The organism is Holospora elegans E1, assembly GCF_000648275.1.
Taxonomy (GTDB): Bacteria; Pseudomonadota; Alphaproteobacteria; order Holosporales; family Holosporaceae; genus Holospora; species Holospora undulata_A.
Genome location: NZ_BAUP01000124.1, coordinates 1 through 57,671 on the forward strand (window position 1 = coordinate 1; position 57,671 = coordinate 57,671).

The 57,671-nt window shown below is 36.6% G+C and carries 48 protein-coding genes, 1 tRNA gene and 2 pseudogenes (1 of these 51 running past the window's edge); 24 read left to right on the forward strand and 27 right to left on the reverse strand.

The window, feature by feature from the left end:
• On the reverse strand, nt 1–253 hold a 253-nt coding region (locus tag HE1_RS04905; RefSeq protein ID WP_035545382.1), incomplete at its 3' end, for a hypothetical protein.
• Between the two features lie 368 nt (nt 254–621).
• Nucleotides 622–972: a hypothetical protein gene (locus HE1_RS04910; RefSeq protein ID WP_035545384.1), complete on the reverse strand. Its 351-nt coding sequence runs from the start codon at nt 970–972 to the stop codon at nt 622–624.
• A gap of 159 nt (nt 973–1,131) precedes the next feature.
• Here HE1_RS04910 and HE1_RS10460 point away from each other — a divergent pair, with 159 nt between their 5' ends.
• Together HE1_RS10460 and HE1_RS08325 are read left to right on the forward strand one after the other, a co-directional pair.
• The gene (locus HE1_RS10460; RefSeq protein WP_206537249.1) at nt 1,132–1,305 is read left to right on the forward strand and encodes a transposase; all 174 of its coding nucleotides are present in this window, start codon (nt 1,132–1,134) and stop codon (nt 1,303–1,305) included.
• A gap of 113 nt (nt 1,306–1,418) precedes the next feature.
• Entirely contained in the window at nt 1,419–1,592 is a 174-nt protein-coding gene (locus tag HE1_RS08325) for a hypothetical protein (protein WP_006298925.1), read from the forward strand.
• Nucleotides 1,593–2,219: 627 nt separating this feature from the next.
• On the opposite strand, the gene HE1_RS04925 is transcribed toward HE1_RS08325, so the two are convergent.
• The gene (locus tag HE1_RS04925; protein ID WP_035545385.1) at nt 2,220–3,383 is read right to left on the reverse strand and encodes an aminotransferase class I/II-fold pyridoxal phosphate-dependent enzyme; all 1,164 of its coding nucleotides are present in this window, start codon (nt 3,381–3,383) and stop codon (nt 2,220–2,222) included.
• Here HE1_RS04925 and bioB point away from each other — a divergent pair.
• From bioB to HE1_RS09090, 7 genes are all read left to right on the forward strand, one after another.
• Nucleotides 3,371–4,360, forward strand: a complete 990-nt coding sequence (bioB, locus tag HE1_RS04930; protein WP_166354055.1) for a biotin synthase BioB — start codon at nt 3,371–3,373, stop codon at nt 4,358–4,360. The genes HE1_RS04925 and bioB overlap by 13 nt on opposite strands.
• 171 nt (nt 4,361–4,531) lie before the next feature.
• Complete coding sequence (secA, locus tag HE1_RS04935; protein WP_006303653.1) at nt 4,532–7,327, forward strand: preprotein translocase subunit SecA; 2,796 nt, start codon at nt 4,532–4,534, stop codon at nt 7,325–7,327.
• Between the two features lie 202 nt (nt 7,328–7,529).
• Nucleotides 7,530–7,865: an HIT domain-containing protein gene (locus HE1_RS04940; protein ID WP_023492124.1), complete on the forward strand. Its 336-nt coding sequence runs from the start codon at nt 7,530–7,532 to the stop codon at nt 7,863–7,865.
• A gap of 361 nt (nt 7,866–8,226) precedes the next feature.
• Nucleotides 8,227–8,721 (forward strand): DUF3576 domain-containing protein, encoded by a 495-nt coding sequence (locus tag HE1_RS04945; protein WP_162531280.1) that lies wholly within the window; start codon nt 8,227–8,229, stop codon nt 8,719–8,721.
• A 22-nt stretch (nt 8,722–8,743) separates the two neighbouring features.
• On the forward strand, nt 8,744–11,305 hold the full coding sequence (gene leuS / locus HE1_RS04950) for a leucine--tRNA ligase (RefSeq protein ID WP_006303656.1): 2,562 nt from the start codon (nt 8,744–8,746) through the stop codon (nt 11,303–11,305).
• A 92-nt stretch (nt 11,306–11,397) separates the two neighbouring features.
• Nucleotides 11,398–13,272, forward strand: coding sequence for an ABC-F family ATP-binding cassette domain-containing protein (locus HE1_RS04955; RefSeq protein WP_006303657.1), 1,875 nt, complete (start codon nt 11,398–11,400; stop codon nt 13,270–13,272).
• A gap of 76 nt (nt 13,273–13,348) precedes the next feature.
• Nucleotides 13,349–13,522: a hypothetical protein gene (locus HE1_RS09090; protein ID WP_206537250.1), complete on the forward strand. Its 174-nt coding sequence runs from the start codon at nt 13,349–13,351 to the stop codon at nt 13,520–13,522.
• 227 nt (nt 13,523–13,749) lie between these two features.
• On the opposite strand, the gene radA is transcribed toward HE1_RS09090, so the two are convergent.
• The 4 genes from radA to HE1_RS04975 all read right to left on the reverse strand — a co-directional run bounded on the left by radA (nt 13,750) and on the right by HE1_RS04975 (nt 17,060).
• Nucleotides 13,750–15,096: a DNA repair protein RadA gene (gene radA, locus HE1_RS04960; protein WP_006295190.1), complete on the reverse strand. Its 1,347-nt coding sequence runs from the start codon at nt 15,094–15,096 to the stop codon at nt 13,750–13,752.
• 183 nt (nt 15,097–15,279) lie between these two features.
• Nucleotides 15,280–15,353: transfer RNA gene (locus tag HE1_RS04965), tRNA-His, on the reverse strand.
• Between the two features lie 158 nt (nt 15,354–15,511).
• The gene (locus HE1_RS04970) at nt 15,512–16,051 is read right to left on the reverse strand and encodes a nucleotide exchange factor GrpE (RefSeq protein ID WP_006295188.1); all 540 of its coding nucleotides are present in this window, start codon (nt 16,049–16,051) and stop codon (nt 15,512–15,514) included.
• A 4-nt stretch (nt 16,052–16,055) separates the two neighbouring features.
• On the reverse strand, nt 16,056–17,060 hold the full coding sequence (locus HE1_RS04975; RefSeq protein WP_006295186.1) for a heat-inducible transcription repressor: 1,005 nt from the start codon (nt 17,058–17,060) through the stop codon (nt 16,056–16,058).
• Nucleotides 17,061–17,406: 346 nt separating this feature from the next.
• On the opposite strand from HE1_RS04975, the gene HE1_RS04985 reads away from it, so the two are divergent.
• Entirely contained in the window at nt 17,407–18,294 is an 888-nt protein-coding gene (locus HE1_RS04985) for a D-alanyl-D-alanine carboxypeptidase family protein (protein ID WP_052567396.1), read from the forward strand.
• Nucleotides 18,295–18,342: 48 nt separating this feature from the next.
• Here HE1_RS04985 and recF read toward each other — a convergent pair whose 3' ends face one another.
• Nucleotides 18,343–19,464, reverse strand: coding sequence for a DNA replication/repair protein RecF (gene recF, locus HE1_RS04990; RefSeq protein ID WP_006295181.1), 1,122 nt, complete (start codon nt 19,462–19,464; stop codon nt 18,343–18,345).
• 15 nt (nt 19,465–19,479) lie between these two features.
• Nucleotides 19,480–20,391, reverse strand: a complete 912-nt coding sequence (locus HE1_RS06600) for an OmpA family protein (protein ID WP_052567397.1) — start codon at nt 20,389–20,391, stop codon at nt 19,480–19,482.
• Nucleotides 20,392–20,631: 240 nt separating this feature from the next.
• On the opposite strand from HE1_RS06600, the gene HE1_RS05000 reads away from it, so the two are divergent.
• Nucleotides 20,632–23,103, forward strand: coding sequence for a hypothetical protein (locus tag HE1_RS05000; RefSeq protein WP_035545388.1), 2,472 nt, complete (start codon nt 20,632–20,634; stop codon nt 23,101–23,103).
• 135 nt (nt 23,104–23,238) lie between these two features.
• On the opposite strand, the gene HE1_RS05005 is transcribed toward HE1_RS05000, so the two are convergent.
• The gene (locus HE1_RS05005; protein ID WP_152531071.1) at nt 23,239–23,799 is read right to left on the reverse strand and encodes a hypothetical protein; all 561 of its coding nucleotides are present in this window, start codon (nt 23,797–23,799) and stop codon (nt 23,239–23,241) included.
• A gap of 201 nt (nt 23,800–24,000) precedes the next feature.
• Between HE1_RS05005 and HE1_RS05010 the strand changes: the two genes are divergently transcribed.
• Nucleotides 24,001–24,315 carry a hypothetical protein gene (locus tag HE1_RS05010; protein ID WP_162480395.1) on the forward strand — a complete coding sequence of 105 codons (315 nt, stop codon included), beginning with the start codon at nt 24,001–24,003 and terminating at the stop codon, nt 24,313–24,315.
• Between the two features lie 161 nt (nt 24,316–24,476).
• Here the strand turns inward: HE1_RS05010 and HE1_RS05015 are convergent, their stop codons facing one another.
• The 3 genes from HE1_RS05015 to HE1_RS05025 all read right to left on the reverse strand — a co-directional run bounded on the left by HE1_RS05015 (nt 24,477) and on the right by HE1_RS05025 (nt 29,568).
• Nucleotides 24,477–26,702 (reverse strand): transglycosylase domain-containing protein, encoded by a 2,226-nt coding sequence (locus HE1_RS05015; protein WP_052567399.1) that lies wholly within the window; start codon nt 26,700–26,702, stop codon nt 24,477–24,479.
• 20 nt (nt 26,703–26,722) lie between these two features.
• Nucleotides 26,723–28,777, reverse strand: a complete 2,055-nt coding sequence (glyS, locus tag HE1_RS05020) for a glycine--tRNA ligase subunit beta (protein ID WP_084491120.1) — start codon at nt 28,775–28,777, stop codon at nt 26,723–26,725.
• Between the two features lie 431 nt (nt 28,778–29,208).
• The gene (locus HE1_RS05025; protein WP_035545394.1) at nt 29,209–29,568 is read right to left on the reverse strand and encodes a hypothetical protein; all 360 of its coding nucleotides are present in this window, start codon (nt 29,566–29,568) and stop codon (nt 29,209–29,211) included.
• Between the two features lie 284 nt (nt 29,569–29,852).
• Here HE1_RS05025 and lepB point away from each other — a divergent pair, with 284 nt between their 5' ends.
• Both lepB and uvrC read left to right on the forward strand, forming a co-directional pair.
• A complete protein-coding gene (lepB, locus tag HE1_RS05030) occupies nt 29,853–30,650 on the forward strand; it encodes a signal peptidase I (protein ID WP_006289209.1) in 798 nt (265 codons plus the stop codon).
• A 37-nt stretch (nt 30,651–30,687) separates the two neighbouring features.
• A complete protein-coding gene (gene uvrC / locus HE1_RS05035) occupies nt 30,688–32,490 on the forward strand; it encodes an excinuclease ABC subunit UvrC (protein ID WP_006289210.1) in 1,803 nt (600 codons plus the stop codon).
• A gap of 31 nt (nt 32,491–32,521) precedes the next feature.
• Here uvrC and HE1_RS05040 read toward each other — a convergent pair whose 3' ends face one another.
• Nucleotides 32,522–33,298, reverse strand: coding sequence for a TatD family hydrolase (locus tag HE1_RS05040; protein WP_035545396.1), 777 nt, complete (start codon nt 33,296–33,298; stop codon nt 32,522–32,524).
• 383 nt (nt 33,299–33,681) lie between these two features.
• Here HE1_RS05040 and HE1_RS05045 point away from each other — a divergent pair, with 383 nt between their 5' ends.
• The 4 genes from HE1_RS05045 (at nt 33,682) to HE1_RS10035 (ending at nt 37,163) form a co-directional block, all read left to right on the forward strand.
• On the forward strand, nt 33,682–35,016 hold the full coding sequence (locus HE1_RS05045) for a proton-conducting transporter transmembrane domain-containing protein (RefSeq protein ID WP_006289213.1): 1,335 nt from the start codon (nt 33,682–33,684) through the stop codon (nt 35,014–35,016).
• Between the two features lie 61 nt (nt 35,017–35,077).
• Nucleotides 35,078–35,425 (forward strand): putative inorganic carbon transporter subunit DabA, encoded by a 348-nt coding sequence (locus HE1_RS10025; protein ID WP_052567404.1) that lies wholly within the window; start codon nt 35,078–35,080, stop codon nt 35,423–35,425.
• Nucleotides 35,422–36,075, forward strand: a complete 654-nt coding sequence (locus HE1_RS10030; protein WP_052567406.1) for a putative inorganic carbon transporter subunit DabA — start codon at nt 35,422–35,424, stop codon at nt 36,073–36,075. The genes HE1_RS10025 and HE1_RS10030 overlap by 4 nt, the downstream gene beginning before the upstream one ends.
• A 56-nt stretch (nt 36,076–36,131) precedes the next feature.
• Entirely contained in the window at nt 36,132–37,163 is a 1,032-nt protein-coding gene (locus HE1_RS10035) for a putative inorganic carbon transporter subunit DabA (RefSeq protein ID WP_052567409.1), read from the forward strand.
• 108 nt (nt 37,164–37,271) lie between these two features.
• On the opposite strand, the gene HE1_RS05055 is transcribed toward HE1_RS10035, so the two are convergent.
• Together HE1_RS05055 and HE1_RS09770 are read right to left on the reverse strand one after the other, a co-directional pair.
• Nucleotides 37,272–37,778, reverse strand: coding sequence for an IS1 family transposase (locus HE1_RS05055; RefSeq protein ID WP_242837213.1), 507 nt, complete (start codon nt 37,776–37,778; stop codon nt 37,272–37,274).
• A pseudogene (locus HE1_RS09770) lies at nt 37,773–37,964 on the reverse strand (helix-turn-helix domain-containing protein); the annotation flags it as partial. The pseudogene HE1_RS09770 and the gene HE1_RS05055, both read right to left, overlap by 6 nt.
• A 314-nt stretch (nt 37,965–38,278) precedes the next feature.
• Here HE1_RS09770 and rpsT point away from each other — a divergent pair.
• From rpsT to dnaN, 3 genes are read left to right on the forward strand one after another with little or no spacing between them, the layout of a single operon-like run.
• Complete coding sequence (rpsT, locus tag HE1_RS05060; protein ID WP_006289219.1) at nt 38,279–38,557, forward strand: 30S ribosomal protein S20; 279 nt, start codon at nt 38,279–38,281, stop codon at nt 38,555–38,557.
• A 42-nt stretch (nt 38,558–38,599) separates the two neighbouring features.
• Nucleotides 38,600–40,018 carry a chromosomal replication initiator protein DnaA gene (gene dnaA / locus HE1_RS05065; protein WP_035545399.1) on the forward strand — a complete coding sequence of 473 codons (1,419 nt, stop codon included), beginning with the start codon at nt 38,600–38,602 and terminating at the stop codon, nt 40,016–40,018.
• 44 nt (nt 40,019–40,062) lie between these two features.
• A complete protein-coding gene (dnaN, locus tag HE1_RS05070; protein ID WP_006289229.1) occupies nt 40,063–41,208 on the forward strand; it encodes a DNA polymerase III subunit beta in 1,146 nt (381 codons plus the stop codon).
• Between the two features lie 227 nt (nt 41,209–41,435).
• Here the strand turns inward: dnaN and HE1_RS05075 are convergent, their stop codons facing one another.
• Nucleotides 41,436–42,176 carry a phosphatidylserine decarboxylase gene (locus tag HE1_RS05075; RefSeq protein ID WP_006289230.1) on the reverse strand — a complete coding sequence of 247 codons (741 nt, stop codon included), beginning with the start codon at nt 42,174–42,176 and terminating at the stop codon, nt 41,436–41,438.
• A 365-nt stretch (nt 42,177–42,541) separates the two neighbouring features.
• Here HE1_RS05075 and HE1_RS05080 point away from each other — a divergent pair, with 365 nt between their 5' ends.
• Nucleotides 42,542–42,883 carry a thioredoxin family protein gene (locus tag HE1_RS05080; protein WP_006288207.1) on the forward strand — a complete coding sequence of 114 codons (342 nt, stop codon included), beginning with the start codon at nt 42,542–42,544 and terminating at the stop codon, nt 42,881–42,883.
• The gene (locus HE1_RS05085; protein ID WP_006288206.1) at nt 42,850–43,617 is read left to right on the forward strand and encodes a purine nucleoside phosphorylase YfiH/LACC1 family protein; all 768 of its coding nucleotides are present in this window, start codon (nt 42,850–42,852) and stop codon (nt 43,615–43,617) included. Before HE1_RS05080 ends, HE1_RS05085 begins: the two co-directional genes overlap by 34 nt.
• A 41-nt stretch (nt 43,618–43,658) precedes the next feature.
• Here HE1_RS05085 and HE1_RS07540 read toward each other — a convergent pair.
• From HE1_RS07540 to sfsA, 7 genes and pseudogenes are all read right to left on the reverse strand, one after another.
• Nucleotides 43,659–44,412, reverse strand: a pseudogene (locus HE1_RS07540) (transposase family protein); the annotation flags it as partial.
• A 12-nt stretch (nt 44,413–44,424) separates the two neighbouring features.
• On the reverse strand, nt 44,425–44,979 hold the full coding sequence (locus tag HE1_RS09095) for a hypothetical protein (RefSeq protein ID WP_023492115.1): 555 nt from the start codon (nt 44,977–44,979) through the stop codon (nt 44,425–44,427).
• Nucleotides 44,980–45,162: 183 nt separating this feature from the next.
• Nucleotides 45,163–45,300 carry a hypothetical protein gene (locus HE1_RS09265; protein ID WP_023492116.1) on the reverse strand — a complete coding sequence of 46 codons (138 nt, stop codon included), beginning with the start codon at nt 45,298–45,300 and terminating at the stop codon, nt 45,163–45,165.
• A gap of 130 nt (nt 45,301–45,430) precedes the next feature.
• Nucleotides 45,431–46,522, reverse strand: a complete 1,092-nt coding sequence (gene recA, locus HE1_RS05105; RefSeq protein WP_006302099.1) for a recombinase RecA — start codon at nt 46,520–46,522, stop codon at nt 45,431–45,433.
• 143 nt (nt 46,523–46,665) lie between these two features.
• On the reverse strand, nt 46,666–48,042 hold the full coding sequence (gene gltX, locus HE1_RS05110; RefSeq protein ID WP_035545401.1) for a glutamate--tRNA ligase: 1,377 nt from the start codon (nt 48,040–48,042) through the stop codon (nt 46,666–46,668).
• A 108-nt stretch (nt 48,043–48,150) separates the two neighbouring features.
• Nucleotides 48,151–49,896, reverse strand: coding sequence for a metal ABC transporter solute-binding protein, Zn/Mn family (locus tag HE1_RS05115; RefSeq protein ID WP_035545403.1), 1,746 nt, complete (start codon nt 49,894–49,896; stop codon nt 48,151–48,153).
• 78 nt (nt 49,897–49,974) lie between these two features.
• Nucleotides 49,975–50,709 (reverse strand): DNA/RNA nuclease SfsA, encoded by a 735-nt coding sequence (sfsA, locus tag HE1_RS05120; protein ID WP_035545406.1) that lies wholly within the window; start codon nt 50,707–50,709, stop codon nt 49,975–49,977.
• Nucleotides 50,710–50,846: 137 nt separating this feature from the next.
• On the opposite strand from sfsA, the gene HE1_RS05125 reads away from it, so the two are divergent.
• The gene (locus tag HE1_RS05125; protein WP_035545407.1) at nt 50,847–53,585 is read left to right on the forward strand and encodes a PD-(D/E)XK nuclease family protein; all 2,739 of its coding nucleotides are present in this window, start codon (nt 50,847–50,849) and stop codon (nt 53,583–53,585) included.
• A gap of 28 nt (nt 53,586–53,613) precedes the next feature.
• Here HE1_RS05125 and HE1_RS05130 read toward each other — a convergent pair whose 3' ends face one another.
• The 3 genes from HE1_RS05130 to HE1_RS05140 all read right to left on the reverse strand — a co-directional run.
• Nucleotides 53,614–54,264, reverse strand: coding sequence for a hypothetical protein (locus HE1_RS05130; protein ID WP_035545409.1), 651 nt, complete (start codon nt 54,262–54,264; stop codon nt 53,614–53,616).
• A gap of 276 nt (nt 54,265–54,540) precedes the next feature.
• A complete protein-coding gene (locus HE1_RS05135; protein ID WP_035545411.1) occupies nt 54,541–56,640 on the reverse strand; it encodes a hypothetical protein in 2,100 nt (699 codons plus the stop codon).
• A gap of 229 nt (nt 56,641–56,869) precedes the next feature.
• On the reverse strand, nt 56,870–57,671 hold the 3' portion of the coding sequence (locus HE1_RS05140; RefSeq protein WP_162480401.1) for a hypothetical protein. It continues 788 nt past the right edge of the window; the window shows 802 of its 1,590 coding nt (coding positions 789–1,590); the start codon falls outside the window, past its right edge; the stop codon is at nt 56,870–56,872.

Here is a 57,671-nt window from a genome sequence, read left to right on the forward strand (position 1 = left end):
TGATTACTTTTAACCGCTTTGAAATGCCACTATATGTCGCTTCAATGCCACTTTGCATTGATCCAAACCCTTGGTTGATTAGCTTTTCTAACATTCTTAAACGAGTTTTCTTGCCAAGGAGTATTAATCTCAGCAAACCTTTGAATAGTAATTCTTCGGTGATTTTATTATTATATCTATTGACATCGTAAAGTTTTCCTAGTCTCTCTAACCATATATCAATACATATACTCATAATATCTATCTCAACCACTTTTAACACTTATGGGGGCTAGAGAGGGCAAATAACGCATCTCAATCCCCCCTTTCTTTTTCTGCTTTTTGGTGTATTTGTTTGTGTTATAAGGTCCTTAATCCGGAATTTAGGCACCTTTGAATAAGCGTCTTTAGCTAATCAAAAAACCTCTTCAAGGGGGTTAAGGACACCATCGTAAGGCGCATCCCTCCCATCAGGTTCACGTAGGCCGTCGTAGCAATGGGGGGCCTGACAGGTGATTTTCGTTGCCATGGTGGGGGGCATCACCAAACAGGATAGTTCGGCAGTATTGTCATCACCGTTGAATAAACGCTTCCTGCTTGGCTGCCTTTGCGGGCTGTGTTTCTGGATTTTTAAATGAAAAGTTATAGGCGTGCAACGTCTTGCTTTGAATCGTCTACGCAATACCTAAAGAACATATCACTTACTTTCACATACGCACGTAGTGGCTTTCCAAATGTGCGATAAGTTTTGCTGTTTGTGAAAAATTCAGCTTGCTTACAGAGCCCCAGCTTGACACCATTAACCTTTGATCTTCCTTCTCCTCTACGATCGTCAATCAGAAGAGCCTCTAGCAATTTGACGCTCCACTCTGATAACAAAATTGCCTTAATCCTATCTTCTACGCGTCGGTTCGTAACGCAACACGATCTCCTTCTTTCAGAAATCTTTGTATAAGAAACATTATTAAACTTGTAAACAATTTCATTCAGCATGAGTGTATCTACAATGTTTTTAAGAAATATTATTAAGAATTGTACATTTAAAATTACTAAAAGAACCTGTATTCATGAATAAAATAAAGGCTTGAAGGTGTAGAAGAAGAATTATCCAAACGATTTAAAAGAGAGAGCAAGATGTGAAAAATCATCATTTTGATAACGGCAATTACGGAAATAAAAGCAAATACAACAAAAAAAAGTAATGAGATATTTTATATAATCAAAAGCGGTTGTCAATGGCGCATTCTACCAAAAGATTTTCCACCATATTCGACGGTACATTCGTTTATAGACGATGTAGGATTAAGGGGGTATGGGAAAAAGTAATGCATGAACTTGTTAAGATACGCCGAATTAAGTATGAAAGGAGCAAGAATCCCAGCTATAGCATCATTCACAAAGTGTTAACCCCACAGGTGCCTCAGAAAAAATAGGTATAGATGGGGGAAAAAATACGTAAACGGCATAGTGTTGTTGATACGCAAGACAATCTGCTTCATATCACGGTTCATAAGGCCAATACGCATGACACAGGTGCTGGGTGCAGAGTTTTTAAGGAAGCGGTGCAAAAATCATCATACATTAAAGGGAGTGTGTGCAGATGCTGGATATAGAAAATCCATGAAGGAATTAGTGAAAACTAATTGAATAAAACTATAGCAATCTCAGAGTGTATAGCAATCTCAGAGTATATATCTCAAAGATAGGCTATACTTGCCAAAGCGTTGGATTGTCGAAAGAACGCATGGCTAAATCATTTTCGAAGGGTATCTAAAAATTATGAAATTTCTATAGCGACTGCTGAAAACATGAGTATGATAGCCCATTCCATGATCCCATTAAGAATGGTTAGCTGAATCATTAATACAGGTTATAAAATCCGGACTGATAATGGTGCTCAATTTACCTATGCGCTTCTAGCTGAGCATCTTTGTCCCCCCCCCCCATCCTTTTGATGCAACGTGTAAAGCTTATAAAACTTGAGCATAGGCTTACACAATTTAGACATCCTTGGACCAATGGACAGGTGGAGGGTACAAACAGAATGATCAAACAATATACAACAAAAACATATATTATCAGTAATTGGAAAAACTTAAAAAGAATTTGATAACTTTTGTTTTATATTATTAATCATCGACGTAAACTTAACTCATTGAGATATCAAACTCCCTTTGATATCTTTCTTAAAGAGTTTGATCACAATCCAATATATGGTGTTGGGACTGAACAGTTAATGATTAATAAATACGATTTTCCCTTAATTTTTTCCATTCCTGCATGAACCGAAGAAGATCTTCTTGGGTATGAAGGGCTTTCAATCCAATACGCAAACGTGCTTGATTTGGGGGGACTGTAGGGGGGCGAATTCCAGAAACATAAATATGTTTAAAGCCAAGGTAATGTTGAATTTCCATAACGCTTTCTTCGTTTTTCAAGATGATGGGAATAATGTGCGTTGTACTTGATCCAATATCTTCTCCTTGTTCGGTTAGCATTTTTCTAAAACTTTCACCAAGAGATTTCAGGTGAAGGCGCTCTTTGTTCATTGTTTTGATCAAGTTCCACGCTCGAAGTGCCGCTGCCACAACGCAAGGAGAGGGGGCTGTAGAGTAAATAAATCCTTGAGCCTTGTTAATCAAATATTCTTTTAGTATCTTGCTGCACGCAATGTATGCGCCACTTCCCCCCAAAGCTTTGCTGAATGTGCCCATAATGATGTGAGGAACTTGGCTCCAATCTTGCAAGGTAGAACATCCATATCCGTTAATACCAAAAAGTCCTGTTGCGTGAGCTTCGTCTAAATATACAAAAGTCTTGTATTTTAACGCTAGTGCATGGATGTCTTTTAGGGGGGCTGTGTCTCCATCCATTCCAAAAACTGTTTCTGTTACTATAAATTTAGGTCTAGAGTCTTTGGCATATTTTTCTAATAAACATTGAAGATGTTTTGTGTCTAGATGACGATATCGCACCCATTCACACTGACTGAATAGTAAAGCTTGATAAATACTGGCATGATTTAATCGATCAGAAAACACAACTGGGCAGCCCCCTAATATTCCACGATCTAAAATTGCTGATAAAACACTGAAATTAGCTTGAAATCCTGAAGAAAAAAACAATGCCGCTTCTGTTTTTTTATCTAAAGCGATTTGTGTTTCAAGTTGATCGCAAAAAGGATGGTATATAGAAGAAATTCTAGAGGATTTTGCCCCCATCCCATAGATCTGTATTGCGTTGATGGCTTCTTTTAAAATTTTCGGGTGTTGGCTTAATCCTAAATAATCATTATTGGAAAAGTCTAAAACAGAAGAAAATTTTTCTTGACGAAAAATCGGTAATTTGCGATACTTCAGCGTGTTATTTAGTGTGTGAATGTAGTCTTGATATGGAGTGTACATTTTCTGCCTGCAAAGGTTCTTGTGAAAAATCTTCTTTGTCCTGCTTTACATTAGAACAAGCGCAAGGGCTTTTCTTTAAGCCTTTTTTGGAACTTTTATACGAAGCACAACAGCTTCATAGAAAAAATTTTTCTTCTAGCACTGTGCAGATTAGCACGCTTTTAAGCATCAAAACAGGGGGATGTTCAGAAAATTGTGCCTATTGTCCCCAATCTGCGCGCTATAGGACGGGGGTTAAGGCATCTCCACTGATGGATCTTGAAAAAGTAGTGGTGGCTGCAAGGCGTGCAAAAGAGGCAGGGGCAACGCGCTTTTGTATGGGAGCTGCTTGGCGTGAACCAAAAACTCAAGATCTTGATCGAGTGTGTGAAATGGTTCGTGCAGTAAAAAAGCAAGGAATGGAAACCTGTGTTACTTTGGGAATGCTAAAGGAGGATCAAGCCTTACAATTAAAACAAGCCGGATTAGATTTTTACAATCATAATATCGATACGTCCATAGAGTTTTACGATAAGGTTATCACAACTCGGACCTTCCAAGATCGATTAAATACGTTAGAAGTTGTGCGAAAGGTTGGAATTAAAGTATGCTGCGGGGGAATTATTGGAATGGGAGAAAGTAATGAGGATCGATTAAGAATGCTTGTTCTCTTGGCTAATTTAGCTCCACCTCCAGAATCTGTTCCTATAAATCAATTGATTCCTATCCCAGGGACTCCGCTTGCAGACCGTCAGGCCGTGGATGGATTTGATTTTGTTCGTATTGTTGCAGTGGCACGATGTTTAATGCCCAGGTCTTATATCCGCCTTTCAGCTGGTCGTGAAAACATGTCTGACGAACTTCAAGCGTTGTGTTTTATGGCGGGAGTTAACTCTATATTTTATGGGGAAACGCTCTTAACCGCTGCCAATCCTAAACCGGAAAAAGATCTAAATTTGTTAAAGCGTCTTGGAATTTCTGCGGAAAATTTTTCTTAGCGTTGGAAAAAACGTACCTTAATTAAAAAGTGCTCTGTAAAAAATAGAAAAGGAGCAGTTCAGATGTTAAGTTTTTTAAGGCATCGCATTGGTTTTTAAAGCATATGTATGGCATAATAATGAACATGTGTGCGGCAAAGTAGTCTTTTGAGAAAGTAGAGGATTAAGAGAATGTGGAAAACCTTACATCAACAATTTATAAATTTTTTTAAAAAAAATCATAGAAGTTTAAAAATTCTTCAAAGTTTACATAAAATTGTTGCTGATATTAACGCTCTAGAAGCTCAAATGAAGGCGCTTAGTAATGAGGCGCTTCAGCAAAAGACTAAAGAATTTAAAAATCGTCTTCAAGAAGGGGCATCCTTGGATAGTCTTCTTTGTGAGGCATTTGCGGTTGTTCGTGAAGCTTCAGTAAGAACTTTGGGAATGCGTCATTTTGATGTCCAGCTTTTGGGGGGGGCAGCTCTTCACAAGGGAATGATTGCGGAAATGAAAACGGGAGAGGGAAAAACTTTGGCTTCCACTGCTCCTGTTTATTTAAATGCTCTTACAGAAGAAGGAGTTCACATTGTTACAGTTAACGATTATTTAGCCAACCGTGATGCTTCTACATTGCGTCCTTTGTATAGTTTTTTAGGGTTGTCTGTTGGGTGTGTGACAAGCGATATGCCTTCTTATGAAAAACCCCAGGCGTATCGATGCGATATTACTTACGGCACTAACAATGAGTTCGGTTTTGATTTTTTACGAGATAACATGAAAACTCGCTTAGAAGATCAAGTGCAGCGTGGGCATCACTTTGCTATTATCGACGAGGTTGATAGTATTCTTATCGACGAAGCGAGGACTCCTTTAATTATTTCAGGACCTTCAGAAGATTCCTCGCAATTATATCAAGTTATTGATCAAGTGGTAGCAAAACTTTTACCCGAACATTACGAAAAAGACGAAAAACAAAAAAATATTTCTTTTACAGAACAAGGATGGAAAACCGTTGAACACTTGATACAGGAATCTAATATTGTTCAAGAAGCAACATTATTTGATGCCAAGAACACGATGCTCGTTCATCATTTAAATCAGGCGCTTAAAGCTCGATTCATGTTTGAAAAAAACATAGACTACATTGTGCATAATGAAGAAGTAATTATTATCGATGAATTTACTGGACGTATGAAAAAAGGAAGCAGGTATTCAGATGGGTTGCACCAAGCGCTAGAGGCAAAAGAGGGCGTAGAAATCGAACCTGAGAATCAAACTTTGGCTTCTATTACCTTCCAAAATTATTTTTTGATGTATAAGAAGCTTGCAGGAATGACAGGAACTGCAATGACTGAATCTGCGGAATTTCAAGAAACGTATAGTTTGCCTGTGGTGTGCATTCCTACGCATCGTTCAGTACGCCGAAACGATTTGGATGATGAAATTTTTGCAACTTTTTCAGGAAAGATAAAAGCAGTGGTTCAACTCGTGAATGAATGTCGTCAACGTCAGCAACCTGTTTTGGTGGGAACTTCTAGTATTGAAAAAAGTGAGATTTTTTCAAATGCTTTTAAACAAGCAGGCATTCCTCATCATGTTTTAAACGCCCGTCATCACGAACAGGAAGCGGCAATTATTGAAAGAGCAGGGCTTCCGGGAGCAGTGACCATTGCAACCAATATGGCAGGACGCGGAACAGATATTCAATTGGGGGGAGCAATAGGAAGTGAGCTTGCACTTCTTTTAAAAAATATAGAAGATCAGGAAGTAATTCATCGTATAGAGCAAGAAGTTAGAGAAAAAGTTCAAGAACGAAAAGAAATAGCTATTCAGGCAGGGGGATTATATATCGTAGGAACTGAGCGTCATGAAAGTCGTCGTATCGACAATCAGTTAAGAGGACGCTCTGGACGGCAAGGAGATCCAGGAACTTCTAAATTTTTTATTAGTCTTGAAGATGACTTAATGCGGGTGTTTGGGTCTAATATTGAGTTTGTCAAGCGGTCTTTCTTGAAAGACAACCAAGATGACAGCGTTCCTGTTACACATCCGTGGCTGACACGTAATATAGAAAAAGCTCAAGGAAGGGTGGAAGCACAGCATTTTGAACGACGCAAACAATTGTTAAGGTATGCTCAAGTACTAAACGAACACAGAAAAGTTATTTATGAAACAAGAAATGATTTGTTAAGAGAAAAAGCGCTAGAGGTATTTCAAGATACACAAGAAGCGTTAGTTCACAATTTTATTTCTTACTATACAGATCCTAAAAAGTTACCTGATTTTTGGGAAATATCAACTTTGAAAGAAAGCATAAAGCGAGTATTTCAAATAGAGGTGGATATTCAGCAGTGGATAGAACAAGAAGTCTTATCTCCAGATATTTTGGAAGAAAGAATTCTGTCGTGCATTGAACATGCCTACCAGAAGCAGACAGAAATATTAGATACAGAGTTGGTTCAGTATATGGTGCAAAACATTTTGCTGCAGACTTTAGATCAAGAGTGGACGAAACACTTAAACGTCATGTCCCATTTAAGAGAAGGGATTCACTTACGTTCTTATGGCCAAAAAGATCCTTTAAATGAGTATAAAAAAGAGTCTTTTACATTATTTAAACATATGATTCTGGAATGGCAAGAAAGATCTTTGACTCAGTTTTACAATATAGATCCATCAAAGCTTTTGGAAAAATGGAACAGTATGTACGATGATGATATGGATGAAAAAGATGAACTGATAGAAGGAGCAGAGGAAAAAGATTTAGATAATTTTTATTTTGAACACTCTCCTGAAGAAATAAGCCCTAAAGAAACAAGAAAAAAAGTAGAGCAAGATGATGAAAAGCCAGATCTAGATATTGGTAATACGAAAGATCAAGCTCCTGACTATTCTTCTGTTTCTAGAAATTCTCCGTGCCCATGTCAATCTGGAAGACGGTACAAGCATTGTCATGGAAGTATGGAAGAAGATGCGTTCTTGTAAAGTTTATTTTTAAAAAATCAGCATTCAGCACTTCAAAAAGGGCAGGGGGAGGCTCTTTTTGGTTGTTAAGGAAAGAATAACGATATTTGTTTAGCGTTTTTTTAGTTTATATTTACGCGTTTTTTGTAATAGTTAATTTATTTTTACGGTATTGTGTTTGTTAAAAGAATTAACTACAATGAATAGATCTTTCAGTAACTGTATGTTTATGTCTGAATTGAATGTTTTTCTTAAGATCGTTCAAGGGATTATCCCTTGCCAAAAAGTTTGGGAAGATTCCTACACCTTATGTTTTAAAGACGTTTCTCCTAAAGCTCCTGTGCATGTTTTGTTGATACCTAAAGGGGAATACCTAAATGCTTTGGAGTTTTATAAGAACGCCTCTACTGAAGAAATTTTATCCTTTCAAAAAGGAATAGTTGAGGTTGTGGAGCTTCTTGGACTTGAAAAAAACGGGTTTCGTGCTATAACGAATCAAGGAAATTATGGTCATCAAGAAGTGCCGCATTTTCATCTTCATATTTTAGGGGCAAAATAAGAGTAGGGGGTTAGTATGGGGTGGGGTATTTTTAAAAACAAGCGAATAAAGTCAAGTATCCTTGGGGTTCTTTTAATACTTTTTTGTTTTGGTATCGTTTTTCATTGACGCTTTAAATGAAGAATAGCTTGCAAAAAGTAGTTTAGAGCCTGGAGTTTTGGTGATGTCGTTTTATACAAGGCGCCTAGTAAGATGAAATTAATGAAAGAAAACTACAAAAATTGGCTCTATTTTTATTTATGAAATTTCTCTTGATCTTGCCAGAAAAGATTGCTAATGTAGTATTGATTTTTTTATGTGTATTAATATGCGGTTTTTGATTTTTGAGATAGAAACTTGGAGAACTTTAGAAGGTCAGTTTTTGAAAATAGTCTTTAGCATCGTCGTATCAACTGCTTTTTTTTTGTTTTTAGGGTGTCAGGAATTAAGAAGTTCAGAAAAAGTTGGCCTTCCTACCGAACGACAGTTAAAAACTTATGACAACATGAAACCTTTGTTCCCCAGCCCCTTAGAGCTAGCAGAAAAAAAGTCAGAACCCTTTAAAAAAGCTTTTGCTTTGTGGTATGGTGCCTTAAAAGCATTGGCGCGAATTCCTTTGGAAATTTTCGATCCAGAGCGTGGATTTTTACAAACGCATTGGTATATTCCAAAAGATCTTCCCAATCATCGTCTTCAAGTGAAAGTTTGTATTATTCCTTGCCAAGAAATTCGTGTGGAGGCATTATCTGTTACTGTTCTCCATCAAGTTTTAAAACAGGAGCAATGGATCATTATTCCAACTTCGTTAGAATTAGAGCAGAAAATTAAGCGCAGTATTTTACTGCATGCTCGCGATTACGCTGTTCAAAATAAATAATCTTTAAAGAAGGAGTGTCCGTATGAATCACCACAATTATTCTCCATTATCTTGTGAGAAAAAATGGCAAAAAATTTGGCAAGAAAGTAATGCCTTTGAACCTTGCGATCATTCTAAAAAAATGTACGTTTTAGAAATGTTTCCTTATCCTTCTGGGCAGTTACATGTAGGTCATGTAAGAAATTACGCATTAGGAGACGTTATTGCACGTTTTTTTCAGCAAAAAGGGTACAGCGTGTTGCATCCCATGGGGTGGGATGCTTGTGGGCTTCCTGCAGAAACCGCTGCTTTAAAGCAAAAAGTAGATCCAAAAGACTGGACATATCGTAACGCAGAAAATATGCGTCAACAACTTCAAGCGTTGGGGCTATCATTGCAGTGGTCTAGAGAGCTTTTTTCTTGCGATCCATCTTACTATGTTCATGAACAAAAAATGTTTCTTAAATTTTATGAACAGGGAATCGCTTATCGCAAGCAGGCAGAGGTTAATTGGGACCCGGTAGATCATTCCGTTCTGGCCAATGAACAGGTTATTCAAGGAAGAGGGTGGCGTTCTGGAGCATTAGTAGAAAAGCGCCTTCTTGATCAGTGGTTTTTCAAGATTACTGATTTTGCAGAAGAGTTATTGGAAGGATTGCAGCAGCTCACCCAATGGCCTGAGCACGTAAAGCGCATGCAAGAACAATGGATTGGAAAATCGCAAGGTGCGTGTATCCAGTTTGGTGTCTGGGATACTCCCTTAACGTTTACGACATTCACCACTACCCCTGAATTATTGTTTGGTGCAACATTTTTTGCTCTTTCTATTCAGCATCCTCTAGCGGTACTTTGGGAAAAAGAAAATCCAAAAATCGCAGAATTTTTAAAAAAGCAAAATTGTAAAGATACCTCTACTCGCACAGCAGAAACTGAAGAAAAAGAGGGAGTTTTTTCTGGATATTATGGAAAGCATCCCTTTTTAGGGCAAAATCGGATTCCAATTTACATTACAAACTATGTTCAAGGACATTACGGAACTGGTGCGATTTTTGGATGTCCTGCCCATGATGCGCGGGATTTTGAGTTCTCTAGACGCTACGGACTTTCGGTAACTTCTGTGATTCGTCCATTTGAAGCGCAAACGGTTCCTTTTCAAAGTGATGGGCGCATGGTGGATTCAGAATTTTTGAATGGGATGACAGTTTCCGAAGCGCATCATTCCATGTTAAGAGCGTTAAGTAAGCAAAGTTTTGGACATCCTCAAACGGTGTATCGATTAAAAGATTGGTGTGTCAGCAGGCAAAGATATTGGGGCGTGCCTATTCCTGTTATTCATTGTCCTTCTTGTGGAATAGTTCCTGTTCCACTAAAAGATTTACCCGTGATTTTACCAGAAGATGTGATGTTTGAAGGAAAGGGGAATCCTCTTGCTGCACACCCAACGTGGAAGCACGTTCTTTGTCCTTCTTGTCAAGCGCAAGCACAAAGAGAAACAGATACATTTGATACCTTTGTAGAATCATCTTGGTATTTTGCAAGATTTTGCGATGCACATAATACTCAAGAACCCTTTTCTAAAGAATCCATCGAGACATGGATGCCAGTTGATCACTATATTGGCGGAGTAGAGCATGCAATTTTACACCTTTTGTATGCGCGGTTTTTTTCAAGAGCTTTAAAAGCTTGTGGATATTGGGATATTGAAGAACCTTTTCAAAGACTATTTACTCAAGGGATGGTGTGTCATAAAACGTACACAGCCCAAGATGGAAGCTATCTTTACCCTGAAGAGATAGAAAAACAGGAAGATGGCTCTTATTGTCGCTCTAGTGATAGAAGCCCAGTAACGGTGGGGCGCAGCGAAAAAATGAGCAAATCTAAGAGCAATGTAGTAAGTGTAGATCATATGATAAAGACTTACGGAGCAGATACTTTGCGGCTTTTTATGCTTTCAGACACCCCCCCAGAAAAAGATTTGGAATGGAGTATTGAGGGGATTGAAGGATGTTGGAGATGTGTTCACCGATTCTGGAATGTTTTTTCGGAAACTCAGAATAAAATTTCTTTTCATGATCATCTAAAAAAGCCTAAAAATTTTTCTTTGATTGCTAAAAACTTAAGAAGAACCACACACCGCAGCATTTGTTTTATTGAACGTGCCATCAAAGGGTATCATCTGAATAAGTATATTACGTTGTTGCGAGAGTTAGGGAATGCAATTCAAGATTTTCAAAATGATTTTCAAAAAGATGATGATTCTTCTTCCTGGGCCTTAAAAGAAGCGGTTTTAGCTTTTATTTCTATGATGGCTCCTGTTATGCCTCATTTAGCTCAAGAGCTGTATAACCATATAAACCCTGGTGTGTTTATCCATTCTGTCAAATGGCCATCTTATGAAGAAGCCTTGCTTCAAGATGAAGTGGTTACGTTGGCTGTTCAAATTAATGGAAAATCAAAGGGAACGATTGAAGTTTCTATTCATGAAGATGAAGCGGAAATACTAAAAAAAGTTTTAAAAGTTCCAAAGTTTCAAGCAGTGTTAAACGGAAAAGAAATGCACCGTGTCATTATTATTCCTCATAAAATTGTAAGTATTGTTGTGTAAAATAGGAAAGATATGTTGAAGTTTTTTTTTGGATGCATTCAGTTGAAAGAGTGTAAAGCCGTAGTCTTGAATAAAAGAAAAGGAAATATTGTATGAATATTTTAACTCTTAAAGATGCTGCGTTACATGTTCATAAGAAGGTTATACTGTCTAAAGAAACTGTGCACATTTATGCTGGAGAAAAAATTGCTCTAGTAGGGCGCAATGGGTGTGGAAAGTCCACTCTTTTAAGAGTTCTTGCTCAAGAACTTGATATTGAGGAAGGGGTTTATATCCCAAAACCTGGATTGTCTATTGCATATCTGTGTCAAAATCATAAAAATGTTCCGGAATGTTCCGTAGAAACCTTTTTGCACGAAGTCTTGAAAGCGCCTCACTTGGCGTTTCAGGCAGAGGAACTTTTATTAACTTTAAACTTAGATCCTAAACAAAAGCTTTCTCAGCTGTCAGGAGGGGAATTAAGGCGAGCATATATTGCAAGAACTTTGTTAATTCCGTCAGATTTAATTATATTGGATGAGCCCACCAATCATTTAGATATCGTGGGTATTGAGTGGCTAGAATCGTGGATTTTAAAATCCAAGCAGGCATTTATTATTGTTGCTCATGATCGAAAGTTTTTAAAAAACGTTACGCAACGGACGTTGTGGCTTCATCAAGGAAAACTAAGGTCAGCCCCCGTGGGATTTGAGGGGTTTGAAACGTGGCAGGAAACTTTTTTGCAAGAACAAATTCGTATTCAGTCTCGTTTAGATGTAAAATTAGCTCAAGAATTGCGCTGGTTGGCTCGTGGTGTGACTGCGCGACGACGACGAAATGAGGGGCGCTTATCCCGTCTTAAAGAGCTGCGCGCGCAAAAAGCAAATTTCAGTAAAAATCAGCAAAAAATGGTACCGTCTCGCCAAGATGATGTAGGCCTTACACGACAATTAATGGAAGGCTGGAATTTGGGGTATACGTTACCAGAGGGCAGGGGGTTGTTCAAGGAGCTCAATTTTCGCTTGCTGAAAGGTGACCGTATAGGAATTATAGGGCCAAATGGATGTGGAAAGAGTACATTAATTCGTGTTCTTACCAAAGAAATAACGCCTAGCGAAGGAATATTAAAAACTGCTTCTACGCTTCATTGGAGCATGTTTAAGCAAAATCAGCCTATAGAAGAGCTTTCTTTTTCGGTCAAACGTTTTTTGTGTTCTCAAGGGTCAGACTATGTAGACGTTCAGGGAAAGCAGCGTCATGTGGTTGCGTATTTAAAAGAGTTTTTATTTTCTCCAGAACAAGCTCACTGTCTTGTTCAAATGCTTTCGGGGGGGGAAAGAAATCGTTTGCGTTTGGCAAAGCTATTATCTCAAAGTCCTGATTTGTTAATCTTAGATGAACCTACCAATGATCTTGATATTGAGACTTTGGATTTTTTAAAAGATTTTTTATTGCAGTATGCGGGAACTATTATTATTGTATCTCATGATCGGGATTTTCTGGATGATGTGGTTTCAAGCGTTTTAGTTTTTGAATCTCAAGGAAAGGTTAGAGAGTTTGTTGGAAGTTTTAGTGAATATCTTCAAGCAGAGTCAGAACGCCATGCATTTTTTAAGATTCCAGAAAAATCGTCAAAACCTTGTGCTGAAAAGTCTTCTAGTGTTGAAGCTTCGGCGCGATCTTCTTTGAAAAAAGAAAAATTATCTTATCGAGAAAAATTTTTACTGGAAAATGGATTACAGGAAATTGAAGAGCTTTTAGATCAAAAAAGGAGATTAGAAGAGCAGTTGGTGCATTTTCAAAGGAACTCTCCTCTTCCACTTAACGCATCTCAAATAGAGCAGCTTTCTGTCATGAGTCAAACGCTTTGTGAGTGTTTAGAAAAAATTCAAGAAAAAGAAGAAGCCTGGATTAACGTTGCAGAAAAAGAATCTCGCCTTTGCAGCAAAGATGAAAAAGATTGCTTACTAAGGCCCGTCCTCAATTAAGCAAAACGACAAGTAAAACCAAGTGAACAACGCCCATAGAATTTACGGACGTTTATCATAGCGCGAGGCAATGGCTTTGCATTGCTTTCAGTTTAGCAAAAAAATTCTAGATCGAATGACGGGATTTAATAAAAATACGTATCATATTTCTGAAAGAAGGAGATCGTGTTGCGTTACGAACCGACGCGTAGAAGATAGGATTAAGGCAGTTTTGTTTCCGACAAAGGGGAAGCTATCGTCAAATTGCTAAGGCTCTTCTGATTGACGATCAGTCGTCATGTAGAGAAGTATAAGAAGGATCAAAAGTTAATGGTGTCAAGTGGGGGCTCTGTAAGCAAGCTGAATATTTCACAAACAGCGGAACTTATCGCACATTTGGGAGTGTTGCGAGATAAGGTAATTTAAGGACCATCAGTATAGGAAGTTTAAATCAACTTAATTGAGGAAGGCCCTAATATTTTATTTTACGTTTCAATTTCATTTCACAAAATGTTGCAAAATATCCTGCGCATGATGAATTGGATAAGAGGTTAAAGAAGTCGTCACACAAGAAGGTGCCATGAATACCGATGTTAGCCCCAACTGTTCTGCTTCTTTTAATCGTTGTGCGCTATAGGGAACTGGCCTGACTTCGCCGGTTAAACCTATTTCTCCAAATGCTATGGCCCCTTGAGGGACTGGGCGTTTTTTCAAGCAAGACAGTAATGCCAGTGCAACGCACAAGTCGGCAGCAGGCTCAGTTATCCGGATACCTCCCAGTACTGTTAAAAATACATCCTTATTAGAAAATTGAATCTGACATCGTGCTTCTAGGACCGCCAAAATCATAGAAAGACGATTATGATCCCATCCAACAACTGATCTTCTTGGGCTTGCTAAAAATGACGGAACAGAGAGAGCTTGAATTTCTAGTAACAAAGGGCGAGACCCTTCCATCCCAGAAAAAATACACGATCCAGGAATAAGGTGGGACTTTTGACTTAAAAAAAGACGTGAAGGATGCGTTACTTCTTCTAACCCTTTAGAATTCATGTCAAATACACCGATTTCTTGTGTAGGACCGAATCGGTTTTTTACCGTACGAAGTAAGCGATAGGGGTGAGTTTTTTCCCCTTCAAAATATAGAACGGTGTCTACCATATGTTCTAAAACTTTTGGACCCGCAATCATGCCATCTTTTGTGATGTGCCCTACTACCATTATTGCAAGCCCAGTATGTTTTGCCAGCGTAATTAAAAGTTGCATACAATGACGAATTTGAGTCAACGTTCCTGCAGTGGAAGATACTTCTCCTGATGCTAATGTTTGGATCGAGTCTATGATTACATACCCCTTTACACCTTGAATTGTTGGGGATAATAAAGAAGAGATGTTGGATAATACCCCGTCTAAATCATGAGTTGCAATAAGATGAATAGGAGTATTCTGAATATCCATGCGATGCGCTCTGAACCGAATTTGAGCAGCAGATTCTTCTCCAGACACGTAAATAACAGGAATGCGCTCTGCCAGTGCGGCGGCCACTTTTAACAAAAGAGTTGATTTTCCTATACCGGGGTCTCCGGCCAGTAAAGTTACAGATCCTGCTACAATCCCTTCTCCACAAGTGCGATCAAACTCTTTGATGTGAGTCAAAATTCTAGAAAATCTCGTATCTTCTTTCTGTTGAAGAGATTCCACAACAATTTTTTGATGAGAATGAGCTTTATGCAACGCCTGGGGATCTTGAGCAACAAGAGTGTTCCATTCTCCACAATCGCATTTTCCTTTCCACTTTGCATGCTGAAGTCCACAGCTTTGACATAAGTAGATTAACTTTTTCATAGGTGGTTTGTCCTTTTTTCACGAGAAATTTTTACTGGATAAATATTTCTCTGATTTTTTCTTCCTAAACTAAACGTCGATTTCTTTGCACAGATAAATACTACAAAAGCCCTTCAAAAAAACTTCAACCAAAGAGTAAACTACTTAATTCTTCAGTCAAAACTCAAAAAATCAATCAAAAGGGGCGAATGACCGGTTTCGAACCGGCGACCTCTAGAACCACAACCTAGCGCTCTAACCAGCTGAGCTACACTCGCCATATTTTTACTGTAACAAACAGTTTATCTTTCGTCAAGTCTGAAAAAAATCTGAAAATTTTTCTAGGTAAGCAATTTTCGATATTTTTAATAATTTGATTGTAACTATTTTTTGTTCCTTTAAGATTTTAAATTTTACTTACCTAGTTAAATAGAAACTAATTACTGCCTTCTTGATTTCCAGAAGAAACAACTACTAATGCTGCGCGTAATACGCGGTGATGCAAAGTATATCCTTCTTGCAAAACACTTACAACGATTCCTTTTTCGTGATGAACATCAGGCACCTCCTTAATGGCTTGATGAAGCTCAGGAGTAAACGGTTGATGCAGCGGATGTATCCTTGCAATTCCAAATTTTTCAAAAACATTCTGCAGCAAAGAAGATGTTAACTTAATCCCCTTATAAAACGCTGAATTTTCTTCAGATTCTTGGCCATTTAAAGCACACTGAAGACTGTCTGCCACCGCTAATAGTTCTTTAGAAAAAGCCGTAAGAGCAAACTGCTCTCTGTCTTTACTAAATGCTTCTACTCGGCGGCAACGATTTTCTGTCTCTGCCATAATTAGAAGCTTTTCTTTTTCTAAATTTTGAATTTTTTCCTCTAAAGCAGCAATTTTTTGCTCTGTGCATACTTGACACGCCTCATCTTCCTTCGTGTGGAGATGCAGCGTTTCTTTTTCTAACTCTTCTTTCATTTTTCTACTCCTTCATAAATTGAGTCATTTTTTCTATAACGGGGATAACTTTTTGATAATCCATATAAAACGGACCAATTGCACCAATAGCACCCTGGACATCTTTTCGAAAAAAAGGCGTAAATACTAGATTAAACCCCTCAAAAGAAAAGGTCTCATGCTCTCTTCCAAAAAAAATATAAAAGTCTTCTGGGTCTCGTGGTAACTGAGATAAAATATGCATTAACGCATCTTCTTTTTCAAGCCACTGCAACAGAGCTTGAAAGGTTGAAAGCGTGGTGGCGCCTGAGATCGCATCAATTAATTGAGATTGCCCTTTAATCAGCATGTATTGCGAAGAGGTTTGCTTTAACGTAACGCTTTCTTCCAAATTTTCTAAGCACTCTGCAAGATACTCAGGGCTTTCGTGATGCAAAACATATTGGCGCACAGCGCTTAAAGACCGATCTGTTACAATATGAGGATTTAAATAACGATGGTATGAGTGAAGATGCCGTGGAGTTACTCGTTTTGGCAATCGAAGCGCATAGGGAGAAACAGTTTCGTTTTCAAAGATCAAAACACCTACAGCACGCTCTGGCGCTATATAAATAAAATCTAAATGCTTCAAGCATGGAACTCGAATAGACCGCATAAAGAAAAATCCTGCACATCTGCATAAAGAAGCAATAGTCTGTATAACACCATCAGGACAAAATTGAACACGCCACGACCTAAAGGCAACTTGTAAGGCGTCTTCTGTTGCCTGACAAAGATAATTCACTTTTCGCACCTTTTGGACATAAAGACGCAACGCGTCAGATGTAGGGATGCGACCAGAAGAACAATGTTCAGAGCTTAACAAGCCATCTTTTTCTAATTTTGCCATAATAGAGCGCAACGTTGCAGATGATTTGGTAAAACCAAGCCGTTCTGCAACCCGCTTAGAGCTTACTGGACTTCGAATTTCTAAATAAATATCAATAACGTGCCATAACGTTTCCAAATCTTTTTGGCTAAAAGAGGCCATATATTACTGGGATGTTCGCTATTTACACAAACGTATTCTAGTACATGTCGACAAAAAGAACAAGAAGCAAAGCTAGAAAACGATAATTCTTTGTTTTCTCACAAAATTTTTGCAGAACATAAAAAAATATTACCAACATTTTACGCAGTAAATAATTTTTATAAAAACGATATAAACAAATAGTTTCGAATTAACAAACAAATTGTTTTTCGAATTCGTATCGTATTTAAAGAAAAAAATATATTTATGTCTTGTTTAAAACCTGATTTTTGTGATACACTTAAAAAATGTTTAGTAATAATTTTTTGTTTACAAAACAAAATTAAAAAGCGGAGGAACATTTTAAGTGAAAGCGTACTATAGATGTTGTTTTCTTTTTGCAGTGTGGGGGAGTGTTGCTGGGTTTGCAAAAAAACAGCCACTTTGCTATGTGGTGCTTGACCCCATCAATCGCTCTGTTGTTGAAGGATTTAACGAAGAAAACCGTATTTTTCCTGCATCTTTAACAAAATTAATGACAGTGTTCATTACTTTTGATGCATTGGAAAGAAAAAAAATAAAGTTAGATACTCCTTTTTGGGTTTCAAAGAATGCAAGTCGGTGCCTTCCTATGAAACTTTGGGTAAAGCCAGGACAGAAATTAACGGTAAAAGAGTGTATTCAGGCAGTTTGCGTGTCATCTTGTAATGATGTGGCAACTGTTATAGCAGAAAATTTATCAGGAAACGTTTCTAAGTTTGTCAAACTTATGAATCAATATGCGCACAAGTTGGGAATGCGTCGTACGGTATTTAAAAATCCTTCTGGATGGCATCATCCCGATCAAAAAACTTCTTCAAAAGATATTGCGTTGTTAATGCGAGCAATTTGGTTTCGATTTTCTAAGTACGGTCATTTTTTAGGGACGAAAACTTTTTCTTATCAAAAAAGAACTTATCGTAACACCAATCGTTTATTGGGAAAAGTCGAAGGATTGTGTATGGGTAAAACGGGGTACACTTCTCATGCTGGGTATAACTTGTCTACTTTTACCGTGCGAAACTATCACCCTGTTATTGTAGTGCTAGTTGGAGCTCCAGGCGGGGAAGTTCGTAATAAAAAAGTGCAAGCGTTGATTGAAAAGTTTTATCAAAAATATGCAAGCAGAAAAAAACGCCCTAAATTAATGGCTTATCGTTGCAAAAAAAAAGTAGATATTTGTTTGCGAAAATTAGAAAGTTTCAAAATTTTTTAGGTTTAAGAGTTAATTTCTTTCTGTTGTCGATAAGAATAGTGGTTTGTCCTAAGGTCTTTTTATAAATAAAGTACTTTGCTCTTCCAGTTGTTTTATTCTTACCCAAGCTTTAGCTAGAACACCACTGAAAACTTCTTGGTGTACTCCTGTCATCCATACACACATATCTAACTCACTTAGCGCTTTCCATAGTGATTCACGGTGCATTTTATCTAGGTGTGCGCTTACTTCATCTAGTAATAAAAAATGAAATTCCTTGGGATGAAAATGTTTAATTGCTTTGGACCACGCCAAAACCAGTGATAGCAGCATACTTTTTTGTTCTCCTGTGGAACAAGATGCTATTTCTTGAGAATTGGGATGTGTTACAGCCCATTGGCACTGATGAGGACCAAACATTGTCGTTCCTTTATGAAACTCTTTAGTTCTTACTGTTTTCCAGTATTTTTTTAATTCCGATTCTTGATGAGGCAAATCTTTTTCATTAAAAGTAAGGCAAGCCATTAGGGATTCAAATTCTCCGTGTGTTTCCAAAGAAAGCAAGGGGAATGAGGGGAAAAGCTGCAAAAAAATCCCCAACATTTTTAACGCTTCTTGGCGAATTTTGTAGATTTTTACACTATTATGCGCCATGATTTCTTCCAAAGCATCAAATATAAAAGAAGACGCTTGAGATTTCAGTGCCCGGTTCCGCTCTTGCACTGCCAACTGATAGGACTGCAAATATTTTCCATAAGCGGGATATAACGTAAAAACGATACGATCAAAATATTTTCTTCTAGCCCACCATCCTTGATTCCACATGCGATCAATAGCAGGGGTAATCCAATGAATAGAAATCCACTGAGAGATCTCTAGTTGATGCTTTAAACGCACACCATTCATTGTAATGCAGCGCTTTCCTTTGCTTTCAAACGTTTCTAAAACTAAAGGCCCTGTAGGGCTTTGAAGCGACAATTTTAAAGTCCAGGATGCTTCTAAATCTCCTTTATGGTGCCAATTTGACGCATTTGTACCTTTTAACCCTTTTCCTGGTGCAAATAATGAAAGTGCCTCTAGGAGATTGGTTTTTCCCGCTCCGTTATCTCCTACTAGACAAACCACTCCTTGAGGAAACTCCAGCACCGCATTATGATAAGATCGAAATTTCGAAATCACAAATTGGTGCATAACTCATTAATAATATTAGATTTTTTTATCATCTAGAACCAGCTCAATACGTCGATCTTTATCACTAAATTGTCCTGCTTTTAAAGGATGAAACTCTCCAAATCCCGCGGCAACCAACCGGTGTTCTGGAATACCCTGTTCTTTTAAAAATGTAACCACTGCCAGAGCTCGTGCAACGGATAGTTCTAAATTATTTTTAAATCGACTGGTTTCTTTTAAAGGGTGGCGATCTGTGTGTCCATCTACGCGCAACACCCAATTAATATCTTTAGGAATAGAAACGGAAATTTTTTTTAAAGCTATGGCAAAATTACGTAAGGCCTCTCTACCATTAGGACCAACTTGAGCCGACCCCATTTCAAACAAGACCTCTGATTGGAATACAAAGCGATCTCCTACCAACTTTACGTCTTTTCTGCCTTCTAACAGTACTCTAAGTTTTTCAAGAAATTCAGAACGAGACTTCCATAATTGCTTGATTTTTTCTTCCATTAATTGTTCAATATGTTGTTCAAGTAAACTTATTTTTTTATCTTTTTCCTGAATCCATACTTCTGCACGCCAAGCATCTTGTCGAACTTTTTCTAAATTTTTCTCCTGAACATCTAAGTGTTCCATTAAAGTACTGTATAGAGCCACTAAACGTTGAATCTCTTTTTGATCCATTTTTTCTAATTCTTTCAACTTTTTATTAAGCGCTTGAGATTCTTGACGGGCTCGTACAACATCTTTTTTCCAACGCATACTTTGTTGTTCAAACAAGATTTTAGAATTTTTCAAGTTTTTTTCTTTTTCTTGAACCGTGTATTGAAGACAAATATTTGAAAGCGCAAACATTGTAAATACTAAAATTACCACCATTAACATTGCTGACAACAAGTCAACAAATCCAGGCCATATAGAAGATTCCAAAGAATGATTTGACACAAAAGGACAAAGTTAAGAAAATCACCAATAGAGTAGCACATTCTTTTATCCGCAGCAAAAAATTCTTATCTTATTGAACTTGATAAAAAATAAAATTTTTTTTGCTACAATTTAAATAATATTTGTAGTACACATATTTGAAATGAAAAATTTTAATTGTAGAAATTTTTTTTATTATGTTTTTTAATTAATATATGGCCCCAAAGTCAGTGCGCTCTTAGATCAGAGCTTGCTGATAGATTGGACCAATGTACCGATAATGTTAATTACATTAACAAAGCGTTAACGGAAAAAAAAAATCTTACACATGAGCTTTCACAGGATGAAGATAGAGACTTTATTGAAGCAAAAGAATTGATGAAGAACAAATCAATGTATGAATTATTTAAACTGGCTTCGGATGCAAAAAAATATACTGATTATTTAGAAGAAATTTTAAATGAATATCCAAATGATACCATACAAGATCTAGAATCTTTAAAAAAAAATTTTTATTCTATTGCAAAAATTATACAACTTGTTTTTCGAAGCGGATCTAAATATAGCTATAGTTTGGAACAGCTTTTAGATGATATTCCTTATATTATTGAAATTAAAGATAGTATTAAGGATCATGTAATAGAAAGGTTACCCTCTCCGTCTGTGAATGATATACAAAAAGTTAAAAGAGAATACAGTCTTGATCTTCCTTTAAAAAAAAGTACTGCCGTTGTGCTTGATGCTAATCAGCAGAAAACTGACGATGATGTACAAAAAGTTAAAAGAGAATACGGTCTTGATCTTCCTTTAAAAAAAAGCACTGCCGTTGTGATTGATGCTAATCAGCAGAAAACTGACAATCAAGAACAAATCCAAGAAAATCAGTCTGTCCCCTCCATAAAAAATGACGAAGATCCACAGAAAGATATCAGCTTAAAGGATTTCGAGTTCGAGTACTTCCAAAGCTTAAAACGATTAACAAAAGAGAAGGATTTTTTCGATGGATTCATACAGTTCTTAGGAAAACAAGAGATCTCTTTGGAAGAATTTAAGAAAAATCTTTATTATGCAAAAAATCCTTTGAATTTTTCTGATTGGATTAATACAGCGAAAGCTTATAGAGACGAAAAATTTTCTTTGAACGGCAATTTAGCAACAGAGCTTCCAAAATTGCTTGAGATGCAAAAAATATTACAATCATTTTCTATCACCAAAAATGAGGAGTTAAAACACGTTTTGGAAAATTTAACTAAAATAAACGCTCTTAAAGAAGAGAAACTAAACTTAAAGAAGAAAAACTTTGAAATTGAAAGAGATGGCTCGAAAAACTCACCTGATGGACAAAACGAGAAAAACTTTGAAATTGAAAGAGATGGCTCGAAAAACTCACCTGATGGACAAAACGATTCAAAGAAAAAAAAGAGAGCAATAAATACATTATTAGATAATCTTCGTTTTATTAAAAGCCCTGAACAAGGTATTGTTTCTGAAGAAACCGCTAACCAGGAACCTTCAACCGATAACCAGGAAACTAAAAACCTTACAAGTGCTATAAGTGATGATACACAAGATACCTCCTCAAATCAAAGTTTTATTCAAAATGATTCAAAGCCAAAGAATACAGTGGAACGCACGATCAAAGACGTCAATCAAGCCATCAATAAAGAGGTAGAAGAGGCACGCATAACAACAGATGGGCAAACAACAAAGAGTATGATTAAGGCTTATGATGAGGATTATGATAAAACCGGCAAACTTATTAAAACAGACTTTGCAGCTCAACAAAAATCATTACAAGAGCGACTCCAACGCCGAAAAAAGAAAGAAAAAGAAGGGAAAAATTCAGAAATCTCAACAGCAGTAAATTCAGAAATCTCAACAGCAGATTCAGCTCAGTCAGCTAATTCACAAAATCAGCAACAAGCTGTTCAAAGTTCCGAGGTCTCAGTTCAGGAACCATCAACAGAGGAAGATTTGCATAAGGCACCCACCAATACCGAAGAAAAAATGTCCGCCGAGCTCCCCACACCTAATAATATTCAAGAAGAACAAACTCAAACTCATGATTCTCAAACTTATGATTCGGTGATTTTGAAGCAAAAAGATTATAAAGATTATAATAAAACAAATGAAGTGACCGACGGGTCCCCCCTGAACTCCTCCAAACTTCTCTCCCAAACAGATCAAACACTCAATAATGTCGCCCTCAGGGAAGGCTTCAACGAAGCTGATTTACAAAATCAGGCCCCCCAAACTCAGTTAGCAGATTTAGCTCAGTCAGCAACTTTTTCATCAGTTAATCCACAAAATCAGCAACAAGACTCTTTACCGAAAAACCCCTTAGCTTCTATACCAGAAACTTCAGTTATTTTAACACAGATTTCTGACTTAGAAGAAAATGCCAAAATTTCGAAAATAAACGAATATATTGCATTAATAAACTCTGAATGTAAACAAATAGAAAATGAGATGGAACAAATTAGAAAAAAACTTACCGCACTGACTAAAAACACAGATACAAAAAACAATACTGAATCGGGACCTCAAAGGAATCAGTTGAACAATAAAGCAGAAAAACTAAAAAAATTCGCAGCACAGAGACAAGAATTAGAAAAAGAAATTAGAAATATAAGAGAAGCAAGGAGAAAATCAAAAATTTCCGATACCTCCGAATCCAAAACAAAAATAAAAAAAATAAGCCCTAATAAGACAACCTTTAAGAAGTCTCTTTAGAACTTTAGGGAAAAATATTCCCTTACTTATATTTTCTTCAAAGGGGAACTCGGCCTTCCCCTAACCTTAAAAGGCTTGCGGCTGTGCATGCTGAATTCAACGTCTTATCTCAAGAAAACACACCCTATACAATATTTACTTTCTTAATCTGTCTTGAACTTCAAGGTAGCGAAGAACTTCTTTGTGAAGACTTTCAATAACCTCTTCCGCCAAACTTAACACAACTTGTCTGCGTTCTTTTAACGTGTAATGAGACGGAATTACCATAGATACCTTAGAATGAACGGTATGAGACTGCTTAGATAATAATGGATTTTTCCCCATAAACACTCGCACTCCCAATATTCCCACATAAGTATTTTCATCTGCATCAGAACTAGTTGGCTGGACTTCTTTAAGTGGTGCTAATTTTGCTTCTATAATTTCTACATTAAAGGTAGGGCCGGATCCAGAACAGGAAAAAGCGCTTTTTGTCCATTGTCGAACCATATCGACTAAATTAACATCTAACAAGGTATTCCAGGACGAAACGAGAGCTTCTTGTTCAACGACCTGAATTTTTTCTGCACTAATAGCCACACAAGGACTAGAAAAATAACTTGATTTTGGTGAAATTGACGGGCCAGGTCTGCACCCCCATAAAAAAATTCCCCCTAAAATACTTATTGCTAAAAAATTCAAAAACACAAAATCCAAAAAATTTAGGTTCCCCACAGAAGAAGGATATCACAACATTATATCTTGAACAAGAATAGTTTACAAAAAGCTAAAACGATTGAGTATAAATAAATTCAAAGTCCCGGACCTTAATATTTTTTTTGATAAACTATCTTACACTCGCTTTGAGCATTTTTCTTATTGAATAGTATGAGTTTAAAAAAAATATTGTGGATCTTTTTGATTTTTGGAAAATCTGGATATGCGCAAGATTCTGGCACTTCTTTGAATCTTTCTGTTCCTGAACTTCCCGCTTCTTCATTGGAAAAGGATGGCACTCAGGGAGAAAAATCTCCAGATTCTTCAGAAGAACCCCCGGCCTCTTCTGAAAAAAACGAAACTTCAGATAACCCCGAAAATTCAGGTCAAAATGACCCCCCAGAAGAGCCCTTATCTAAAGAAACCCAACAAGAAAAAGAACTGTACGAATTGAATGCGTACTTTGATAACTACATGGATCCAAGACCATTTGCTGTGGGCAGTACAGAATTTTGATAAAAATTCTTTACTACAAAAAATTTGTCTGACATCTAAGATCTTTTCCCCTTAACCAGTTTGTCTGCGCTTTAATAAATTAATAAATCATAATTAAAAAGGGGGGCGCATCAAGAAAAAATTTTTTTCTGTTCATCCCCCCATAACAAAAGCTCTATCTCTTAATGTTTATCCAAAGAAGGGGCTGCGTTGATGTTTGACAAAATTTCTTTTATAAGCGCTTCTTCATTAGGAGCGGGTTTTGAAGCGCTTTCCCCAGAAGCGTTAGGCCCAGCAGGCAATGATGGCGTGGTATTTGATGGAAGTTTAGATTTTTTCTTCCTATCATTTTTTTCATCATCATCTTCATCATCTTCATCATCTTCATCATCTTCATCATCTTCATCATCTTCATCATCTTCATCCTCATCGTCTCCATCATCGTCATCTTCTTGCTCTTTCTTATTTTTTTGTTCTTGGAGCTTATCTTCAGAAACTTTTTTATTTTCGTCTTCTGATATTTCTATGCGTTCTTCTTTTTTCCAATTTTCTGCTTTAGGATTGTCAAAATATTTTAACAATCTTTCATTAAAAGCACGCCATATATGTACAGTAGGCCACCCATCAGCAGGCTTAACCATAGGCGCTTCATTGTCATTTCCGCACCAAATTCCCGTCATGATAGGACCGGCAAATCCAATAAACCAAACATCTCTGTACCGTTGAGAAGTTCCCGTTTTTCCACCACAAAAAACTTCCTTTCCAAGGCCTGATTGTAAACGGGCTTTTCTTCCAGATCCTTCCGTAACAACGCTATTCATAAGGCTGCGCATTTCTTGAATTGCTTCTTGCGATACGCACGACGCATCCGAATCTTGATCTTTTGGGTGTTGATACAATATTTTTCCTTTTTTGTTCAAAATTCTTTCCACACCATAAGGACGCACAGCTTTTCCCTCATTCAAAGTAACAAGGTATGATCCAGTCATTTCTAATAATGTTACCTCTCCAGACCCCAGAACTAGACTGTAATTGTGGGGTAATTCAGAAGAAATTCCTAAAGTTTTTGCAAGACGTTTAACGCGTTTTAATCCTATAGAACTGGCAAGTCTTACAGCCACTGCATTAATAGAATAAGCAAATCCTGTGCGGATTGACACTTCTCCTCGAGCTTTGTGTTTGTAATTACTGGCTTTCCATCCCCCAATTTCTATGGGGTAATCGCTGATAAGATAATCTGGATCGTATCCTTCTTCTAGCGCTGCAAGAAAGGTAAAAAATTTAAAACTAGATCCTGCTTGCCGTTTTGCTTGAGTTACACGATTGTAAGCATTTTTTCTATAGTCTACGCCCCCCACCATGGCTAAGATTTCTCCAGATGCCTTGGTGCATAACAGCGCTACTTGACTGGCGTGAACTTTAGTGCCACGCGCTTTCATAATTTTCAATGCTTCTTTTTCTGCAATGCTTTGTACATTGGTGTCTATTGTCGTAATAATTTCGATATCCTCTGTGATGTTTTCTAGAAGGTCTGGAAGACATGTCATGATCCAATCAGTAAAATATCGAAACAAGTTTTTTTTCTGTGTGGATATTTCTATAGAAGAAGGCAAAGCCATAGCAGTGGCTGCGTCTTCTTGAGTAATAAAACCTTCTTCAACCATGTTTTGTAACACACGTTTGGCTCTAGATTCTGAGCGCTCATAATGGGAAATAGGAGAATATCTGCACGGACCTTTTAACATTCCAACCAAAATTGCTGCTTCGTATAAAGTCAAATCACTGGCATTGTGTCCAAAATAATACAAAGACGCAGCATCTAGCCCTGTAACGTTGGCTCCTAAATAAACACGATTCAAATACATCGTTAAAATTTGCTCTTTCGTGAACGTCATTTCTAATTTTACTGCAAGAATCGCTTCTTTAATTTTGTGTTTTAACGATCTATTTTTGTAATTATGAAGTTTTTTACTTTCAAAAAAATTTCTTGCAAGTTGCTGGGTAATGGTGCTTCCCCCCTGCACTACACCGTTTGCCTTAACGTTACGCAAAAATGCTCGAAAAGTTCCTATAGGATCAATACCGAAATGATAAAAAAATCTTCGATCTTCAGTGGCCAGTAACGCTTGAATCAAATAAGGTTTTAGAGTTTTGATATCAACAGTTCTTCCGTAAAAAATTCCATAACTCCCCAAAGCATTTCCAAAACGATCTTTTATTAAAACATGCGGATCTCGATGTAGTCTTGTAATTTCCTCAACAGAAGGTAAATCGTACCCGAACCAGATAACAACTGCTCCCAAAGCAAGCACCGACCATACAGACACAATCAGAAGCCATTTAATAAATGAAAAAAAAATCCCACAGCGCCGCTTTGGAAAAGGCTTTAAAAAACGCTCTTCTCTCATAATCTACAAAAATTCAAATATTAACGAGGGGGGGTAAATAAGCTTAACAAATTCCCTAATGGGCGCGTGTATCGCAAAGCTCCCGCAAGAAGCCCTATTCTCGAAGGAACTCCTTTCACAGGAAGTGTATCCAAAAACTGATGAATACATTGAGAAAATCCCAAAGCATTTTTCATAAAATACTCTTTATTCCAAGGAGTTGAAATACGACTCCACAGCTGTCGTTCTTGGGGTTCAGTAAGTTCCGAATCTTTTGGAACCCCAAATTCTGTAAGGTATTCTTTGTCTTGATGAAGTAGAAAAAACATACGTTTATAGGCAGAAAGGAACGCGATCCCCGCATCTTCTTGCAAAAAAATACGCAACTCATCAGCAAGCACAAACAACTCTTTTAAAGATTTAGAAAACCTAAACGTCCCAACAGCTTCTGCAATTTCACGAGAAATGCTGTGTTCTTCCAGGTAACGGGAAAATTGCTTAAATATTAACTGTTCTAGCAAATCTAAACTGTCCTTATGAGATAAACTATCCATCTTTTGGGTGTTTCGATAACTTTCAAGGCTAATGCGAATACTTTCTGAAATAGAAAAAGGGTAGGGGTGTTGAACTGCAAGGCGCACCCAACCATAAGCTCCTCTACGCAATGCCATAGGATCTTTAGAGCTTGTAGGGTATTTTCCAATACTAAAAAACCCAACCAATGTATCCATACGATCTATCATTCCCAACCACCCTCCAAGGCAACTTTGATTTTTTAGATCCTGATTGGGGGTAAGAGGAAAATATTGTTCTTCCAGCGCTTCTGCTATCAAGGGGTCAATGTCTTGAGCCAACGCATAGTACTTTCCCATGATACCTTGAAGTTCTGGAAATTCTCGTACTGCTTGAGTTGCCAAATCCGCCTTTGATAGTGCTGCTGCAGCGCTTAATGCGCCAGATTTATCCAATTTCGTTGCTACCACCTCTAACCGACGAACTTTTTGAAGCATAGTACCAAGCCCTTCAAAAAATACTTTTTCCTTAAGATGCTGATTATATCTTGCCAGTGGTTGACGAAGATCTTGATTCCAAAAAAACAATGCATCAGATAGCCTTGCTTCTGCAACGCGCTGATGGCCACGCTGAACTTCCAAAGTAGGATCTTTTCCATCTAAAACAACAATAAAATGCGGTGCTAATTGTTCTTGAATTTTTAAAGGAAAACAACGCTGATGATGCTTTAATGTTGTGAGTAAAAAAGGAGAAGGGAGTTTTAAAAAATCTTCAGAAAAAGATGCCAAAAAAACCTTCGGCCATTCGGTCATTCCTGAAACTTCTCCTAAAAGTCCATTAGAAGCTAAATCCTCTTCAAAAACTTGGTACCCGTGATTTTGAGCCAAGGTCCTTAGTTCCCCCTGAAGGTAAGAAAAACGTTCCAAAGGACAAACCCACAAATTTTTTTGTTTCAACGTTTCTTTATAATCCAAAGCTTGGGGAACAGAGATCCAGATTTTCTCTAAAGGATTTTCGCATAATGCCGGATGACCGGGGGTTGTATTTTTTGTAGATAAACAAAGCCCATCAGGCCTGAAAGTCCAATTCAACTGCTTATCGTCTAACGTACAAAGCAAAGAATGAATGGGACGAATCCAGCTAAAATCATCAGTTTTGTGCCAATGCATACGCTTTTGCCAGTAAAAATGCTCTAAAAAATCCACACAGATTCGATGTAACTTTTTTTCTACTGCTTCAAGTTGATTTTTTGCAACCCAAACATCTCCCTTAGAGTTTTTTTGCTGGTAACAGTTCTCTGATCCGTGTATGTGCAAAAATTTTTCGATAACATAATCAGGGGCTTTGGCGCTTGGACCTTTAATAAAAGAAGACCTCTCTGCAGAGTTATCCATTTCAAGGATTAAAAAGCCAACGCGTCGCAAAGAACAAAATCCTTGAACGTTTCCTATCAATTCTTCGGATTTAAGCGCTTGGTCTATATGACGTCTAATGCGATGATATGCATCCCATTGAAGATTTGCGGGAATTTCATCACTGTACACCTCGAACAAAAATGCTTGAGTCATCAGTAAGCAGATCATTATTTTTCAGTTTCTCAATTCTATCAACAATTTTTTACATATGCAACGCAATGATCTGTTTTGGCAACTTAATTCTGATTCTTTACGCTTACATAACAATCAGAACCTATCTTCACAGTTAAGCCAACCGACGAATCAGTAGCATTGGATGGGGGATCATAGTGTTGTGTTTTTCCGGTTGAACGTTTATTTCATACTCCCTGGCCAATCGCATAAAATGATTTAGCCAAGCAAATAGTCTTTCTACCCCCTATCTTTTCGCTAAAATCGCCCAATCCGGCGTAATACGTGCCAAAATCTCTACGGTCTTTTTCAATATTCTTCTTCAATATTCTTCTTCAATATTGTTTTGAACAAACCCTTCGAACGTTTTACGAGAACCAGCAACGGGGCATACGCCTTTAAGTGCTGGATATTTTATGCTCGCCTTATCAAATGCCTTTCATCCCGCAACAGTGCAAACCTTCAGATGAAAAATTATGTCCTAGGGCATCCGTGACACTATGGCGTTTACGCTCTTTGACCGTTTTTTCCTCATCAATCCCTTGATTTACAGCTTTGTGCGTTGTTTTTGCACTTTTTAAGTTAATTAGACTGCAGGTCGGATTGTCTTGTCCATTGTTTATTCGGCTTTTTTCCGCAAAATCCCTTATCATTTTCTCCCAAATTTCGCTTGGGGCTTTCTTGAATGTAAAACCTGTATACACTTTTTCATGGAAGGATATAAATCTTGCGGAAAAAAGTGCCACTGACAGCTCGTCTTTATGAGATACCCCCCCGTTAGTAAGCACTTTCTTACGTTTTTTACCATAATCCCCTGTATCAAAATGAGATTTATTAAATCTCTATTGTGTGTCACTTAACTCTCTCGGATAGGGCATGTCATTTACCTTCTAACTAAGCTTTGTATCAGATCTTATTTAAATTGTGAAGACGGGTTCTAAAATGTCATTCACCCAAAAGCATTATTGAAACAAGGCAATAGATTTTAGTGAAATTCTTTTTTCGGTATAGACTTGAAGCGCAAAAAGTGATATAGATAGAAAACGTTTGTAGGGTAGTCGGGGAATATTTTATGTTTTCCTTTCAACAAAAAAAGAAATCTCGTGAGCATTCTGTCTTATCTTGGATTAATGCAATTTTTTTCGTAATTATTATTCGGTCCGTTATATTTTCTCCGTATCGCATTCCTACGGGGTCTATGATTCCCACACTTTTGGTAGGAGACCACATAATAGTTACTAAATTTAATTATGGCGTATGTCGATTTAGTTTTCTATTTAGTCAGTGGATTGATTATTTTTCCGGTCGTGTTGCAGTTCTCGATCGTCCAAAACGAGGCGATGTGGTCGTGTTTACTTGTCCGAAGAAATTTTCGATGGATTATGTCAAGCGGTTAGTTGGGCTTCCCGGGGACAGAATTCAAATGAAGGAAGGGATGCTGTACATTAATGGTGAAGTTTGCCCTATGAACAAGGTTTCTGAAAAATATCGCGCCTATGATGGAGAGTCCTTTGTGGAAGGAGATATCTACATACGAGAACTTCCAGTGGCAAAAGTAGACAAAAAAGGAAAAACTCAAGAGACTGGAAAAAAAATTTCTCATAAGGTTCTTAAAATAAGACCCTTCGGTTCGGCGCGCTATGACAACACAAAAGAGTTTGTTGTTCCAGAAAATCATTATTTCTTTCAAGGAGATAATCAAGATGGTTCAGGGGACAGTCGATCAGAAGATCTAGGATACGTATACACAGATTACGTCTTGGGCCCGGCAAAGATTGTATTTTTTTCTTTAGGAGATGATTTTACACTGATCAAGCCATGGACGTGGTGGAGTTTAAGATTAGAGCGTATCGGAAATTTAATACGATAGGATTTTTATTTTTTAATTTAGTTTTTTGAAATAATTGATGTACGAAGAAGGAGTAAAAGCGTTAACTCAAGCATTATCATGCATTCCAGATCTTCCTGGGGTGTATGAGATGCTGGACGCTAAAGGATCTGTTCTTTATGTGGGAAAGGCCAAAAGGTTAGCGCGTCGTGTTATTTCTTATACGCGTATTTCTGCTCTGCCTTTGCGCTTACAGCAAATGGTTTCTAAAATTCGTTCTGTGCGCTACACAGTAACACACAACGAGTTAGAAGCTTTGCTTTTAGAGCTTCATACTATTCAAAAGAAAAAGCCTCCCTTTAATATTTTGTTAAAAGAAGGGCATGCCTTATGGTACTTAGCGCTTTCTATCCATGATTTTCCAGCGTTATTGGCAAAACGATCTAATTTTTTAGAAGGGGAAAAGGTTTTTGGCCCTTTTTGGAATCGCGACATTTTAGAGACAACAAAGACTTACATTTACAAAGCATTTCAGTTGCGTTCTTGCAGCGACCACGTTTTTTTAAGACGCAAACGTCCTTGTCTTCAATACTATATTAAGTCTTGTAGTGCGCCTTGTGTGCAAAAAATCACTATACAAGAGTATAAAAAGACAGTAGAAGGGGCCCTTCAAATTTTGAAGGGAAAATCTGATAAATTAGAAAAAACACTTTTAGAAGAAATGAAAACGGCCAGCGCTCACTATGCTTACGAAAAAGCGGCGACTTTAAGAGATCGTCTGCGTTGGATCCATCAAGCAAAAACTTTGCAATCTTTTGGACATGTTCCAAAGGAAGACCTGGATGTTATTGCAGCTGCGTTTGACCACGGAGTGACGTGCTTACAAGTATGCTGTTTTCGTCAAGGTATCAATTATGGAGGGCAACATTTTTTTTTCCCAGGAACAACACAGGCAGAAACAGGACAGGTTTTGTCTGAATTTATTCGTCAATTTTATTTTAATGTAAAGCCTCCAAAAGAATTTCTTGTTTCGCATCCGTGTTCTTTTGACGTTATTGAAGCGCTTGAATATCTTCATCAAGTGAACGTAAAATTAACAACTATTCCTTGTAATGAGGCTTATCAAAATGTTTTGTCCCATGCAAATTTAAATGCACAGCATGCACTTTTACAGTACGTTCAAGCAAAAGATGAAATTTTTGTATTAAGTCAACGCATGAAGACAGTCTTTCAACTTACTAAAGCTCCTGTTCATATCGAAGTTTACGACAATAGCCACGTCCAAGGACACTATAGTTGTGCGGGAATGGTGTCTTTTGAAAATGGGGTATGGCAAGCAAAAAATTCTCGTATTCTTTTTATGGGAAAAACCTTGGGAGATGATCACGCTTTACTTAGAGAAATGCTTGTTCGGCGCTTTTCTAAAAACATTTCTGCCCCAGACCTTATTTTAGTAGATGGAGGGGCAGGGCAAGTATCTACCGCTTATGACGCGCTGTGTATGCTAAACCTTCACCACATCGATTTGTTGGGAATCGCAAAAGGCCCCCAACATAGGGACGGAAAAGAAATATTTTATCGGAAAAATCAAGAGCCTATACGCTTGTTGGAAACAGATTCCTTACTGCACTTTCTTCAAAGATTAAGAAATAAAGCGCATCAATACGTAATTCAAGCGTATCGACGTAAACACAGGGAAGCCATGGTTCAAGGTCTTTTTGAACAAATTCCAGGGGTTGGCCCAGCACGCCAAGAAAAACTTCGGTGTATATTTCCAGATGCTGAAGCACTAAAGAGCGCCTCTTTGGAAGACCTTAAGGCTGTCCCTGGTTTTTCTAAAAAACTTGCAGAAAAAGTTTACGAATTTCTGCAATCTTTTTGAAGATGGCACGAAAGTACGTCAAATTCATATTTTAGAATTTTTTAAATAATCGATAAAAGTTTTCTGTGCTACTTTGGCGCACTTGCGATACTGAACAAGAGCGAATCTGAGCAATTTTTTCAGCAGTACGCACCAAATATGCAGGCTCGTTAGGGCGCCCTCGATATGGCTCAGGCGCAAGCCACGGTGCATCAGTTTCTAAAAGAAATTGAGCTTCTGGGACTTTTTTTACTACCTCTGGTAGCTCTCCATTTTTTTTAAAAGTAACGATACCAGAAAAACTTAAATACCATCCCATATCTAGAGCTATTTTAGCTTGCTCCCATGTTCCAGAAAAACAATGCAATACACCCAAAGGGGTGTCTTTATTCCAATTTTTCCAAAAATCAAACAAAACATCAAACCCTTTACGAATATGGACAATCAAGGGCAATGCAGTGTGCAACGCTGCATTAACATGCGCTTCAAATCCTTGAAGCTGAAGATCTAATTGGGGAGAAGTTTCCTGCATATCGATTCCTGTTTCTCCCAAGCCCAAAACTTTTTTATGAGAAGACATGGTAATCAACCAAGATTCTAAGCCTAATAAAGATTCTTGGTTGGTGTCACAAGGGTGAACTCCAACAGAAGCGTATACACAAGAAAACTCTTCTGCTATTTTTAGGACTTCAAATGCATTGTCTTTATGAACAGAAATTGATAATAAATTTTTTATACCAACCTTTTGAGCGCGATGCACAATTTCTTTCGGGCAGGGATACCGATCAAGATGGCAATGGCTATCAATGTATCCTGGATCTTCAGTCATTATTTAATATAGAAAATGCTAAATATGCGTACAGGGTATCAGGTATAGGCCATTTTAACAAGATAATGTATTTTTTTAAGTCAAAAAAGATTTTTAAGATTTAAAAAGTAGCGATTTATACTGTGATATAACAAAGGAATGAAATGATCTATAATATTTATCGTGGTATTAACCGTAAATCAGCACATGCAAAGAAAAAATAAAAACCATTGCAATGTTAAGAGGTTTGGTGGCATAATGTTTTTCGATATTTAGAGTGTCTAACTAGAAAAATCGTGAGGTTATAATGTTTTACCTTGCAAATAAGTTAACTAAAGAAAATTCAAAGGTAAGATTTGTTTGAGTGTAGGGGTAAAAAGTTTAAAGAAGAGGAGGGGGAGTTGATGAGTATTGCTCTCGTTAAAAATTTATTTTATGTTGATGTTCTAGCAATAGCAATGATGGTACTGATCGGATTTTTGGGTACTGTCGTGTGCCTTTTTTCAAAAGAGTATATGAAAGGAGACGCACTTTATAATAATTTCTTTTTGAATATGTCGGTGCTCTTGACTTCTGTAATTTTGATAACAATCTCAGATAATTTGGTAGTTTTTTTAAGTGCCTGGGGATGTTGCAATGGAATGACGGCTCGGCTTATGACACACAAGCCTTCGTGGAAAGCAGCCAGAGCTTCTGGAAGACTTGCATTTAAAAATTTTGTTTTGGGGTTCATTTTTATCGCGACGTCCTTTATCCTTTTGTATAAAGAAACCGAAAGTCTTTCTATTCAATATATTGTTCATCATTCAAGTAACTCAATTTTTATTTTTTGTGCGTTAATAATGCTTATTTTAGGTGCTATGACTCAGTCTGCAATTTATCCCTTTCATCGCTGGCTTATCAGTTCATTAAATTCTCCCACTCCTGTGTCTGCAATTATGCACGCAGGAATAATCAATGGGGGAGGTTTTTTGTTGGCACGTTTTTCTCCACTTTATTTCAATTTTCCAAAAATACTAAATGTTATTTTTGTTGTGGGGTTGGTGAGTGCGCTTTTAGGGTCTGTTTGGAAATTAATGCAGGCAGATGTAAAGCGCATGCTGGGATGTTCTACAATGGGACAAATGGGGTTCATGTTGGTGCAATGTGGATTGGGGCTTTTTTCTTCTGCCATTGCTCATCTTTGCTGGCATGGTGTGTTTAAAGCGTACTTATTTCTTTCTTCTGGAGGGGCAGCAAAGGAAGAGCGGGTAGATCTGGGGTATCCTCCACGATTGCATTGTTTTTTATTAGCACTTGTTTGTGGATTTTGGGGCAGCTACCTTTTTACAGTAATAAACGATCAATCTTTTTTTTCTTTTGATACGACGTGTTTTGTTATTGGGATTGTATTTATCACAAGTACGCAGCTGGCGTTAACGACACTATTTAAAGTATCCTTTAAAAATTTTTTTTTAGCTCTCTTGATCGCCACCATGGTGGCAGTTCTTTACGGAATAAATGTGTACGTCTTTGATTCAATCTTTTCTCCGTTAGGTTTTATGCAACCTCAACCCTTGAATTTATTACATAGTAGTGCTTTAATCATTCCAGTTCTTTGGGTGTTGATTTTGTTTTTTTCACGTTTGAAATCTGAAATTCCCGATAGATTTTTAATCCTTTACGTTAAGATGCTGAATAGCAGTCAACCTTGCTCTGCTACAGTGACCGCTTGTCATAAAGGGTACAACCGAATATAGGTGGTTTTGTGAAAATGATAGAGGGGATCAAAAAAAGTAAAACTTTAAAAGGATAAAGAAAGTGTTTGAAAAGATAACGTTTCTTGTAAAAGAAAGCTGGAAGACTATTGCTCCTTTTTGGCCGCTTAAAAATCTTGTAGCTGTCAACCCATTAAAAGGGCTGGAAGATTTGCCCATTGAAGAAGCGCTGATAAAAGGAGCAGTATTTTTTCAACAAACAGAAATGCCAGCGCCTATAGAACTTATTAATCTGCAAACCATAAAATGGCTTCAGGTTTTTTTTGATGAAGGGCAAGCAACAATTTCCATGCCTTTTCGTTCACAAGGACTTTATATTGCATGGAAGAAACTTGCTTATTTTGACTTTCAAATTCATGAAGGGAATCAAAAAAAAAGCAATGGATATTGAATTTACCCGAAAATCCACAAGAAGCAATTTACCAGTGTCTTTTAGAGCTTGACATTCCAGAAGAAATCCATGGTTTATTCTTAACATTAATGCTTACGACTTTGCATGGGTGGGCTTCTTATATCAAGTACTGCACGCACTGGGCCCAAGAAGAATCAAACCACTTCCATAAAAACTTGGAAACAGAGTACATTGCAATGCGTTTGGGGATGACTTGTGTTCTTTGGGAAAACGCTCTTGATCTTATAAAGTGGCATAAAACCGCACAAGATAAAGAGTCTCAAAAGAAAAATCCAATAGAGATACTGGAAAAATCTGAAAATGACTATCTTGTCCCACTTTTAAAAAAAATTTCTCTTCAACAAGGGGGGGGCGGAAAGAATAAAGAGCTTATTCCTATGGCGCAACTTGTATTTTGTGTTGATGTGCGGTCTGAACCTTTTAGAAGAGCACTGGAAAGCACAAGAACTTATGAAACTTTTGGGTATTCTGGGTTTTTTGGAATCCCAATTCGCGCTCACAACACTATCACAAAAAAATCATACGCATCTTGCCCGGCTTTAATGCGCCCTAAACACACTGTTAATGAGTATCCCGATGCTTTTTTGGAAATTCACGATAAAAAAAATATCGGAATTTTATTACACTAAGAGCGCTTTATCAGTCTATAAAATGTAATTTCATTACCTCTTTTTCTGTTGTTGAGTTGCTTGGAATTTTTTCAGCGTTTTGGATGCTGGTCAGGACGGTGAGTCCTGTATTTGCGGTGAGGTTTTTTAACTACCTTATTGAAAAAATTCGTCCTTGCAGTGTGTTATTTCCTTCATTAGACACTATTTCTTTTGAAGATCAATGTTATTATGCAGAATCTATTATAAAAACAATTAATCTTTCGAAAAATTTTTCGTCTCTAGTCGTCTTGTGTGCACATGGCAGTACTACAGAAAATAATTCTTATGGAACAGCTTTGCACTGTGGTGCTTGCTCAGGACACAGTGGCATTGGCAATGCAAAAGTTCTCGCAAAAATTTTAAACGAAGAACGTGTGCGAAACCACCTTAGTAAATCAAAAATTTTTATTCCTGAAACAACTTATTTTTTGGCAGCAGAACACAACACTACAACAGATGAAGTAAAATTGTATCCTGAAGGTTCTTACAGTGCTGCCATTGAAGAAAAAATAAACCAGCTAAAAAAGGATCTAAAAGAAGCAAGAAAAATAAATAGTCAACGTCGTTCTAGAGAAATGTTAGTGAATAAAAGCCAGGATAAAAGTTTAGAGTATACGACGCGAAAAAGCGCCGATTGGGCACAAGTTCGTCCTGAATGGGGATTGGCAAAAAACGCCTCTTTCTTTATAGCGCCGTGGCATATTACAAAAAAACTTGATTTTGAAGGGCGTGCGTTTCTGCACTCTTACGATTACCGCCAAGATTTAGGCGGGACAATCCTTGAGCAGATCTTGACAGCCCCAATGATTGTTGCACAATGGATTAACGCTCAGTATCTTTTTTCTACATTAGATAATGGAGCTTATGGATCTGGAAGTAAAATCACTCAAAATATTACCGGAAAAGTTGCGCTTATGCAGGGAAACGCTAGTGATTTAATGAATGGGCTTCCGTTTCAATCTGTGTATAAAAACGACACAACATCTTATCACGTACCAATGAGGTTGATAACTATTGTATGGGCTCCTTGGGGGGGGTGGATCAAGTTATCAGCCGTCATCTTTTGATTCAAAAAATTTTTCGCAATGGATGGGGCGTGTTGGTGTGCGTTGATCCTGATAATCCGAATTTTTCTTATATTTTAAATCGAGATTTAACTTGGAAAAAAACTATATTTAATTAACAATAAAAAAATTTTTGAGACTTTTAACAAAGATAGCATGATGAATTTTCAATATTTTATTAGTGTGAAGTTCTACAAAAATATGCAATGTTACCTCTAGAATTTCAAGTGATCGTGTGTTTGCAAGGGGGGAGAGATCTTGCAAACCAATGGCGATGTGGAGCGTTATTTTGTTTAATGGAAAACGTTTATCTTTTCCCTGAAAAAGGCGAGTGCTTGGAATAATTTTATTAAACCCTGCCCAATGATCTGCGCAATAAAATAATAATCGTTCAAAAAGTCGTTTGAATGTTTGACTCAAGCGATCACCAAATTCCCAATCGAAGAGCCCTTTTCCAGCACAATCATAGACTTTAGAAATCCAAGCTTTAAAAATCCAAATTTTTGCTTCTTTTTTTAAATAATTCCAAAATTCATCGACTTCCTTGACAATACCTTTGTCTTCTGGGGAGGGATCAACTTTGGTGCATATCCTTATCCTAAGGTGCCCCCCCTTCAAAACAGCGGTGGCGCTGACACCAAAACGCTGAGCAATTCGGTTCATTGAAAGACCGCTTGCGTATAAAACAAGGGCTTGGAGCTTGTATTTCTCGGGCATGCCTCGTGAAAATTTTTCCACATTTTTTACATTTGTACCGCTTTCCCCCTCGAACAAAACAGCTTTTAAAGCAATCTTAATATTCACAAATTTTACATACAATCTTTTTTAGAGACTTTTAAAAGACTTCCTTTGCCAATTTCTAACAAAAAAGATCTTTGGTTAAAAGCTTCAAATTTTTTAAATAGTTAAAATTTAGAATTTTTTATAAAAATTATTTTTAATAAGATACGAAAAAGTACATAGATTTTATTGTCAAATCAATTTTATAGGCATACTGATGTAATGCTTAAAATATTATTACTTGAAACGAACTAAACAGAAGAGTGGATTCCAGCCCATTGATTTTTTTTCAAAAATCACCTAGCATATAAGGAGATTTTAAAACATGAAAGTTAATTATGCCTTACCATATTTCTCCTAAAAAAAGATTGCGTAGAGACGCTCGTGTTCGTCAACAAAATCATTCAAAGTTGCACTGTTTGCGAACTTTTTTAAAGAAAACTCGTCAGATTTTGTCTTGTCCTGCTGAGCAAGTTGACCTTGCTGAGGCGAAAAACGAAGTTCGTATCACGCAAAGTATTGTTGCAAAGTCTGCAGCGAAAAATATCATTCATCGAAGAAGTGCGTCGCGCCGTATAAGTCGTTTAATGAAAAAATTAAATGCAATTGCTTCTTGATAGAGGTTAGGTAGAGTTTTTTCTTTGAATAGGGGGCTTATTATGAATTTGGATTCAGTTTTATTCACAAAGGAGGTGTGTCCAGATTCATCTGGTCCGGAATGGAGGTCGCTGCTATCTGAGTATTTTGGCCAGTCGGTTTATCGGGACTGGTTTGCTCAGTTAAAAACAAAATCTTTTAGGAACGGGATTTTGGTACTTTGTGCTCCTTCTTTATTCGTTAAGGATTGGATTGAAAAACATTACTTGGATTTGATCCTTCCTTTGTTGAAACGAAAATTTCCTCAATGTTGTCAAATTTCATTGATTGTGGAAGAAACAGTTTTTGATAGTGTAGAACATCAAGAGCAAGAAGAGTCTTTTTCTTCGCACCAAGAATATTCTCAAGGAAGTTCAAGTTTACGAGAAAGCCAAGGCGGTCTTCAGGAATTTTCTTTATCTGGGTATGCCTTAGACCCGAAATTAATTTTTGATAATTTTATCGTAGGAAAGCCCAATGAGTTTGCCCATGCTGCCGCAAGACGTGTTGCAGAGTGTGATGAGGCAATATACAATCCGTTATTTTTATATGGTCCTGTAGGGCACGGAAAAACACACTTAATGCACAGCATTGCCCATCATATTCTAGAACGATCTCAGTATAAAAAACGTGTACTTTATCTTTCCGCAGAAAAATTTATGTACGATTTTGTGCGTTCGTTGCGTTACAAAAACGTCATGGCGTTTAAAGAGCATTTTCGTTCTGTTCATGTGCTTATTATTGATGATGTTCAATTCATCAGCGGAAAAGATTCAACTCAAGAAGAATTTTTTCATACGTTTAATGCGTTAGTAGATCAAAAACGTCAGATTATTATTTCTGCAGACAAGTCTCCTACAGACTTAGACTTAAAAGAGCGCATGAAATCTCGTTTAAGTTGGGGGTTAGTGGCAGATATTCATCCAACCACGTATGAGCTGCGCTTGGGGATTCTTCAATCAAAGGCAGCCTCCTTAGGAATTTCTATAGATCAAAAGATTTTAGACTTTCTTGCCAGTAAAATTTCTTCCAATGTAAGAGAGCTAGAAGGCGCCTTGCTTCGCGTTTCGGCTCACGGAAGTTTAGTGGGAAAAACGTTAACTCTTCCCTTGATACAAGAGATTTTGAAAGATGTCTTGCGTCCTTATGAAACAGAATTAACAGTGGAATTTATTCAAAAAAAAGTTGCAGAATTTTATAATTTAAAGGTTTCTGATTTGAATTCTGCAAAAAGACTGCGAAACATTGTGCGTCCACGGCAAGTTGCTATGTATTTATCAAAGCAGCTCACGACGGCTTCTTTGCCTTATATTGGTAAAAATTTTGGGGGAAGAGATCACACAACCGTTATTCACGGTATTTCGACCATAGAAAATTTATTACAAAAGGATAAAACTTTACAAGAAGATGTAACGCTCTTGCGTAAAGCCTTAGAACGTTGATATATTAATACACAATAGATAAAATTTATTATTTGGAAGCATTTATGAGAATATGTGTAGAAAAGGCAGTTTTTTCTAAAATTTTGACCCATCAGCAGTTGCTTATTAATCGAAGGAGCACGACTGTTCCGATTCTATCGCATATTCTTATTAAAGCTCACCATTCAGAGCAGGGAGATCCCTTGCTTTCCGTTCAAGGAACTGACATGGAAATGAGCTTATGGGAAACAGAGGTCATTAAGCCTTTTCAGTCTTCAGGTGCTAGCGTAGTGTGCGCGCACCTTCTTTATGAAATTGTACGAAAAATAGATGATCAATGGGTTACGTTAGAAGGATTTGAAAACCACGTAACAATTCAAGGTGGGGCAGCAGAATTTCATCTTCCCACATTGCCTGTAGAAGAGTTTCCCTTAATGGAAACTCAAGATCTTCCTTTTGAGCTTTTAATTGATCCGGCAACTTTGGCAGATGTGATTAAAGATACAAGTTTTTGTGTTGCCACAGAAGAAACGCGTTATGCGCTAGCAGGGACTTGTTTTCATTTTAGAGAGGACTCCCAAAATCAGCTTTCTTGCAACGTAGTGGCAACAGATGGACACAGATTAGCTCTAAGCCGATTATTAAACATCAAGATCAATGAGTCGGCTATTTCTAGCCCTGCATCACTTTTAGTTATTGGAAGACGCACTATACAAAGTATGCTGCGTCTTTTGGAAAGCGATAGCAGTGAGGAAGTTTCTTTTCGATTTTCAGCCAATCAGGTTTCGCTTCAGGGAGAAAAATTTCAATTTTTTTCTCGTTTACTGATTGACAGATTTCCTGATTATATTGGTGCTATCCCTAAAAATCACGTATTTTGTGTTCAATTTGACCCAAAAGAACTAATGAAGAGTTTAGATCGTGTTAGTATGGTTATTGAAGAGCGTACTCGGTCGGTAAAATTAACTTTTTGTAAGACAGGATTAGTGGTATCTGCAAATAGCGCCCAAGGTTCTGCAAAAGAAGTAGTTAAAATTTCTTATGACGGAGAAGAATTTACGCTAATATTTAACGTGAGGTATCTTTCAGAGATTTGTCAGCACGCCAGAGGAAATGTAATGACAATGGAAGGAACTCAAAGTCAAAATCCAGTTTTATTTCAAGAAATTAATAGAGATACTTTGTATGTTTTAATGCCAATTTCTTCATAAAAGATTTCCCTGACAAAAGATCATTTATTTTTAAAGAGAAACTTCTTCTTATTTTTTATTTTTATACCAAATTTCTTAATTTTTCGGATTCTTTTTTACAGGATTTATTCTTAAAATCAGTTTTAAAAGACAGTGAAGTATGAAATTTGGTATAAGATAACTTTGCGAGAAAATATTTTTTAAAAAATTATATAGGGACAGAGTAGTTTTCCCTATAGGGGAAAACATCAAATATTAAATTTTTTAACTTCTGGAATAAACTCTTGTGTAGCAAAAGGTTTCGCATCCTCTTCCTCTTTAATCATTCCCAAAATCGTTTCTCCGGCAACGGTACGCTGATGAGGTGTTGCCCATATATCTACTTGATACTTGGGCAAGTACAAATCCATCCGGCTTCCAAAGCAAATAATTCCGTATTTTTCTCCCTTTTTTGCAAGCTGATCTACTTTAGCGTCACACACAATACGTCTTGCAATCCACCCTGCAATTTGCACGCAAGCCACTTGAAACCCTTGAGCAACTTGAATAACAACTCCACACCTTTCATTTTCTAAAGAAGATTCAGAGGTAAAAGCTTCTAAAAATTTTCCTGGAGCATAAGAAACTTGCAAAATACGCCCATCTACAGGAAAACGGTTAACATGAACATCCCATAAATTTAGAAAAATACTAATACGCGCCCAAGGACCTGGACCCAAGTCCAACTCTGAAGGGGGGGTGCAATCCACAATATCCAAAATTATTCCGTCTGCTGGACTTATAATAAGCTCTGATTTTAAAGGTGTGCATCGCGTGGGGTCACGAAAAAACAACCCCACCATCAGCGTTACCGCCGAACAAAGCAAAGCTAATTTTGTATGCACCAAAAAAAACAATGCAGAAATACAACACCCGATACCAACAAAAATCCACCCTCTTTGATCGATTTTTCCGGAAAACATAATATTCCACAATCTTTTGTCTAACATGTTTATTTTTATCCCCCTGACTTTTTGTGATCTCAAATAGCAATAAAATTTTTACGCTTAATACGTACTTTTGTCAAATTTAACACGAATTTTTCGTACATTTCAAACGTTTTTCTATTATAAATTATTTTTTTGTTTTTTACATTAGGATATCTTTCGTACTATTTTTTTTATAGCCTTAATATAACTCGAAATTAATTTATGAATCCTCTCAGTAAATCTGTATTTTCAAAAAACTGATGTAACTTAATGCGAAATAAATGAAATTTCAATGCCAAGTTAAATAAATCCATTTTTTGCACATTGACTTTTAGAAAATATTTTGAGACAATTGTAGAAGTTTTTGATGTTTTTTTGAGACTAAAATGGAAAATTTAAATTACGTCGAGTTGATCGCAGAATCTTCTAAAACCCACAATGTTCTTATAGATTTTTTTGCTACTTGGTGCCCCCCTTGTCAGGCACTTGTTCCCATTTTAGAATCACTTTCAAAAGATGCAGCTTGGCTTGATTTTCTGAAAATTATAAAAATTAATATTGATCAGAATCCTTCTATTGCAACGAAATATCGTATTCAATCTCTTCCGACTCTTGTGCTTATTCCCAAGCATCCTCAGGAAGTACAAGAGGTTGCCCGTCATATTGGAGGAATATCTGAAAAGGCGTTAATTGAATGGTTGAATTTTCATCAGATTCAAAACAAGTAGTGCACTATACCTTTTCAGATTTTGATCCTTGTCTTTGCCCTGGGTGGAGTATCCCTCATGGATTTTTTCCAGGGACGGTTAAAGGGCGAAATATGAGTGTGGGGTACAAGAGTATAGGAACGTACTTAAAAAATCGTCGCGACCTAGTTTTTTCTTTACGTATGGATCCTGAAAAGATGATGTTTCCTTGCCAGGTACACGGGGGAGATGTTTTTATAGTAACTAAAGATATTCCTTCTGATGCCCCTGATTGCGATGGATTAGTGACAGATGTTCCCGGTATTACTTTATGCGTTTCTACAGCAGATTGTGCTCCTGTCATGTTTTGGGATACAGAAAGCGTTGTAGGTATTTGTCATGCAGGATGGAAAGGAGTTTTTTTAGGAGTGCTAGAAAATACGTTGGCAGCAGTTAGGAGTGTTTCAAAGTCTCCTCTAAAAGTTCAAGCTTGCATAGGTCCCACAATTCGTCTTAAAAATTATGAAGTTTCTTGTGATTTTTATCATAGTTTTATTAAAGAAGATCCAGAGAGCTGCAATTTTTTTCAAAAAGAAGAGAAGCTATTTTTTGATTTACCTGGATATATCGCCTTTAGGCTTTCAAAAAAGGAATGCAAAGTATTCGATACCCTGGAAGATACGTACGAATCAAGATTTTTTAGCCGAAGACACCACAAGAAGCAAAATTTTTGTTGCGAGTATGGATTTGGTTCAATGATTGGGCTTCCTATTTAAATTTTTACGTTTTAATATTCAGTAGACATCTTCGGAAACTATCATTTAGTTAGCTCCATAGTATAAATAGAAGAAATAAGATCAAATCCTAAGGCAAAATCCTTTTTTCCTATTTTTGCGGCAATGAGTTTAAATCGTTTAAGCTATTCGATAATAGTTTCATTCACCTTTCTTTCGCTTGAAAGTTTTTTATTTTTATCTTCTTTCGTTAAAGGGTTTTTCTTACTTTTCTTCTTTGGAAATTCAGAGTTGCGATGCATCTTTTATGCCAGGATTTATCTTTGTTTTAGATTCTTTAAATAACCTAAAATCATGACAGTTGCCATTTGTAAATGCTGTACAAATCACTTCTTTGTTTTCTTCTCCCCCCCTTGTGTCTTTAAAGCAAGTCTTCTCTTTTTTCCAGGATAAAATTGTATTCTTAAGACTTGTTTTTTTAGGACGCTCTATAGGAGTTTCCGTTGCATCGATAAGGACAACTTCATATTCCTTATCACTTTTAAGTAACGCGTTCTTCACGGGTAATGCAAAGTCTGGATGCTTGATCAGCGTATCTTCCCCCATTTTAATAGACCTCTTGCAAAGGCTATCACTCAGACCATAGCTGCCAGATATATGAAAGTATTTCCGGTATTCTCTTAAATATTCTAAGGTTATCAGTAAGCGATCCTTGCCCCCTAGCGTATTGGGGGGGAATTACTTAGATTTTTGCTCACCTTCAGCTAACCTTAAGATCTGGGCCATTTTCTCAAAAGTTGACTTTTTGACCCCGGTTAATCTTCTAAAGCTTTCTTCTGTCTATGCTTTTTATACAAAATCAAACTGAAAGTGTTGGAATAATGCGTTGAAAGTTGTCATTGACGAGGTCGATAAGATCCATGGTGATGTTGTCCCAGGTTTGGTCAAAAAAATACAGCATACTCTTGCAAAACTTTTTGGCAGAGACAAAAAATTGATTAACATGTTCTTCGATGGGGGAAGGGGGCTAGAGAGGGCACAAATAATGCACCTCAATCCCCCCTTTCTTTCGCTACTTTTTAGGTATCTTTGCTTGTAGAGTCCTTGATCAAAGATCAGGTAGAACGGCGCCTTTGGATAAGCGTCTTTCAGCTGATCAAAAAACGTCTTCATAATGGCTCTTTCAAGGTTTTGAAGGATACCACTTGTAAGGCGCATATGCCTTCCCATAAGGTTCATGCGTGTAGGCTCGTCTTGGGGGGTGCCTGACAGGTGATTTTCGTTTCCATGGTGGGGGGGCATGCCATCATCAAACAGGATGGATTCATTCTTCGGCGGTGTTGTCATCACCGTCTCGTAATAATGAATAAACGCTTCCTGCTTGGTTGGATTTGCATACCGCACCGCTGGATTTTAAATGAAAAATTATGGGAGCGCAGCCACACAGGGTTCAAGAACATAAGCTCAGATATCGCTTACTTTCATATACGTTGTGGCTTTCCAAATGCGCGATAAGTTCTGCTGTTTGTGAAACATTCAACTTTTGATCTTCCTTATACTCCTCTACGATCGTCAATCAGAAGAGCTTTAGCGATTTGACGAATAGCTCCCCCCTTTTTCGGATAACAAAACTGCCTTAATTCTATCTTCTACGCGTCGGTTCTTTTCTTGCCGATGCTGCGTTCGTAACGCAACACGATCTTCTTCTGTCAGAAATCTTTTCATAAGAAAAATTATTAATTTTATTCAGTCATCTTTCTTTACCAGTACATAAACAAAAATTTTATTTTTTTTTGCGACTTTACTAAGTTCCTTATTACCGGTTTTGATAAAGTCGCATATGCAATGATTAAAATCAAGCGTCTTCTTTCAAAAGATTTTCTTCTTTTTCCTCGTCTTTAAAGGAATCTACCTTTTCCTCACCTACAGAAGTAGACCAATCAAAAAAATCAGTTTTGGGACGAACTGCTGCACGAATTGCTTTTTCTAGTTCTTCCATTTTTTCTGGGTTTTTTAAAAGATAGGCTTCCGCGGATTCTTTTCCTTGCCCTAGTTTTTCTGATTGATAGGAATACCAAGAACCAGACTTTGCGATTAAATCAAGACGCACACCAAAATCGATAAGTTCAGAAACTTTAGAAATTCCCTGCCCATACAAGATATCAAAGGTCACCTCACGAAAAGGCGGGGCTAACTTGTTTTTTACTACTTTTACCCTTACTTGGTTCCCTCTAATTTCTTCGTTTCCTTTCCCTTTGATCGATCCAATGCGACGAATGTCTAATCGAACAGATGCATAAAATTTTAGTGCATTTCCCCCCGTAGTAGTCTCTGGATTCCCGTACATAACACCAATTTTCTGACGCACCTGATTGATGAAAATAACAATAATATTAGAGCGCGAAATAGAGGACGTTAATTTTCTGAGCGCTTGACTCATTAAACGCGCCTGCAACCCCATGTGAGAGTCTCCCATGTCTCCTTCCAGTTCTGCTTTGGGAACCAAAGCTGCAACACTGTCAATAACCAAAACTTTAATCGCCCCAGAACGCACAAAATAATCTGCAATTTCCAGAGCTTGCTCTCCAGTATCGGGTTGAGAAATGTATAAATTTTCAGGCTGAATCCCAAGTTTTCGCGCGTATTGTTTGTCAAAAGCGTGCTCAACATCAATAAAAGCACAAATTCCTGATTGTTTTTGCGCTTCTGCAATGACGTGCATCGAAAGCGTTGTCTTACCAGAGCTTTCTGGACCGTAAATTTCGATAATACGCCCCAAGGGAAGTCCCCCAATACCTAAAGCTAAATCTAACCCCAAAGATCCAGTAGATACGACTTCGACTTGCTCGGCTGCTTCTTGCTCCAAGCACAGCACCGACCCTTTACCAAAAGCTTTTTCAATTTGTGCAATGGCATTTTGTAGTGCGTGAGTTGTATGATGGGTCATAAATAATTTTCCAATAACCTGCAGATCTATATTTTAACATAGTTCCTTGTGCAATTCTAGCAAACGCACTTTAACTAAAAATTGTTCTTGGAATCTCCGTGCTTTTAAAATTCAAAAAAGAAAAAAAATTTTACCTTTGCGCATTAAGCAAAGTTTTTTGCATCTTCATGAATTTTTACAGCGCTTTGAATGCGAGTTTGAATCCAAGACGGCCCCAAAACATCTAGCATATGATACAATCCTACAGAAGAAGTCCTTCCCAAAAGAACTATACGAAGACTTTTTCCAAAATCTGATAATTTTATTTCTCGTTTTTTCACAAAATCTTTCAAAAAACTTTCCATATCTCCATCATCGTTTTTCAATGCCTGGGAAAAAGTTTTTAAATATTCAAAAAATTCTGGAGTAATCTCTTTTAGCGCATCTAAAGAAATACCAGGGACTTCCTCTTGAACGTACAAACTTAGATGCTCTTTCAGATCTATCAAAGTCTTTGCGCGTTTTTGTAATTCAGACATGACCTTTGTCCCTCGGGCTTTGTCTCCTTGCATTTCCAAGACTTCCCAAAGTTTTTCTGGAGAATACTGACAGATATAAAATTTATTGAGATCTATTAATTTTTCTTCATCAAATCTGCCAGGGGAGGGCGACAACCCAGAAAAATCAAACCATTTCAGTGCATTTTCTCTAGAAATTTTTTCTTCATTTCCATAAGCCCACCCTAAACGTAACAAAACGCTTTCTACTGCTTCTGGTAAAAATCCATGAATTTTGTAATACTGAACGTCTGCAGCGCCATGTCGTTTAGATAATTTTGCTCCGTCTGCGCCATGAATTAAAGGAATATGCGTCATTTCTGGCAAATTCCACCCCAAAGCATGATACAAATTTGCTTGCCGAAAAGCGTTTGTAAGATGATCGTCTCCACGAATGATGTGGGTAATCCCCATATCGTGATCATCTACAACTACAGCCAACATGTAAGTAGCAGAACCGTCACATCGCAACAACACCATATCATCTAAGGCATCACACTGTAAGTAAAGCGCTCCTTTTAGATGATCATTAAGATGCACTCCCCCCGTTAACGGTGCTCTCAGCCTTAAAACAGACACCCCAGGCACTTCAGGAAGATTTTTTTCTCTACAATGGCGATCGTACCCTATAACCTTTCCTTGTATCCTTGCTGTTTCTCGAAGATTTTGAAGACGCTCTTGAGTGCAATGACACCAATACGCCGAATCATTTTGAAAAAGCACCTGGCCTATTTCTCTATGGCGATGTTGGCGCTTAGACTGAAAAACTACGGGCTCATCCCAGTCTAAACGCAACCAACGTAGAGCATCAAAAATTTGCTGCACCGCTTGAGGAGTAGATCGTTGCAAATCCGTATCTTCAATACGTAAGAAAAAGCTCCCTGTATGTTTTCTGGCGTACAAATAATTAAATAACGCTGTACGGGCAGATCCTAAATGAAGCCATCCAGTAGGAGAGGGAGCAAAACGTGTAACGACCTTCATCAATGAACCATAGCAATAAATTGATTCCGATTATAACTCATTTTATTTTTTTTGTCTACAAACTTTACCTTAGACAACCACACTGCTCTCTAAGGAGGTAAACTTTTATTATTTTTTTGATTTTGAATAGATGCTCTTTTCTTCTTCGTTTTGTATCAGCGCATCACACAAAATTTCGGTATTACTTTTCATAACGTCGCAGTAAGTTTTTCCAAAAGGAATATCATCGATGCACAACGAACTTGCTAATTTTATTTTTAGATCTTTTGCTAATTGCTCTGCGCCCTCAGAACTATGGCTTTGTTCTGGAAAAATTGCGCAAATTTTTAATTTTGTCAAATGCATTAAGTAATTTCCTTGATGATGGCTTGCCTCAGGAAGAGCATACAAGGTAACTCCATAGCGATTTTGGTAATAGGGCATAGAGTTGTGAAAAACTAGCCCTGAAAGTTTTTTTCTTCCTTTCCATTGGTTTTGGATCCAAACATCTAAATCGTTAAGATCACGGATATAAATAGCCGCACGGCTTTGAATGCTTTTGTTTGGGTATATTTTAAGCAATGCTTCAGTTATGATGGTAACGTACTGAATGACATAATAGGGATCGTGCCATAAATGACCATCTGAAATAAGGTCTGTGAAAGTCGTTCTAGAAATTTCTTTTTGTATTGGATTTTTTTCTAAAATTTCAATTTTTTTAAGTTTTATTTTTTCTGAAAGGACCAAGATTTTTGCTTTTATTTTTAAAGCATTTAAAGTAGAAATCCACTGCATATCCACCCCCTTTCCGTGAAGAATAACAAGGTCCGCCTTAGTTAATTTTTTAATGCTTTTTGCGCTACACGGAAAATGATGAAGAGAACTGCAATGGCAAGGAGAGGTGTAATCATTTTCTGAAATTGTTTCAATAAGACACTCTTTTGGGGTTAATTTTTCTGTTATATGTTTTAATAAAAAAGAAGATGTGACGATGTATGGACGGTATGCATACAAATCAAAGGAAACAAAGAATATCACCAAAACACGCCATAAATGCGGAAGTTTAATTCTGCTATAAATTAATGACCCCGCATACCCTATTCCTAAGACTATCAACAACGTAGGACCGTAAGGCCAATCCTTATAGCACGAAAAAAAAAGAGAAGACAATGTGGCACACATATTCCAAAGCACAGATTTCCAAAAAATATGTTTAAGGTGAGTTCCAGAAACGTAAAAGCTTAAAAACGGCAAAATAGTTAGTCCTAAGACGACAAGCGCTCCCATTCCTTGAAATTGAATGGCGGCATTCAACACAAATAAAGCAATCCATCCTCGATAAATCCACCGCATTTTAGGGTAAGTTCTGTATGCAAATTCAGAATCAAAACTGTGAGTTTTTAAATTGTCCCAAAAATAATAACAAAAAATCCCAGATCCTAGAGTACACAGCGTAAGAACAAAAACATAGCTCTGCGGAACAATAAAAATAGATCCAAAAAAAGCGTGCATTAAATCTTCGCTTCCTCCAAAAAACATACTAATTGCAATAGCCAATAAATAAATTCCTGCTATACTGCTGTTTACGTCTAATGCGCGATGGCGAGATGTCCATAGAGTGATAGTTGTTAAAATAATTCCTGAGACTGCTCCCATAAGACTTACTATCCACCAAGGCCCATCCATGCGTGTTCCTAGCGTGATGCCTGGTAACATTCCATGGGAAAGGGCGTCTCCTAAAAACGCAGTTTTTCCTGACATTAAGACTGCCCCCATTAACGCACACAAAATAGAAGATAAAAAACACAAAATTACTGCACGTTGCAGAAAAGGATGAATCAACAAAGATTCTAATAAAGGAGAAAAAAGATACATCACAAACCTTTTTGAAATGAGTTAAACCTTATTTATACGTGTTGTAAAAAAATCTAAGAGAGCATTAAAATTCTACCCCTAAAATGGCGCCCAACACACACCTTGAACTTCTAAGGGGCAAGATTGAATAGTAATGCCTTGCAGAGACATCTCACACCCATAAGCCAGCATGACTACACCTGCCTGATGCGCTGCTTCAAAAGCCTTTCCGTATTCTGCATCAAGATATCCTGCTATTTGAAAGACAGAACAGTCATTACGTTGAACGACATAAAGCATCACTGCAGTCTTGCCTTGTTGTGCAAGTGCTGTTAATAAGCGCAGATGTTTTGTTCCTCTTTGGGTTACGCAATCTGGAAACAAAGCAACGGTATTGTGCTTTAAATGTACATTCTTTACCTCAATCCATACCAAAGAATGTTCAAAGGTAAGCAAAAAGTCTAAACGAGATTCTCCCAAGCAAGGCTCGCTTTTGAAACTTTTTATGTCAGACCACTGCGGAAATCGTTTTTCTGTTAACGCCTCTTTTACAAGCATACTGGGAATAGCGGTATTTGTTCCCACTAAGATCGGCTTTGCTTGGTGTCCCTCTTTTACCTCTTCCATCATCCAGACAAAAGGAAGCTTTCCTAAAGATTGGGGTTTTTTGGGACATACCCAAACCTTGGATCCTGGCTCTGTTAATCCTAACATTGCACCAGTATTAACACAATGTGCCGTAACGCATGTTCCCGTTTCTAGCTCTACATCAACAAAAAATCTTTTATACCGCTTGATAAGAGTTCCTCTTTGCGGGCATTCCCAGAATTTCACGTGCGCTTGCCGCCTATTTTATTCTTAAGAAATTATATACTAAATATTACAAAATGTCATGAAGGAGAAAAAAACCATAGTGAAATTTTTTCTCCCATACCGTATGATTAAACCATAGAATTTCAGGAGCCCTTTTTATGCGACATTTTGCAATGATGAGCGCTAAAAAAGAAAATCTGTTTGCTTTAACTGTTCGTTGGATAGAATACCAGTCCAATTTTCTTAATATTCCTCTATCAAGATGGAAAATTTATGTTCCCTATACGCGATGCATCCCTTTTTTGCGGCGTGCTTTTTTTACTCACGATAGTGCTGAAGAATGTCTTCCCAAAATTTACTCAGTATCTAAAAATGATTCACTTCCTTTTGAAAGAAAATTAGGGTGGATGCTTTCTTTTTTAACTCCTGTTATACCTGATATCCCTTTAGAACGTCGCATAATGATAGCACAAGACGCATTATTGCTATGGGAACAAAGTTTGATGTATGAAACTTCGTGGCATAAACTTTATGAAGTACAAGAGGAGTTTTTTTCTCAGTATGAGTGTTCAACCCTGCACTTACTGCGGTATATTTCAGAGCTATGGCCAGATTTTTTGAAAAAAAAAAATCCTCCTCGTGAATCTGTTTATGAACATTTTCTTGATCGTTTTGATGAATTAAAAGACCCAACGGTACTTATGGGGGCTCAAGGAACACTTCCGTTTACACGAGAGATGATGAAACAATTAAAGAAATACCCCCAAGGGTGGATTTTGTTTCCTTATGCTCCCAACCCAAGCCAAACTTCACAAGATTCCCTTTCTGCATTTCATCCTTTGTACGGATTTCAAAAAACGCTTTTAGATTTAAACCTTAACTATGACGACATTGTTATTATTTGTGATGAGTATTTTAAAAGCTCTAATATAAAAAAAAAATCAAAGAAGATTTCGTCTTTTCCTGATGCTCAAGATGCTTTTTTAGCTTCTTATCACGGAAATTTCTTGACAGTACCTATCAAAAACACGCTGCACTATTATACTGTGACAACCCCCATGGAAGAAGCGTATCAAGTAGCACAATGTTTGATAACGTGCTACAAAAAGGGGAAGTCAGCATTATGTGCAACCCCTGATCCTGTTTTAGCTCAAGGAGTATCTATTTTGCTAGAAAACGAAGGAATCCCGATTCAATGGCAAGGATCGTTATGCCTAATTCATCATACCAGTGCGCATTTTATTTTGTGTTTATGGCAGTGTATAGAAAAAAAGTGGTCTTTCTTTTCTGCTTCAGACTTTTTAAAACATAATACTTGGAAAGGGCGTTACCCAGGCCTTTTTCAGTGGATGTGTTTTCTTGAAAACCGATATTTTAGAGGAAATCCTCTACCAGAAAACTTATGGGAATGGCTAAATCGTCACGGACAACATACCCCATATCCGCGCATTGCAGAGCGCATTATAAAAAGTTTTCATTCTTTTTTTTCGTCACTTTCTTCTATGATAAATTCTTTACAACGCTATTCATTAGAATTATGGCTAAACACTTTAAATCAAGCGCTTGAAGGCGTATTAAAGGATTGGCTTTGGAAAGAGTCTGGAAAAAAAGTAAAAGAAGCGCTGAATGAATTGATAAATAATGCTTTTGCTTATGAGGCACTGAACGCAGCAGAAGTAGGAGTTTTACTTAATCATCTTTTTCAAAATTATTTTTTGTCCTCTCCAGAACACCTTAATGATTCTTGTGAGACACTTTTATACCTTTGTGGTCCAAAAGAAGCGCGATTGTTAGCACCAAGTTATGATGTATGCATTTTGACCAGTTTATACGAAGGAGGATGGCCAAGAGGCATTACTACTAACTCTTTACTGCCTTCTGGATTGCAAGAGCATTTAAAATTTCCCCCCTCCAGTTGGCAAATTGGAATGGCCGCCAGGAATTTTTTATCTTGTTTAAATGCACCTGAGATAATTTTTATTCGCTCTAAAAATAGTGGGGACCCTTCTAGATTTTTGCTGCGTTTACAAGGTATATCATCTAGTCCTGTTTTAGAAAATTTTAAAAATTTTCCTTATTTCGTCCCTTCTTGTGATAAACCTCGTGTTTTATGTTCACAAATAAAGCCAAAAATTCTTTCCGTAAGCGATATGGTTTTACTCTACAATAATCCTTATGGATTTTATTTAAAACGCATCTTGGGAATTTATCCTTTGGCTCCCCTTCAAAAAGAAGCAGGCACTTCATTGGGTATTTTATTTCATCGATTACTAGAACAGTGGATGCGACGTTGCCCAGGAAATGTTTCTTTTTTAGAATCTGTACTGAAATTTCACTTAATGCAGTTAATCGAAGAAATGTTATTTCCTCAATACTCTAATAGAATGATCAGAACTCAGATACTGCGATGTTTTGAAGGTTTTTTTGAATATGAATTAGAAAGCAGAAAAAATTTTTTTACTTCTTTTATAGAAGCAAAGGGGCGCAAAGAGGTCAACACCGCTTTTGGGTCTGTAGTGCTTGTAGCTCAAGCAGATCGCATTGACTATAAAAGGGAAGGGGGCATCATCATTGATTACAAAACAGGTGTTCTGCCCAAAACTATTCAAGATGATGGTGTTAGCAGCCAATTATGGTGGTTGGCTTGGATATTGAAAAATAACGGATTTAAGGGGGTGCCTGATACTTTTCCCATTCAAAAGGTGCAGTGGTTCCACCTTTCCTTGTCTCACGGATTTCAGTGTATAAGCGCAAAAGCACTTGAACACCTAGAAGACTATATTCAAAATCAATGGAAAACTTTAGAAGGGTATATTTCAGGAACACTTCCCTACATCCCGCTTGAAACAGAAAACTTTACTGACGGAATCTCTAGACGATTAGAGTGGAAGAATTGATTAATCCTGAAATAACGCTGTGTCAAATCTAAAACATTAACATTTTATGGGGAGTTTGGGAGGACAAAAATCTATCAACGATTTCGTTTAGTTTTTGTTTAAATTGTAATTTTTGTTGATAAATATTTTGAGGAATAACTTCTCTTAATTCCTTTAACATTTTTATTCTTGAATCTAAAGGGAGTTGAGAAATGTTTTTTTGAGTAATACGTTCAATCGCACCAATAATGTTTAAAAATTTTAAAGAAATGTCTGAATATTGATTATTATTTAATTTTTGGATAAAATCTTGATCTTGATCTTGATTAATTTCATCTACAAGCACTGATATCTCTTTTATTAAGTTATCGATTTCTTGTGTGTTATTAGAAGCAAGGGGGTCAGAAACCGCAGGAAAATTCAAAGGTTGAATTACTTGTTGAGGATTTACAGGAGGAGTAAACTTTAATTCTTCGTTTCGTTGCCTGATATGGTATAAAATTTTTTCGGTCGCGCTTTTAAACACTGGTTTTACGAATTCTGTAAAAAAATCCTTTTCTGTTTCCAGAGTATTGATTATTTCTTGAAGCTTTGATTCCAAAGCAGCTCTAACTTTTTTTGCTCCAGAAGATTTTTCTTCAGAAGTCTTAGATTTTTCTTTTGCTAACTCTTTGAACCTTCTTGAAAATTTTTTTTTCATATTTTGCTTAGTTTTTTCTTTCGTATCTATGATTTCAGTTTCTCCTGAAAACGCTAAAGCGCATTTACTTGAAAAAAAAATTCAAAAACACATACATAAATAAATAACTTTTTTTTGTTCTAATCATAGGTTCTTTAGATGTTCTTTCACGTAATACAATTATAAGAAAATTGTTTTAATTTTTTACAAATTTTGTAAACTTCACCCAATTGTTCCATAATATCAATTCTGAATAAAAAAAGTTTGGATAAAAAATCCACTTCCTAAAAAAATTTTTTAAAAATAGCGAGTCTCCATGGAAGACTTTTTCTTCTGCGCATTGACATTGAAATTATTATTTTCAGGTAGAAGTTCATCCGGAACCCCCTTTGCAAGTTCTTTTGCAAAGTCAGGCGCAACATCCTTAAAAATGTTGCCGCCCATTTTTAAAAATTCTTTTGCTAAAAATTTCTCTCCTCCATATAAGGATTCTTTGAAGTTTGATGATTTCAATTCTTGAATAATTTCTCTATACACTTTTTTAAAAACAGCTTGCATAATTCTATTGAATTGCGGACTGAGTTTTATCTCTTCTCCTTTTATATTTATAATGTAACCAGAAATTTTTTGCAATGAATGTTCTATTTCTGGTTTTTGATCCTTCATTAACTCCATTACGTATTTTGTATATATATTACTTATGTCGTTTTCGACGATTTTTTCGAAATTTTTTGGTATTACCCCATGTATGTCTAAATTTTTTAAAACATCAATTAACGTATTTTCTGTATCTTTCCATGATTCATGGCGAGTTTCAATTTTTTTTATTTGTTTTATTTGTTCTAAAATTATACTTTCTAAAGTAGAATTTAACTTTTTAAACTCTTCAAAAGGTTGTATTATATTTTGTATCGACATTAATAATAATTTAAGATTCAACATATTATAAGTTGGAGCCATGAATAAATTTTTCCATTTTAAAGCGTTTCCAAATTTATTAACCATCAATTTACTTAATAGCATCCTTTTATCTTTAGATTCAAATAGAAATGAGAAATTATCTTCTTCTGAGAAAAATCCATGAAATAAGATATGGATGGATTGATATAAGTGTTCACTTAATTTTTTGTCTTTTTTTATTTGTTTTATTTCTTTTAAAACGAAAATCATGTAAATCTTTTTCAAATAATTTTGCAGTTTTAAGTCTTCTAAATTTTTTAATCGATAGAAGAAATTTTTTAACAGCACTTTTGCTTTGTTTGCATGAAAATAAGAGCTACCTTCTCTGGTTAAGACTTTCAAAGCAGAGGTTACGTCTGGGAGACTCCTATTGGTAAAATTTCCTAAAATTTTGTAAGGCACATTATCATTTTCTTTAGCAATCTTTTGGATACTTTCGGAAGATAGTTCATCCTGTTTTACTTCCTTTTCTAGTTGGGTTATGAATGCATCTTCCTCTTCAGGCAATTTTTGTGATTCAAATGGATCTTCCTCTTCAGGTAATTTTTGTAACTCAAATTCATTGCGATCTTTGTGAAATTCATTGTTTTCGCTTTTTACCCATCTTTTGTATTTTTCATCTATTTTTTTTACAAAATTACTATCACCAATTCTTTTCAAAAAAGATATGTTTTTTAAAAAATTCTTCTCATTTTCAGAATTAAATGGAAAGCTAGAAAAAAAATCATCGTATTTATTTTTTATAAAATTTTTAAAATTCTCCATATGCATTGGTAAAATAAAGTCAGATAATGATTCTTTATCATCATCCCATATGTTCTTAAAATCAGAATCTATCAACAAAAAGCTTAAGATTAAATTTGTCCACGATAACGGATAAGACAGAGAGAAAATAGCAGGAGGTATCTTTTTGTTGCTATAATCATCATCGTAATTTATTGCTATTTTTGAAAAAAAGTTTTGAAAATAAATACTTTTCAACTCTTTTATTAAGGGGACATCTTGAGTGCGATATTTAAGAGAATCGACACAATTCAATATGTTTACAAATACTTCTTTTATTTGTTTTTGAATTTTTTCACTTTTATCTTGAATTTCTTTTTTTTCTTGTTCACTTTCAGCATGTTCAATTTTAAGCAATCCTAAATCATTTACCAATTTTTTAAAAACTGGAACAAAAAAACTTAATAGCTTTGAATATATTAATGGCATAAACTTTTTGTTTTCCTCATAATTAATGTTATATGCCTCATCCATATGACTCATAGATTCTTGGGGAGTTTTAGCGCTCTGAATTGCTTTTAAAATTTCCATAGTATCTTTCTCATTTTTATCCTTCTCATTAGTATCCTGCTCATTTGGTGGTGCATATCCTTGATGTGATACCAATGTAGCAATCAAAAATAAAAAAAGGTTTTTGTTAATTTTTTTAATCATTTTTATACTCTAAAAATCTGTAACTCATAATAAATTGTATAAAAAAAAATTAAAAATATCATAAATACGTAAAAAAATTTTGCAGATGGTAAGATAAAGACAATTTAGGGAATCAAGAAAAAACCTTTTCCTTTGGTTGCACATCCCGTGACGACACTGTCTAAAGGATGGATGGAAATATTCTCCATCCATTTTTTTCGCGCCTAGAAAAAATGCTCGACTACTGGTTCTAATAGATTCCGGGCTTGACATATGACACGCCTAGAAAAAATTCTGGACTACGAGCTCTAATAGATTCCGTGTATGATTTTCTAGAATCAATTAAAAACTGATATAACTCAGTAAAATGTTTTGATTTATTGTTAATTTTTTCAATAATATTTGTTTCAAAACCTTTCAGCAAATCATTAAGATATTCAATACTTATACAATTTGTTTTGTATATTTTCTTAAAAGTATCTAGTATTCTTTTTTCAGATCCTATTTTTATCAAAATGTCCATAAAATCTGGTCTATCAAAAAAAGGTTCTATAAGCAAACTAACAGCTGCAAAAAATACTCTTTGAGAGTTTTCTGCACGAAATTTCTTAGTGCTTTCATTTTCATTTCCATAACTTCTATCACATCTTTCGCAATCTTCTGAATTTTTTGATAAAAAATTTGTGATTTTGTAAATATAGTCATCCAGTCTCTCAAATTTATTTTGTTCTGTTAAATTCATTTTCATTATTCTACTGAAAAAAAATTGAGTCATTTTTTTATATAGAGATGGACTGGTTTTTTTATACTCTTCGGATATATATTTTGTTCCAAATCCTTCTAATGCACTACTATAAGTACCTCGTACATAATCAAATACTTCATTTATAAAAATTTTTTCCATTGCAGTCCTCGAGGAGAGAAGCGCCGTCCCAAAATTTCCGAGCTGTTCTTCAACAAAAATATCTAAATTTTTTAATAGTTCTACCCCAGCATTAATTGGAATACCGTCTCCGCATAAACTGGCTACCAATCCATAATAACTTCCTGAA

Bases quoted from the DNA above. Each gene is read 5' to 3' on its own strand.
- HE1_RS04910 (WP_035545384.1), bottom strand. From the start codon at position 972: ATGCTGAATGAAATTGTTTACAAGTTTAATAATGTTTCTTATACAAAG.
- HE1_RS08325 (WP_006298925.1), top strand. From the start codon at position 1,419: ATGGGGGAAAAAATACGTAAACGGCATAGTGTTGTTGATACGCAAGAC.
- bioB (WP_166354055.1), top strand. From the start codon at position 3,371: ATGGAGTGTACATTTTCTGCCTGCAAAGGTTCTTGTGAAAAATCTTCT.
- HE1_RS04925 (WP_035545385.1), bottom strand. From the start codon at position 3,383: ATGTACACTCCATATCAAGACTACATTCACACACTAAATAACACGCTG.
- secA (WP_006303653.1), top strand. From the start codon at position 4,532: ATGTGGAAAACCTTACATCAACAATTTATAAATTTTTTTAAAAAAAAT.
- HE1_RS04940 (WP_023492124.1), top strand. From the start codon at position 7,530: ATGTTTATGTCTGAATTGAATGTTTTTCTTAAGATCGTTCAAGGGATT.
- leuS (WP_006303656.1), top strand. From the start codon at position 8,744: ATGAATCACCACAATTATTCTCCATTATCTTGTGAGAAAAAATGGCAA.
- HE1_RS04955 (WP_006303657.1), top strand. From the start codon at position 11,398: ATGAATATTTTAACTCTTAAAGATGCTGCGTTACATGTTCATAAGAAG.
- radA (WP_006295190.1), bottom strand. From the start codon at position 15,096: ATGAAAAAGTTAATCTACTTATGTCAAAGCTGTGGACTTCAGCATGCA.
- HE1_RS04970 (WP_006295188.1), bottom strand. From the start codon at position 16,051: ATGAAAGAAGAGTTAGAAAAAGAAACGCTGCATCTCCACACGAAGGAA.
- HE1_RS04975 (WP_006295186.1), bottom strand. From the start codon at position 17,060: ATGGCCTCTTTTAGCCAAAAAGATTTGGAAACGTTATGGCACGTTATT.
- recF (WP_006295181.1), bottom strand. From the start codon at position 19,464: ATGCACCAATTTGTGATTTCGAAATTTCGATCTTATCATAATGCGGTG.
- HE1_RS05015 (WP_052567399.1), bottom strand. From the start codon at position 26,702: ATGAGAGAAGAGCGTTTTTTAAAGCCTTTTCCAAAGCGGCGCTGTGGG.
- glyS (WP_084491120.1), bottom strand. From the start codon at position 28,777: ATGATCTGCTTACTGATGACTCAAGCATTTTTGTTCGAGGTGTACAGT.
- lepB (WP_006289209.1), top strand. From the start codon at position 29,853: ATGTTTTCCTTTCAACAAAAAAAGAAATCTCGTGAGCATTCTGTCTTA.
- uvrC (WP_006289210.1), top strand. From the start codon at position 30,688: ATGTACGAAGAAGGAGTAAAAGCGTTAACTCAAGCATTATCATGCATT.
- HE1_RS05040 (WP_035545396.1), bottom strand. From the start codon at position 33,298: ATGACTGAAGATCCAGGATACATTGATAGCCATTGCCATCTTGATCGG.
- HE1_RS05045 (WP_006289213.1), top strand. From the start codon at position 33,682: ATGAGTATTGCTCTCGTTAAAAATTTATTTTATGTTGATGTTCTAGCA.
- rpsT (WP_006289219.1), top strand. From the start codon at position 38,279: ATGCCTTACCATATTTCTCCTAAAAAAAGATTGCGTAGAGACGCTCGT.
- dnaA (WP_035545399.1), top strand. From the start codon at position 38,600: ATGAATTTGGATTCAGTTTTATTCACAAAGGAGGTGTGTCCAGATTCA.
- dnaN (WP_006289229.1), top strand. From the start codon at position 40,063: ATGAGAATATGTGTAGAAAAGGCAGTTTTTTCTAAAATTTTGACCCAT.
- HE1_RS05075 (WP_006289230.1), bottom strand. From the start codon at position 42,176: ATGTTAGACAAAAGATTGTGGAATATTATGTTTTCCGGAAAAATCGAT.
- HE1_RS05080 (WP_006288207.1), top strand. From the start codon at position 42,542: ATGGAAAATTTAAATTACGTCGAGTTGATCGCAGAATCTTCTAAAACC.
- HE1_RS05085 (WP_006288206.1), top strand. From the start codon at position 42,850: ATGGTTGAATTTTCATCAGATTCAAAACAAGTAGTGCACTATACCTTT.
- HE1_RS09265 (WP_023492116.1), bottom strand. From the start codon at position 45,300: ATGAAAAGATTTCTGACAGAAGAAGATCGTGTTGCGTTACGAACGCAG.
- recA (WP_006302099.1), bottom strand. From the start codon at position 46,522: ATGACCCATCATACAACTCACGCACTACAAAATGCCATTGCACAAATT.
- gltX (WP_035545401.1), bottom strand. From the start codon at position 48,042: ATGAAGGTCGTTACACGTTTTGCTCCCTCTCCTACTGGATGGCTTCAT.
- HE1_RS05115 (WP_035545403.1), bottom strand. From the start codon at position 49,896: ATGTATCTTTTTTCTCCTTTATTAGAATCTTTGTTGATTCATCCTTTT.
- HE1_RS05125 (WP_035545407.1), top strand. From the start codon at position 50,847: ATGCGACATTTTGCAATGATGAGCGCTAAAAAAGAAAATCTGTTTGCT.
- HE1_RS05130 (WP_035545409.1), bottom strand. From the start codon at position 54,264: ATGAAAAAAAAATTTTCAAGAAGGTTCAAAGAGTTAGCAAAAGAAAAA.
- HE1_RS05135 (WP_035545411.1), bottom strand. From the start codon at position 56,640: ATGATTAAAAAAATTAACAAAAACCTTTTTTTATTTTTGATTGCTACA.